Genomic DNA, 56,478 nt, shown 5'->3' with positions numbered 1-56,478 from the left:
GGCGTAGCTGCGCACGGTGGACAAGGGCCGACGCTCTCCGCTCGCGGCGCTGCGCCCGGATCCGGCATCCATACCGGCGTAAGCCTCCGAGGTCCTTGCGCCCGCCCCCGTCCCACGCCGTCCAGAAGGGCGGCCCGGGGCGCGGGCGTTCTTCTTGCGTGCCGCTCACGCGTGCCTGGCAGCCGGATCCCACAAGGGTTGGGCGAGCCCGGTCCCGTCGCAGTGGAAGCACCGGCCGCCTCCCGGCGTGCTGAGGGCCTGTGGTGCGACTTGTGTCAGCTGCGCCTGGCCACCACGGAGGAGGTGGGCCTGGCGGGGCTTGCCACGACTGCCCGGTACACGGCCGAGGACCTGATCCAGGTCGGCGGTCAGGGCAGTGCACCGGCGACGGACGTCTTCTCGTACGCCATGCGGTCCAGCCCGACGACAGTTGGTGACCGCGATCTGTCCGGTGGTGGACCGCGCCGCCTTGTGGGGCGGAGGCGCGCCGGCTAAGAGCGCCGCGGCCGGCATCCGGACGGCACGGGGCCGCGACCAAACCTCTGTCCCGATCGCGGCCCGTCCGTCGGAGCGCTGAAGTCAGTCACGAGGCGCAGGCGGTGCGGAGGGACAGTCCGGGAGCGGCACCGGGCAACAGGGCGTGGGCCGCGGGGCGGAGGCGGCGCAGCAAGGCACAGCCGTTCACTCGTGGCTGCCCTGGGCAGCGACGCGGCGCCGGCGGCAGCGAGGTCGGCGCCGGTGCGCCACACGACGCTCAGAAGCAGGTCGAATACCTCCCGCTCGGCGAACACCAGCACGGTGAAGGACTGCTGGCCGACCGCCGGGGCTGGCCGGGCGCGGCGCAGCGCCAGGGCCCCGGCGGCGGCCGGGACCAGGCCGGCCGGGAAGACGACGCGGCCGCGCGCGGCTGTAACGGCCGGGGAGACTCGACCCAGTGCCGTGCCCCCCGTGGGGACTGCTAGAGAGGGTGGGAGTCAGTAAGACTGACTCCCACCCTTTTCTGTCGGCATCCGCCCTAGTCAGCCCATGCTGTCTGTTCATCCACGGCAAGTGCCCCCGGCGACCGGCGTGGGGCATCCCTGACGGACTGCTCAGTCCGCGGCGCAGTGGTCGAGCCGATGGTCCTCCACGCCCTTGCGGAGGTGCCCGAAAGCGACAGGTCAGTGGTCGTTCGTGAAGCCGGCCGAGCCGTCGAACGTGCCGCCGTTGCCGTCGAACCAGAGATCGACTTCACGACCTTCGGTCAGGTTGTACGTGGCGCCGTCGCTGGCCCGGTGCGTCTTACAGCTGCCGTTACCGGCGGTGACCCTCATCTCATAGTTGTAGGGCCACACGTCGGTGGCGCGGACCTGGACCACGGCCGAGTGCCCGTTCGCCTTTGTGTCGCACACGGAGATGATGTCGCCGTGCTCCTCGACGTAGACCCGCACACCCTCGGCGGAGAACACGTGGTCCCAGCTGATGCCGGGCGTTTCTTCGGCGGAGGCGTTGCCTGCGCTCACCACCAGAGTGACCGCGGCGCATGCCATCGCGCCTGCAATGACACGACCGACTCGTAGCTTCACACCATGCTCCTTTTCATACGGAGAAGGGACAACAGGCCCCCACGGCGTGTGCGCCGACCGAGGGCCGTTGACCTTCGTCCTGCGCGTACGGTCGTGCACCCTCTCACAGGAACACGCGCGTTCGGCTTGCGAATAACCGTTCTGTGACGAGGCGTCACCGTATCACCCTGATCAACGATTCAAGATCGTCATGCCGCAGAAATCCCCAGAGGCACCCCTCTCCCGCACGATCGAGAAGCACCTCTTCGTATAGCCAGCATCACGGTGACGCACCGTCCGTCCGGTGAAGGCGGCTCCCATTCTTCCTCGCCTGCCGAGGACGACAAGACTGTGGCGTCCCGGTCGACTCATCATCGGTGGACGTCACTGCGGCTCCAGGGCCGGAAGCGGCGCCGGGGATGTCTACCCGGCCAGGCCGCACCCGCGCGACCGGCAGCAGGCACCACGTCTACGGCCCCCAACCGTCCGGGCGGTCACCTCACACAGTGCACTAACCACCACGGCACCCGAGCCGACGGGACCGCCACCCGCGGCGCTGGAGCAGGCAACGGCAACCTGGGGCTCCCCGTCGGCAGCCCCCTCAACCAGTGCGGCGGCGCCGACGTGGAGCCCCTCTTCGGTGGAGCGCCCCACCTCATTCAGATTCGCGTCTGACCTGTTCCACTGCGCAGCCCTATCCGCGCTGCCGTCTCATGCGGCTGGTACGGCGGTTCTTCACGCCGGTGCTCCCCCGGCCAGCGGTTACGGTGCCGGCTCGTAGGTCACCGTGGCCCCTGAACAGTGCGCGGCCGCGGTGGCCAGGGCTTGGCGTTCGGCGTCATCGAGGGTGAGCTGCCAGCGCAGCTTGGTGGCGGTCCAGTCGGCGATGTACGCGCAGTGCTGAGCGGCGGCCGGTGGCATCCACTCGGCCGGGTCCTGGTCGGCCTTCGACCGGTTGGTCTTCGCCGTCACCGCGATCAGGGAGCGTTCGACATCCAGGTCGTTGGCGTACGCCTGGCGCCTCGCCGCCGTCCAGGTGCTCGCCCCGGAGTCCCAGGCCTCGGCCAGCGGGACCATGTGGTCGACGTCCAGCCCGGACGCCGCGGTGACCTGCGTCTCGTCGTACATCGACCACCACACCCCTCCGGTCAGCGCGCAGCGGGCGCCGATGGTGGGCGGTTCGATGGCTTCGGCGATGAGGACTTCGGCGCGGGTGTTGCACCCGTCGCGGTCGGCGTCGACCCAGTGCTTGAACGCGGTGCGGGTGTAGCCCTCGCGGGACTCTGCGGCGTGGGGCAGGGAGGCGATGGCCTGGCCCAGCGGCACGGTCACGGCCGCGTGGCTTGCGGGGGCGGGCGCCGCGGCGGCGGCCGGGACGGTCGCTAGGGGCAGGACGGTGAGGGCGGCCACCGTGGCGGCGCGGAGAAGAGGAGTGATCATGCAGCTTGGTGTAGCGGCTCCGGCCGTACGCCGGGTCGTTTGCCGAGGGTGCTTCACTCGTGCGGGCTGTGAGGTTCACCAGGTGAACGTTCCGCCTGTCACCGCATACTTGACTGCGGGACTGCGGGACTGCGGGACTGCGGGACTGCGTGTGTTGCCGTCAGGCTGGCAAGTGCGCATCGAGCGGGCTGACCTACTGGCTTGTCTCCTCGGTAACGAGAAGGCCAGCGTCGTCGGGTGCTTCCGTGACCGTGTATCCCATCTGCAGTAGCAAGCCCGCAACAGCCGCCTGCACGACCGCCTTCATGCTGTCGCCCGAGGCCCTGGGCTGACCAGCCGCCAGCGAAGCGAACCCGTGTGAAGCGGTCCACGTGATCAAGACCCCGGCCGGGGCTTCCGTCACCCGCAGCCCCGGCCCGTTGTCGTCCGCCACACCACCGACCAGGTGGAAGCCCGCCTGGCTCAAGGCATGCCGCACCCGCGAGGCGAGATCGGACTGGACACACGGCATTGGCGTCGCCTGCCCCAATATCCGATGATCAAACATGCCTTTAACAGGGATATTCAAGCGTCACAAATGAGGGTGCGGCGTACGTCGGCGTACACCCGGGCCCTGACCCCGGCCTCGCCGGGCACCCCGCCACACCGCGGTCACCCCGGAGGTCGGCCACAGCTGCTGGAGACCCTCCATCACCGCCCGGACCGTCTCCTCGTCAGCGGCAGTGATGTCCAGGACCGCGAGGCCCGGCTCGGCGACGTGCTGCTCGTCAATGTCCATGCTCTCACCGACGGCCAAGTGCCTGCCGCCGGTTCACCGCCGGCCGCCCGCGCCACCCGGACGAGCGACACCCTGCCGCCAGAAGGGCGTCCGCAGTCGCACCACTGCGAGCGGGAAAGTACGCAGGAGGCGCGGCCCGTGGCCCAACACGACAGGACGGGGGCCACGGGCCGCACCCTGCTTCGGTCCGGCCCCCCAACCGCGTCCGATGTCGCCGATCAGTCAGCTGGTTGGTTTCTCGCGAGCTGCAATCCGCTCGCCCTGGTCGAAGTGGCGCAGCAGGAGAGCGTCCAAGCTCGCCAGCTAGGACTTGTCCGGCCGATCATGTGGGTCCTGGCTCATGTCGTTGATGTGGACATGGGGCAGGCGAAGACCTGGCACGCCCGTCCCCGCTCAACACCTGAGGCGCTTTCGCACCGCGGTTCGGTCGGTGACCACCGTAGTGGCCACCGGACATGATCGCCCGGACAGGTTCTAGGTGTGCTGTCAGTGCCTGTTGATAACGTGCTTCGTCCAGTCGTGGAGTTCATGAAGGGACGGGGCACGTGCGGGATGTGACATGCCACCAGGTCGGCGAGCAGCGGTTGGCCGAGGCACTCGACGACATCGAGGGGCGGGCCTACACGCGGTGGCACTCGCTGCGGTACGGCAGCATCTCGCCGACGCTGATCCGGGCCATGGCGGACGAACTGCTCGACCATGTCGCTGCGCGAACGGTGACGGAGCCGGGGCTCGACGCCGCGGCCGGCACGGTCGCCGTCACCGCCGCGGAGTGTGTGCACGGAGTGCTGAGCATCATGTGCTTCCCGGACGGGGACCAGGAACTCCGTTTTCCCCTCGTCGGGGAGCGGATCAGCACGGACCCGGCCGACGACGAGTTCGGGGACGGGCCCATCACCTTCCGGGACGTCGTCAGGGAGGCGCCCACCGCGCGGACCTGGCTCGACATGTTCGAGATGTGTGTCGTGAGCGGGCATGTGTGGGACTGGGAGCGGGTCACCGGGCTGCTGCTGCGCGACGACTATGCGCCCGCCATCCGTGACGGCGTGCCCTACAACCGGTACACCTCCGTCTCCGACCCCGCCGACCTCGCCGCCATGGACGCCCTGTGCCCCTATCTCACCGAGGCGGCCGGGCATCTGCCCCGCGACTGGCCGACGGTTCCGCTGCGCAAGCCCGACGCCGGGGAGCGCGCGGAGGCCGCCCGGCGGCTCGACGAGGTCGGCGACGCGCTGAGCGCGGACCAGCAGCTGCTCCGCGTACTCCTCGACGACGACCAGCACGCCTTCGAGGACGCCCTCGTCGCCCGGCTGGTCGCGTACCGGGAGAGCGTCGAGGCCGATGCCGGTGATCCCGCGCCCCGGTCCCTCCTCCCCCTCGGCACCCTCGCCCTGGCCTGCCTCGCCGTCCAGGCCCATGGGTGGGAACTCGGTGTCCGGTCCGGGTATCTGCCGTACGGTCTGCTGGGATCGCCGGACGCGACGCGCCGGGCGGCGGAGGGGAACCGGAACAACTTGGGCTACTGGGCCGCCAAGTAGGCCACCCGGGGGCATGGGTGTGACGGGCGCGACGGGTGTGATCTTGCGGGAGTACCGCGCCGACAGACGCGCGCGGCTGAAGGTGCTCGCGCTCATCGCGCTGATGCGGGACTGACCCGAAGGCACAGCAGGTGGACCGAGCGGTTGCGTGCCACTCTCACCGCAGTCGGCCTGGCCCTTGCCGACCGGGCTAGTGCCCGTGTGACACGGGTCTTCGGAGTGTCCATCAGCCGCAGCGCCGTGTTGCGGCTGCTCGATGCGTTGCCCGAACCGGAAGTCCCGGCCTGCGAGTGGTTGGTGTTGATGAGTACGCCACACGCAAAGGACGGGTCTACGGCACGGTGCTCGTCGACGTCGAGACCCGCCGGCCGGTGGCTCACGCTGAGCTGGAGGACCTTGTCACGGGTCTCCTCCAGGCTCGCGGGACACGCCGCGATGTCACGCTGTCATCACCTACAGCTCCTTGGCAGGACGCCAGCGGCTTCGCGACCTCAACCTCTGATGCCGACGAGGAGCACTTCGACTCCGAAGGGCCGGATGACGCAGAGGCCGCGGGGGAGACGCCTGGCCACCGGGGCTGTTCGCCGTGTGGGGGGGGGCGGCCCCGGCCATACTGCGTCCCGTCACGGGGACCGGGGCCTGTCCCGCGCGCTCCATTCCGGCGCGGGCCGCGGTTGAGCCTAGTCGGCTGCGCCACCGTCTGACCTGCGGCGGTTATAGAAATTCGACCGTGAATGAGGCGGCGCAGCAGAAATCTAGGCCTCTCCTCCTGTCTCATCCCGATGTCCGGCACGTAAGGGAAGGTCACCTCGGAATGTGCCCATGTCAGCCTGCGGCGCGATGGAACGTGGTTCCCTCTACACCGCCGTAGCGATCGATCTCGTACGGAGCGGCGCCGGCAGAACTCTGACGATCCTGTCCCGTCTTGCCGTCCAGGACGATCGGCTCGTCCCTCACCTCCCCGTACACGGCGCCGTGCCAGAAGCCGGTGACCTTGGGCACCACCCGTCCGGAATCGTCGGGCAACGCCCACTGCTTCTGAACCGAAGCGGCGTCGAACACCCTGATCCCGCGGTCTGCCGCCCCGTACCCGTACTTAGAACACAGGACCAGGGACTGTGCGTCGTGGCGGCACCGCCAGCCCTCGCCATCGAGCGTCACCCGCCGCTCGCCGCTAACCGCATCCACGACGAGTGTCTTGTCATCGAGGTTTGCGCTCAGCAACCGTGGTGCCGCTGTGGCCGGCTGCCGCGCATCCGCCAGCGTCCACTGCTGTCCGCCCGTGGCCGCGGCCAGTCCCACCAGCCTGCCTTCGGCATACCCCGTCCTCTCGCCACCAGCGACGACACCATCGGCGAAGGTCAGCGCACGAAAGTCAGCCTTCTTCCAGCGAACAGTGCCCGCGGAAGGGTCGACGGCATACGTGGTATCGGCCGAGGTGACGAGCGCTGTGCCGGCATCCACTCCGACGACCTGCGGCGCGAGAACCTCATCGGCCCCGATCGGGACGGCGGCGAGCCCGGTGGAACTGGGAGCGGAAGCGATCTCTGCCGACCAGACCGTCGTACCAGTGGCCGTCTCGACAGCCAGCACCTCAATCACGGATCGGTCCGGCATGGTCCCTTCGCCCTCCACCTCCCTGTTCCAGGCGGCGTACACGGTCTTGCCGTCGGCCGCGACCAGGGGAGCGACACGATTGCTTCCGAAACCACCCGGGTCAGCAGCGTGCTTCGTATCCACTTCCCACCGTGGTTCACCGGTACCGGTGTCGATCGCCTTCAGTCCGCCCTCGGCGGTGATGTACGCAACCCCGTCGGCAAGCGTGACTGCAGGCCGTGACTCCTCCCCGCTCGTCGTACTCGGCTGGCCGGCATCCGGCAATTCGACCCCAGGCCCGTCAAAGCGCACGGGCGGGTCGAACGCAGGACGGCTCGGCTCCTTGGAAGTCGCACGGGATGGTTCCGCGGACTTGCCGGACGACTTCGCATCCGATGACCCGCCGTCTCCACAGGCGACCAACACCGCTGCCGCCAGCGTGACTCCTGCCGCAGCAACGGCCCATCGTCGCGGCCTGCCTCTCCTGCTCATCTCTCCCCCTTCTCCTGATCTTCGCGATCACGACGATAACGCTTGGGCTGCCTGGCCACCGGAGGTTCTTTGGCCACCCGACAGCAAACCTGCACAGAGATAACCAGGCCGTTTCGAACTGGTCGGGGGTGATCCGAACGAAACGGACTAGGCGGCGCGTCCATCTGCGGCTGCACAGCGCGGCCGCCGACGGGACGGCGGGGTACGGCGGGGGCAGGGAACCCGGCACGGCAGCGGACAGCGTCGGACGAGGAACGATCAGGCGCCGGCGGCATCGAAGTCGCTGGTCTCTGGCGGATCCCGTTGTTAGAACCGGTCGCATGGGAATCTGGACCGACGCGTTCATCGCGCCCGCCGAGCCTAGTCTGCTGCCCCTGGAGAGCTTCGGCCGTCTGGTCGTCGACCTGGCGCGCGAACGTATAGTTCGTACACCCTGGGCGCTGATCGCGGGCGAGCTCTGTGTCAACGCGAGCCTGAACTGGGGCAGCGTCAGCGGTCAGGCACGATGGGACCGCCCCGACGTGGGCACACTGCTGTGCTCAGAAGATGTCCCTGAGAAGTACAGGAACCCCGACCCGCCGCCCTGGGGAGACTCACACGAGTGCGCCAGGCTTCTCGCCTGCGGTGACGCGATCCTCGACGTGCTGCCAGCCCTGCAGCAGGCGCCGTACGGGCTCGAGGACGTCGCCGTCGTCTTCGACTGCCTCGACTTCGGCAACCGGGCCATCGTCGACCACTTCCTGGTTGAGGACCATCGCACCATGCTCGTCTGCTTCGCCCTCGCCCGCCCACAGAACCGGCCCCTGTCCACCAACGACTGCTGGGCGCCCGGCGGACCAGTCCATCCGGTACGTACCTGCATCGTCCATACGTTCAAGCACGCGATGGAAGAGGGTCCCGTACCAGCCATCATCTCCGTAGCCGCCCGCCACCTCGGCTCCACCCTGATCAGCGGCGAAACCTGGGGTTAAAGCCAGCCGGCAGCCGGTTCACGCGTGCGGTGCGTGGCCGGCCAGGTCCACGGCGCGTTGGACCAGGCGCGGAATCCGCTGGGGGACCGGATGGAGTTCCTCGTGCACCAGAGACATGACGTCCACGTGGCGCGGTTGCCCGTCAGCGCCGAGGACCTCAATGACGGGAGCCCACCCCCTTGGTGCGGCAGGGTTGGGGACGGCCTTCCAGACGCCGCCGTGGACGCGGACCAGTACCTCCGCGACGAAGGCCGTCAGCTGGGCGTGGAACCAGACCCAGTCGTCCTCTTCGAACTCCCGCCATGGTGAGCGGGAGACGAAGTCATCCAGGACGGCACAGCCGTCAACGGGTCACGGTCGAAGGCCTCCAGGTCACCGCCCAGGGCCTCGACCATGCCACGGATCGCCGGACCAGCTCCCGTCGCGAACCCCTCGATATCGAAATCCATCCTGGGAACCTAACCCCGTCGCCACGCAGACCGGTCGGCAGCCCTGACCGGTCACAGGTTGGGCCGGGGGGCGGGGTGTAACTGGTCGGAGTGGCGGAGTGTGCGCCGTCTGGCCGTGGCGATCGCAGAGGTCTTACGAGGCGAGCGGGCAGGCAGGGGGGACGTGGTCCGCGAGCCGGGCGGACGGTGGGATGTGTGGGTGGTCAGGGCGCGGATGTGGTCGGTGAAGTCGGGATCGGGCAGCGGTAGCTCGACGTCGTCGTCGACGTAGCTGACGGCTGCGGAGACGTAGTCGATGACGGCTTCGACGGTGTGCGTCTCGTCCTTGGCGTAGTCGGTGTGGATCTTGAGGGCTTTCAGTACGCGGAGTGTGGTGGGGAGGCTTGCGTCGGCGGCGATGTTGCGTTCGGGGTAGACGAACTGCGCTGGGGGAGCCTCGTCAGGAGTCGGCGGCGGAGCGGGGGTGGCTTGCTGCTGCCCCCAGATCGCCTGGTCCTGCTCGCCGAGGGCGAGGTGGTGCAGGTAGAGGCAGTAGGAGGCGGCGGTGTCCCCGGCGCCGGCGGCGTACTGCCACCAGAAACGGGCGGAGTCCTCGGCGTCGGTGAGCTGGAGGATGCAGCCGAGGACGCGGGCTCCGAAGGGCTCGGTGAGGAAGTCGCCCAGGGCAGTGACGGCTGTGTCGTCGCTGACGACCGTTTCGCACAGTGCGGTCAGGTCGTCGGCAGCCGCACGGCGGTCGGCCTCGCCCGGCCCCGTGCCTGAAGCGGCGGGGGGTGCCTGGGGTGGGGTGGAGGGCCGGCTGGTGTGGGTGATGTCCAGCGGCACGTAGGGCCGGTCGACGAGGCGGGCACGGGCGAGGAGTTCGTCGATGGGCGAGGTCACCGGGGTGTCCCTCCTTGGTGGAGCTGGGGATGGAGCAATGCGTCCAGGCTGCGTTTGGCGTGGCGGGCTGTGGAGCGTACCGCCGCGAGCGAGAGGCCCATCTCGTCGGCGACCTGGGTGTCAGTGAGGCCGCGCAGGTGCTTGAGGACGGTGATGTCCATCTGTCGGGGTGGGAGTTTGCTGATTGCCCGGAAAAGGGTCATGGATTCGGTGATCTGGTGCATCGGGTCGGGGCTGGTCTTCAGGGCGAGGGTGTCGAAGGCCGCCTCGATGAGCGTGGGCCGGCCGTTGTCCTTGGGGGCCCGTTCCAGGACTGTCTCGCGCAGCAGCTGCCAGGCATACTGCTCGAGCCGTTCGCTGCCCAGGGCGTCGGGCCACAGCAGGAGCAGCAGCGTGAAGACGTCCCTCACGGTCTTCTCTGCGGTGACGGGGCTGCGGAGGAAGGCCTGGGCGTAGGCGGTGTAGTGGTCTTGGTGCATCTCGCGGAAGGCGTAGTAGTCCAGAGGTACGGCGTCGGCGTCGGCCAGGGTGGAGTCTCCGCTCTGGGCGAGGCATGCGGTGATCCAGGCTGTGCGCTTGTTCGCCTCGCGGGCCGCCTGGACCCACTGCAGGCGCGCGACCTCGTACGTCATGCCGGACCAGTCCAGGCCCGTCATGACGTCCCGGGTGAAGGACCAGCGCGGATAGCGGCCCGCGGCCCGGAGGAGTTCGGAGAGCTTCGACTTGGGCCAGCCGGTGCGCTGATGCAGCTCCCCCAGCGTCATGCCGCTGGCGTAAAAGGCCTCGCGCAGCGGCCGGAGCCAGGCCCGGTGCGCGGGCCCGGTACGGGAATGATCGGGCCGAGCCGGCGTCCTGGCTTGCCGCGCGGGGGAAGGCCCTGGGGTGCGGGAGGAGTCGTCATCCGGGCCACTCCCGCTCTCGCTCGTCGCCCCGGAGCGGAGGGGACGCGGGGGTGGACGTGGTGGCGTGCACGATGTGCTGCACACCGAGGGCCACCGAAGGGATGAGCGCGGTGATCGCCGCTACGGGCTGCCCCACCACGATCATCACCACGCTTAACGCGAAGATCACCACGAGCGCCACCACCGTGATGATCACCTTGCCGTGCTTCATACGTGTCCTCAGCCTTATGCGCTGCTGTCTGTCCGGAAGGCCCGCAGCGTTTGCTGACGCCATGTGAGCGAGCCGGGACAAGCATGGAGTCACCAGGCCGGGGCGCGGCGCGTGAAAACCAGAACCGGGAACATTCCCCTCCGCCGGTGCGCGCCGAACCTCAGCAGGGGGCGCTCGTCGGGCCTCGTGCGCCGTGGCGCACAACCCCTGGCGGAAAGCCCCGGTCAGCGGAACGTTCCCCATTTTGCTTGCGCCATCGGGCGCCACCCCCTCCAATGGCACGGGCTTGGATGTCTGCCCGTCCTTCATCTCGCGGATGTGCAGGGTGAAGGTGTCGCTGGTGAACGTGCCGAGTGCGTCCAGGAGGAAGGCGGGATTGAGGGCGAGCAGGTTGCCCTTCAAGGTGGCGGTGTTCCCGTGGGTGATCGTTGACGGGATGGTCATGCCTTTGGTGCGGACCTGGTCTTCGGCGGTGCCGACGCGCGGGGCGAGGGTGAGGGTGCCGTCGGCGTCCCACGCGAAGCTGACGGGCACGTTGGTCTCGCCCTTGGCCTTGATGAGGGCCTGGCACTTCTTCGCGGCCCGTACGGCGGTGGCACGGTCGACGCGCACGGACGTGTCCCGCTCAGTGGGGAACAGGCTGTTGTGCTTGGGCAGGCTGCCCTCCAGCGGGCGCATCGTGATGGTGGTGTCGCCCATGGACAGGGTGGCGCGGGCGACGACGTCCTTGCCGTCCTCGATGATGCCGATGCCCACGGGGCCCTCGTACGACTTCAGACGCTTGGCCAGGGGGGTGAGGACGCTGGCGGGGATGAGGCTGCTCAGCGACTTCACCAGCGGCTGCACCGTGGCGGTGACGGGAACTTCGGCGACCGCGAAGCGGTAGCGGTCGGTGGCCGCCAGGGTGAGCGTCTGGCCCTCCAGGGTCATCTGCACGCCGGTGAGCACCGGCAGGGTCTCGTCACGGCCCGCGGCTGGCAGCACGCGGTTCAGCTGCGTGAGGAACCTCTGCGCGTCCATAGTGGCCATGGCCGGCACCGCCTCGGGCGGGCGTGTGAACTCGTGAATGTCCAGCGTGGTGATCGGCACGGTGATGTGCTCGGTGGCCAGCAGGTCCCCCGCGAGCGAGACAGGCGTGCGGGCCGCGACCGTCTTGGTCTCCCCCGCCACCATCGCGGCGAGCACCTTCTTCAGCTCCACGAAGTCGAGCAGCGAACAGCCCTTCCCGACGGGCGCGCCCACGGGCACCGTGACCGACACGGCGGTCCAGAAGTCGAAGGTGCTGAGGGTGAGCAGGTTGCGGCTCGTCTGGATAAGCACGCCGCGCTGCGCGAACGGCTGAGCCTGGGTCGGTACACCGAATTCGGCGATGTTCAGCGCCTCCGTGATCTGCGCGTGCATTCCGGCGAAGTGTGCGGTGGGCTTTACGGGCTTCTTTTCGCTCTTCGCGGCATTCTCGGCGGTGACCTGAGTCTCGGGGTGGGACATAGCTCTCCCTCGGGTTGCGGTGTGCCTTCGGTTCGTTGGCCGACTGCCACCGCCGACCAACAAGACAACTATACCATCTATGCATCACCAAAGGGGGGGTGGTTCACCGCGGTTCTGGGGTCAATCCCCGCCGCGCAGTGCCCCTCCAGCGACTCCACCACTTCGGCCGGCAGCAACACGCTGATGGGCCTCATGTCCGCCATGCCTCGCGTACGGTCGCCAGCGCTTGCCTGTACGACACGGGCAGCGGCCCGCCTCAGGCCGCCGTGCAGGCCGCGCCCGTGGCTGGTCAACGAAGGTACTGCGCACATGCGTCACTCGCGGCGGTGATGGGACGGGCGAGGATTGACCGAGGGGCAGGTAGGCTCCGGGCATCCGCGAAGCGGCCACCCCAGCGGCTGGAGAATTGTCTCGGCGCCCGCGGCCCGGACTTCATGCTGGGCGCATGAACGACTGTGACGGTCCCGATCTCCCGGACTGGCAGCTGTACGTCGTTAGCCGGCTGGGCCCCGGCGAAGGGCCAACCACTGGTGAGAGCTATGCGGTCTACGCACGGCCGTGCTGGCAGTGCGGAGCGCCGGTCGGCGAGCAGTGCCTGCCGCTTGCCCGGGCACGGCGGTTCCGAGGCGCCCACGCGGCGCGGTACGCGAACCTCACCTCGTATGACATGGAGCGCAACCGGGAGGCTCTCGGCCGGCCGTGCCCACAATGCGCTGCGGCCACGGGGGCGATGTGCCGGACGGCGCCGAGGGACGGGAGCCAGCCGCGGGAACTGCGGCAGACCGTGCACACGGCCCGCGAGGACGGCACCATGGGCTGATGGAGCGGCCTGCGCCGCCGTCTGACCTGCGTCGGTTATAGAAATTCGACCATGAATGAGGCAGCGCAGCGGAGGTCTAGGGCTGGGGCTCGGCAGCTTCCTTCGCGACGTGGCCGATCACGCGGTACACCTTGTCCAGGCCCTGCTCGACGGCCTGGACGGCTTCGCTGGCTTCGGCGAGTCCGGCGTCTGGCATCGGGCGAGGGGTCCGGGCCGGAACGGCGTAGCGATCGGGGGCGTAACTTATCTGGGGGTATTCGTTGATCTGCGCAGGTCAGGCGGCTTTTGGTGTGTGCAGGCACGTTAGGCACGTACGGGAAGTGGTTCGGTCGAACCACTTCGTGGACGCTCGTTGAAGCACGGCGGTGCGCCACGCGGAAAGCAACGAGGCTGAGTAGGTCTGCGGGGCACCGCCCACCACACGTCTTCACCACGTGGTGCCAGGCAGCGGTCAAGGGGGAGTGGCACGCGGATCATTGCCATGGCCGCGTGGGCGTGCCATCTGGGTCTAGTCCGTCGGGCCACCGCGTTGCTAAGACACGTGTGACCCAAGTGTCGTCCTTGTCCACACCAAAGTCGGCGGCTTGCCGGTAGAGGTGCTCGGCGCTTTCCCGGTCCCCGACCCATTCCCGCATTAGGGCCAGGTGGACCAGGGCGTCGGTGCTGCCGTGGTCGGCGGCCTGCCGGTAGAGGCGCTCGGCGCTCTCCCGGTCCCCGACCAGCTTTCGGCTCGTGGCCAGGTGGACCAGGGCGTCGGTGCTGCCGTGGTCGGCGGCCTGCCGGTAGAGGCGCTCGGCGCTCTCCCGGTCCAAGGCCTCCTCCCGCACCTTGGCTAGGCGGACCAGGGCGTCGGTGTCGCCGTGGTCGGCGGCCTGCCGGGCAAGGCGCTCGCCGCTCTTCCAGTCCCTGAGCCCTCCCCGCCTCAGGGCCAGGTAGACCAGGACCTTGGTGTTGCCGTGGTCGGCGGCCTGCCGGGCAAGGCGCTCGCCGCTCTCCCGGTCCCCGACATCCTCCCGCAACTCGGCCAGACGGACCAGGGCGTGGGTGTTGCCGTGGTCGGCGGCTTGCCGGGCGAGGCGCTCGGCGCTCTCCCGGTCCCCGACCTTCTCCCGTACCTTGGCTAGGTGGACCAGGGCGTCGGTGTTGCCGTGGTCGGCTGCCTGCCGGGCGAGGCGCTCGGCGCTCTCCCGGTCCCCGGCCTCCTCCCGCATGTCGGCTAGGCGGTACAGGGCGTCGGTGTTGCCGTGGTCGGCGGCCTGCCGGTAGAGGTGCTCGGCGCTCTCCCGGTCCCCGACCTTCTCCCGTACCTTGGCTAGGTGGACCAGGGCGTGGGTGTCGCCGTGGTCGGCTGCCTGCCGGTAGAGGTGCTCGGCGCCCCGTATTGCGGCCAGGTGGTACAGGGCGTCGGTGTTGCCGTGGTCGGCGGCCTGCCGGGCGAGGCGCTCGGCGCTCTCCCGGTCCCCGGCCCTTTCCAGCATCCCGGCCAGACGGACCAGGGCGTGGGTGTCGCCGTGGTCGGCGGCCTGCCGGTAGAGGTGCTCGGCGCTCTTCCGGTCCCCGGCCCTTTCCCGCGTCCCGGCCAGACGGAACAGGGCCTTGGTGCTGCCGTGGTCGGCGGCCTGCCGGTAGAGGTGCTCGGCGCTCTTCCGGTCCCCGGCCCTTTCCCGCGTCCCGGCCAGGCGGAACAGGGCGTCGGTGCTGCCGTGGTCGGCGGCGCGGTGCAGGAGGTGGTGGGCCCATTGCAGGCGGTGCCGCCTTTGGGCTGCCGTGGCGAGGTTGTTCAGGTCGTCGGGGTGGGTGAGGTGGGTGAGGGCGGCGTGCCAGAAGGAAGCGGGCGGACACAGTGGTCTGCGGGCGGTGCGGCCGTGTTGTTCGAGGTAGTCGGCGAGCCGGAACATCGGCCCCGCAGTCGCCGGGGGTGGGATGTCGGCAGGCGGGGCCGGCGTGGGCGGTCGTCGTCGGGGCCGGGGGGTGGTGTTGCGCAGGGGGGCTTGTTTGCCGTGGACCAGTTCGGCGAGTTCAGCGAAGGCCTGTTCGGCCCAGTCCTCGGTGAGCTGGTCGTAGTCGGTGTCGGTGAGATAGTCGGCGGCAGCGTCGATGAGAAATGCCTGCGGCAGGTTGAGGCCGACACCGAGGCGGCGCGCGTCCATCGCCGCCTCCAGCACAGCTCTGGCCGCAGGGGTCGCCCGTTCGTAGCGGTTGAGCAGCTCGGGGGCCCCGGCCAGGTCCTGAGTCACTCGCCCGTCGGCGTCGGCGCGGGTCAGGGCATCGGCCAGCAGCCGGTCACCGTCCCGGGCGAGGGCTGCCGCGGTGGCCAGCGCCTGGGCATCGAACGCATCCGGGACGCTCAGCGTGCGGCCGGACAGGAGTTCCCGCACCCGGCTGTACGGGTCTTCCCCTCCTGGGGAGGGCAGGGCGGTGTAGCGGGCGGCGTACTCGGGCCAGAGGGTGCCGAGCACCAGCACCGGACCACGCTCCGGGGTGGTGAGCAGGCCATGGAGTGCGGCGGCGATGCGCTCACCGGCCTTCCGGTCGCCGAGGTAGTGCTGGGCTTCGTTCAGCCACACCACGGTTCGACGAGCGACATGGTGCAGGTCATCGAGAGCGGCCTCGGCGCGGGTGGGATCGAAGGGATGCCACAGCCTCCACCCCATGTCCGCGAGCGGCTGCACAGCCTCCCAGCACGCCCGTGTCTTGCCCGTCGACGAACCGCCCACCAGGACCACCATCCGGCTGCGGCCGGCCGCAGCGTCCCGGACCGCTTCCGCCAGCACCAGGTCATGCCCGCGCTTGATGTACCCCGGCAGCACCCGCGCTCCCGGCGCATCACTGCTGGGAGCGATGCTGCTGGGCCCGGCCGGATGGACTTCCAGAGCGTGCGGCTCCCACTGCCCGATGGGGCGGCCCGGCACCGGCCGCTTTCCTTCCCCGCCTCCGTCCGCGTCCCGCTGCAAGGCCAGCAACTCCCCGACAGGCAGCTTCAACGCGCGGGCCAGTGCCGCCACCGTGTGCGCCGAGGGCACCGGCCCGCCGGTCTGGAAGGCCTCCGACACGGTCGTACGCCCCAGCCCCGACCGGCGGGCGAGTTCCGTCTTGTTGATCCGGTTGCGGGCCAGCCCGTCGCTCAGCTTCCCGCGCAGCTCCGTGAGTGCCGGATTGTCGCCGTTGCCGTTTCGCTCATACTGCACCCGCTCGCCCCCGCAAAGCCGTGTTCGCCGGTGTTCATCTTCCTCCGGTGAACCCCGGCGAACAGGGTTTCGGTGACTTTCAACCACGACACCCCAGCTCGTGAACCGGGAGCCTGCCGTGACCGTCGCCGTCGCCCTTCTCACCACCGCACTCGTGATCGTCATCGCGCTGCTGGCCGCCGCCGGCGCGGCCAAACTCGCGCGCTTGGACGGCGCCACCTACCCGGCCGCTCTCACCCGAGCCGCCACCGCCTTCGCCGCGGTCATCACCCTCGCCGCTGCGGTGGCGGGAGTACTCGCCGCCCTCTTCGCCTGATCTATGCCTCAGCCAGCTCACCGGCCGCAGGCCGACGGCCCCAAGCCCGCACCCAGTACCGAACCACTCCTCCCGTGTTCACGGTGTCCCGGCTGGCGGCAGGGCAGCGTGGGGAGCGGAGTCCGCCCGGGAGTCCTTCGCACGTCGACCGGGCGGACCGCTCTTTCGTGGTCCTCAGAGAGTGCGCAGGACGGCGACCACCTTGCCGAGGATGGCCGCGTCGTCGCCGCGGATCGGCTCGTACGCCGCGTTGTGGGGCATCAGCCACACCCGGCCGTTCTCGCGGCGCAGGCGCTTGACGGTGGCTTCGCCGTCCAGGAGCGCGGCGACGACGTCTCCGTGATCTGCGGAGTCCTGGCGGCGGACGGTGACGATGTCGCCGTCGCAGATGGCGGCCTCGATCATGCTGTCGCCGACGACTTGAATCCGACGGGTTCGCCGAATCCTGGAGGGTTCAGGAAGGGAACCGATGGCAGACTGCGCCCGATCGCGTGCGGTCTGACGTAAGTTCGCGCGCCCGGGTATGTGCACTGATACAGCCGTAGGGACTCAGATCTTTCGCGAGAACACCGTGTCAGCGGTCGCTTAATTCATTTCATGACCGCCCGCCCGCCCGCCGCTGCGGCGGGCGAGGTGGTGGTCGGCCACTCATCAGCTCTCCGGGGTATCTGGCTCCATCCAGGTCGAGGGCACGAGTCCTGAGTCGTTGCCGTACCGCCAGCGCTCGACAACGTGCTGGCTGAAGGCTGGGTCGTCGAGGTCGGCGTGTTCCATGACGATGACCTGCATCTTGCCGGCGAGTTGCTGCAACGTGCGGTGAATGGCCTCGTAAGTGTTCAGCAGATGCGTGCGGTCGTTGGTCTGCAGGACTTCCTCGCCGGTCGGTTCTGCTGGGAAGTACACCTGCGACGGTTGGTCGAGGACCAAGATGCGGGGAACCGGACTCTGGTGCCTGGTGAACCACTCATGGAGGCTGAGCAGAGTGGAAACGTGGTAGCCCAGATGATTCTCGGCACTCCCCATGTCCTTGAGCTGGACGGGTCCGTCGGTGGTGTCGGCGATAACCGTGAGCCGGTTGAGGTCGAGCCGTATGGGCGAGGCCGCGAAGTCCAGGTCCAGTCTCCTGGCCTTCTCCCTGATGTCTTGGTTAATCAGGGAGAGGAAGCTGGCGAGACGCTCGTCCTGGGTGCTCCCGCTGAGCTGTTCCTCCAGCCTCGCGATTTGGTCGCGCAGTTCCTCACGGCGGTCCAGGACACGAGGCGCCGCGGCCTGCTGGGCGATCGTGTCGACGTAGAGGCTGATGCGTCCCTGGACGATGGCGGCCCGGCGCAGGTCGTCGGGCTCCTGCTGGGTCGTGCGCAGGCCCGTGGTGAGTTCTTGAACCTGCTCCTGGTTGCGGGAAAGTTCTGAACGGAGCTCTTGCAGGCGGTCTTCCTGGTCGGCGATGAGCCGGCGGATAGCGGGGGTGTCGTTTCGAATGGCCCCGAGGTCGCCGTCGAGGAGGGCGAGGTCCCGTGTGAGGCTGGCAATAGTGTCGTTCGCCGAGGGGATGGTGCTGTCGCAGACGGGGCAGTGGTCGAGATCCCCGGCTTCTGCGTCCTGCCGGAGGAGGCCGAGGGAGGTAAGGCGGGCACGCTGTTCGATGGCCTGGTCGCTAAATTCGTCGTTCTCAGCGAGGGCACCCTTGAGGTCAGCGATCCGGGCCCGAGCCAGCGCGAAATCTCGGCGCAGGTCCGCTCGGCGGGCGTGGAGGGTCGCAAGGGGGTCGCCGCCGGTCTCGTGAGGCCGCAGCGCGCCGCCGTGAGCCAGTTCGTTGCGGAGACGACGGAGGAGCTGGAGAACATCGTCTGCGGTCTGCGCGCCGGTCTGCGGGGGCAGCAGACCGACTTCGACGGCTTCGGTCAGGAGAGCCTGAGCCTGGCCGCTGGCGGGAGTTCGGTCTGCGGATACAGCGAGTTTGGCTTCGTTGTCGGCCAGGTCCCGGCGAAGGTTGCGGAGCTTGTTGTGAAGCAGTGCCTGCTCGGGATCGACCGCGCCGAGGAAGTACGGGACAACTCCGCGAATGGTGTTCGGTCTCCACTCCTCGCCCTGCGAGTGGAAGAGAACATCAGGATTAGCGACTTCGTTCTGAGCTTGGAAGCAGAAGAAGAGGGCGTGGCGGATGGACGGGGCTATGAGCGTGTTCTTGCCGACGGCCGGCACGCGGACGGTGTTGTCGATGCCGCAGAAGTCGCTCAAGTAGGCCTTGGCGGTGTCCTCGGGCGTCGTGAACCGAAGATCCTCCAAGGCTGGCGGCGGGCTGCCGGGAGCCTGGGTGAGCACACACATCGTGGTGCTGGTCTTGGCGTTGTCCTTGGGCGCCTGACGAGCTACGAAAAGCTGCTCGCCGGGCTTGACGAGGGTGATGGCGTAGGTGCTGACGTAGGTACGGACCTTGCCCGCTTTGACGGGGTAGTCAGAGCTGGCGAGGCAGTAGTCGATGATCGTCAGCAGCGCGCTCTTTCCACGTCGGGAGTCACCCGTGACGATGTTGAGGGCGCCGAGCTGGAAGGGGACGGTACGCATCTGGCCGGGCTTCTTGCCGTAGATGGTGACCGCTTTAATTTGGAACGTCACGGTTTGACTCCGAGAAGGGTCAGGACTGTGCTGAGGCTGCCCGTGCTGGGCAGCCAGCGCCCGAGGAACTGGGCGGCCTGCTGGATCGCGATGGTCTGATCGGTTGCTCCCTTGATCCCCTTGGTGGTGGGGCCCAGGGCCAGGGTGAGTCCCTCTTCTGTGGCCCTCAGAGTCCTGGTCTGGAGGGCAAACAGGACGCCGGGGCGCACCACGGCGGCGAGGGAGGCCGCGTTGCGGGTCATGGCCACGCGCACGGCGTCATTCGTGTCGAGCCACTTCATCAGGCCGCTGTTCAGGGTGCTGGGGAGTACCGCCCTGATCGCGGGCTGAAGGGCCATGATCCCTGCCACGACGGCCACGGGCAGCGGGCAGGGGGTGTTGTACTGCTGCTCGTGGCCTTGGACGGCACGGGTGCACAGAAGCGCGGTGAAGGCGGGGTTGTACAGGGCGCGCTCTTCGCGGCTCAGGTTCATCCAAGGACCTCGACGGGCTCAAGGAGCCGCATCAGGCGGGCGGCGAAATCGGGGTGCCAACCGACTCGGCGCTCGTCGGCAAGCATGTGGTAGGAGCCCTTGGTCACGAAGACCTCGTCGCATCCGGTGCGAATCTGGAAGCGGGCCTCTTGGTCGACCCATCGGTAGATCAGCTTGGCTTCGGCCTTCTTCTGCTCCTCGGTGGCCTCGGGGCCGAGTTCTTCCTCCATCACGGCGAAGCGGGCTTCCCACTCCTCCACCAGCCGGCGCTCGTACTCGCCGATCTCGCCAGGGCGTAGCAGGTTCTCGTTGGTCCATCGCGAGCGCTGCGCGAAGGCGCGCACGTAGTCCCGGACAGCAAAGCCGATGCGTGTGGAGCCCACTCCGATGAGCCCCAGTTGTCGGACGAAGATCTTCTCTGCCTGTTCCGTGGGGTCGCCGGTCATACGAGTGATGTCGCCGTCGATCGGCAGGTTGTCGTGCTGAAACTGCCGCTGGAGGCTGCTGAACACCTCGTCGAACTCGACACCGGTGACCGGGCTGCCGCCCGGCGTACGCATCTGCTCGATCACCCGGTCGTAGAACCAGCCCTCCAGCCGGTTCAAGAAGGCTTTCGCCGCGTCGTGGCCGGCGGCCACTGCGGCGAGGCGGAGCATTGCGGTACGGACGTCGGCGATGTCCTCGGTACCCCCGACGACCTGGATTCGCGCGAGCAAGGCGCTCTGCAGCGGCTTGGCCATGCCGGTCAGCGCAGCGAATGACTTCAGGAGGTCTTGGCTCTTGGTCTTTGAGGCTTCGGCCGCAGCACACAGCTGCTTCAGGGCTCGCTCCTCATCGCGGTGCCCCGTGGTGCGATGCTGAAGGAGGTAGCCAACGCTGTCCGCAGGCAGCTCAGCGGTGGTGAGCAGGTAGAGGTTCGTCTCCTCCAGGTCGATGCGTCCTGCCGTAGCTGCCTCTGCCCAGATCCGGAGGGTCTTCCAGAGATCCTTAGACGTATCAGTCAACCGAACGCCCTCGGCACGCTGTTTGAGCTGAAGAAGGTCAGTCACGGAGCCGATGTGCTGTTCGATATCGTCGGCGGCCTCAACTGCAATGCTCCAGTCGGGCCCAGCGCTCATCCACTGCTCAATGCACATGTGCAGAGCTTTGGCGAACTGGAACAGGTAGCCCAAAGCGGACGCCGACGCTTCGTACTGCTCTCCCCCGTCTGCCATCACGCCCCCCAATCCAGACCGGTCCCGCGATCATTCCATGAGGCGGACGATCCGCATAAGGGTGGGTGTTCTGCCTCTCTGTATGAGGCACCACGGGAGAAGGTCGCAGGCATCCCTTGGACTGCGCGGCTGCTCCTGTCAGTGGCCTCTGTCAGGCTGCCTCGGTCAAGACCAAGATTGATCTGGAGAGACCATGGGCACTTGGGATGTCGGCCCCTTCGACAACGACACCGCAGCGGACTTCTGTGACGACCTCGACGAGGCAGCCGCAGGCGAACGTGAAGGCATCGTCCGCGGCATCCTCACCCGTGTGATCGACACCGCGGGCGATCTGGAAGCACCCGAATCTGAGCAAGCCGTTGCTGCGGCCGCCCTCGTCGCCGCGCAATGCTCTGGCGGCGAGCCTGCCGATCCCGTGTATGGGCCGAAAGAGCCGCTTCCTGATCTCACCGGCTTGCGCGATCTCGCCCTTCAGGCCCTTGACCGCGTCATGACCGACCCGTCCGAGCTGATGGACCTATGGGCGGAATCGGATGGCGGCCCCTGGCGCGCGAATATCCGCCGCCTGCGGGGCGTGCTCCTGCCGCAGCCGCCCGGAGAGCAGCTCAGCCTTATCTGACCGCACCGCAACCACTACCTGACTCCATCCGGAAGGCCGCCATGAGCTGGGATGTGCTTCTCCTCCGCCTACCCGACAACGTGACCTCGGTCCAAGAGATCCCAGGCGATCACACCTCGCCCCCGCTCGGCCGCCTCCACGACGTGCTCGCGGCCGTCGCCCAGGCCGCTCCAGACGCCGATCTCTCGGACCCGACCTGGGGAGAGCTACTCGGACCCACCTGGTCCATGGAACTCAACATCGGCGATGAGGACCCAGTGGACTCGATCATGCTCCACATCCGGGGATCCGGCGATGACGTGCTCACACCCGTCTTCCGGCTTGCCGAAACTCTGGGCTGCAAGGTCATCGACTGTGCCGAAGGCGACTTGATCACTGCCGGGCAGACGTCGGGCTGGCATGCGTTCCAGCAGTTCCGCGACCGCGTGTCCGGCCCCGCGGAACCACAGCACTAGCATCCACCCGTGCACCCTGAACCCCGACTGACCCTTGAGAGCCCGCTCCCGCCCGGCCGGATGATCACATCCGATGAAGGCGATGGAGACGTGCAGCCCCTATGGCTCAGTGACCGGCCGGCCACGGCCGGACTATGGACTCAGCTACATGCCGAGCACACTCGCTCTGGCCTGTGGCCGTTGCTGCTTGACGCGCTGGATCCGGATGATGATGAGTTCCGGCCGTGGGGATCGGGCGAGCTCATGCCCGAGCGGATGTCTTCTCCGGCGATCCACGACCCGGCTGGTCTTCTCGAGGAGTGGTGGGCGACGTACACCGCCCTCGATGAAGGCGACGACATGCTCGACGCCAAACGGCGCCTCGCCGTCACGGCCCCCTTCGGGCAAGCCTGGCCCGGCATCGCTCCCACTCGGTCGGCCGCGACCGACCCCGACGAACTGGCAGCCGAGTACGCCCAGGCGTTTCTCGCCGACCGTCCGCAGTCCCGGCTGGGACTGGTCGCGGCCGCATCCGGCTCCGAGACCCTCACTGTTGCAGGTTGGTGCGGCCCCCTCAACTACGACAACGACACCGCCAAGTTCTCTGCGGTCATCAGCGACTGGGAGCACCGATTCGGCGCCCGTGTCATCGCGGTCGGCTTCTCCACACTGCACCTCAGCGTCGCCACCCCACCGATGAACGAGGAAGATGCCCTCCTGGTCGCGGCCGAGCACTTCGCCTTCTGCCCGGACAACGTCTGGCAGGGCAGAAGGCCGTACACGCTGACCGCGTACGCCGAGCGGATCATCGGGGCCCGCAGCTGGGACTTCTGGTGGGACTGATCCATCCCCCGGCCGGGAAATGATCACCGGCTCAGCCGGGAGGTGATCTTCAAGCGCTTCGTGAGCCCCTGGTCAGCGCTACCCGTGACCAGCTGTGGGCTGACATCACGGGGTGATGGGGTCGTGCTTCTTGTCTGGGTGTGCCGACAAGACGTAGCGGGTTGCGGAGAGGTTGGACAGACCGAAGAGCTCCATCAGCCGGACCGGGTCGGCGCTGTGACGCGCCTCGTCGACGATTCGGTCCACGCGGAGGCGACCAGCGGGCAGGCCGACGCGCTGGAAGAGGTGCTGGATCACGCCCGCGCTGATGGACGGGCCGGAGTCGTCGACGGCGGTGTTGCGGGTGACGAAGAAGTGGGGGTTGGAGCTGTCGGGCCACCGCCGGTGGCGCTGGAGTTCCCACGCGGTGACAAGCCGCAGGGTGAAGGCGTCGAGGTAGATGACGTGATCCAGTCGTCCCGCCCGGCGCAGGCGCAGTCGGCCCCTGCTGCGGTCGAGATCGCTTCGCCGGAGGTGGACGAGTTGTCCGGGGAGGAGGGCGTAGATGGCAACGAGGGCAACCATGAGACGGTCGCGGGGGTCGTCGAGGTGGTCGAGGAGGCCGGCGATGCGGTCCGAGGGCAGCGCGGTCGGCACGGATCGAGTGCTGGTGAGGGAGATGGCTCGGGCGGGATCGCGGAAGACGAGTCGTTCGCGCTTGAGGGCTCTGAAGAAGGAGCGCAGCGCGGTGTGCAGGCGGCGGGCCTTGTCGCCGCGGAGCGGGTCCAGGGCGTCCTCAATGTGGTTCTTGGTGACCTCGCGGGGGTCGGTGAGGCCGTCGGCGATCCAGGCTTCGAGCGTGTCCAGGATGGCGACCACGTAGTTCTCGACCGTCTTGGGGCTGCGGGCTCGGCTGGAGGTGCTGCCCTGGCCGAGGAGCACGTCGATGAACGTGTGCACGGCGGTGGAGAAGGCCGGGTGTGTGACGGCGGTAGCGTGGTGGCGGGCGCGCGCGGTGCACGGATCGCTGGGCGGGCGGGCGTCGAGCAGGCCGCGCAGGCGGAGATAGTTGATGACTCGGGCGCCGTGGAGGTTCGGGTATGTGGAGACCAGGGCTCGGATATCGCGCTCCTGGATGGGAACGTCGGCGCCGAGGTGGCCGGTCACGATGCGCAGGGTTCGGGTGCTGCCGTTGAAGGAGTGGGTGCTCCATCCCCGGCCGCGCATGTACGAGGTGAAGTCCGCGACGAGAGCGGCTGCCGCTGAGGTGGGGGCGGGCGGCCTGGTGGTGTCCAGACGGGACCAGTCCCGTGGTGGAGCCGGAAAGAGTTCCAGCTGAGCAGGGTCAAGGAGATGCTCGGACGGTCGCGGTGCGGACGCGGCCCGGGCCCGGGTGCGGCGGCGTTTGAGGGCGAAGCGGCCTTGGAGCGCCGCTGTGCCGGGCAGCAGGCGTCCGACGGCCAGTCCGGCGGCGTGGGGGTGGGCGAACCACAGCTGGTCGCCGTTCTTCATCGCGATCTGGGCGGTGTCTACTTCTGTTTCGGCGATGACGATCCGGCACATGCGGCAGATCCCGTCGCGGAGCATCAGGGTGCGGTGGCAGCGGTCGCACTCGGCGTCGGTGCCGCCGCGTTTGCGGATCTCGTGGCACCAGCTGGTGCACGCCACGCACATGACCCGGCGGTCATTCGCCCAGGCCAGGCAGTGCGTGCACTGTCCTCGCAGCTCAGGGTCTCGCTGCCCGCCCTGGCGGGTGGGCCCGGTTCCGCGCGGCGGGATCACCCGGCGTGGTGGGGGCGGTGCGAGGAGACCGGCACGGTCCAGGGCCTGTCCGAGGATCGGGCCGTTGTAGAGGAGGTCTTTCAGGGCTTCGGTGGCGACCTGGTGCTGATCGGGGTCGCGGGCGGCCAGTGCCAGGCGGGCGAAGCCTTCGAGCCGCCAGATCCACATGGTCCGGGCGCGTACCCGACGCTCGTCCGCCAGCTGCTGCAGTTGCTCGACGACGGCCTCGAAACCGGGGATGCTCCGGTCTGCGATGCGGCGTGGGTGCGGGCGAACTGGCGGGCCGGAGTCGGGAAGAGTCCCAACTGCCCGGGAACCTGGACAGGGCAGATCCGGGGATCGTCCCGCACCGGGTCGGGAATCCTGGCCCGTAGCCACGGCGGGATTGCCGCTCGCCGCCCGGACTTGGCCTGGGGCATCCGCACGGGCCTGGTCTCGGGCAGGGCGATCCCCTCGATGTCCAGGACGAGCTGACGCGGCCGGCCTGGCGCGAGGGCTTCGTCGTGGAGCTCGCCCCAGGCCCAGTCGTCGTCTTCCCCGAGGCGGACGGCCAGCAGGCAGGGCGCGCACACCCCGGCCCGCGGCACCGGCACGGTCCGCGCGCAGCGCCGGCACGGAGCCTCGCTCCAGCCGTCCCTGCCCGAGGACACGCGGGTCCACGCCCACGCGCACCGCGGGCACATGGCCTTCCCGTTCACTCCTCCCCAGCTCGCACACTTCTCGCACGAGCCGAGCAGCCCAAGCCCCCTGGTCACTGGATACCCGGTTCAGTTCGGCGGCAGCGAGCGCCGGGCTCCGCCGCTGCCCGGCCTGGGAATCGGGCGCGCGGGTCCGCTCTCGCCGACGGCACGCAGCTCGGATTCCGGGCGTCCCTCAGCTGCCGCCACCGGCTCGGCTTCCATCAGGTCCGCCACCGTGCACTGGAGGGCGGCGCAGATCTTGTCCAGGTCCTCCAGGCGGACCGTGACCGGCGTGCCCGACCACAGCGCGGCCACCTTGCTCAGGGACGGGGTGAACCCCACCTCCCGGAAGGCTGCCTGCAGCTGGGTCGGGCGCCAGATGTCGCGCTTGGCCGCGGCCCAGCGCAGGTTCCACTTCAAGGGATCACGCCTCCGTGCTCAGCCGGCGAACCGCTCGCCGGGAAGACTCCAGGCTCGCCCGCTCCGGGTCGCCCTTCGCGGTCGCGAGATAGCCGACCGTGGTGGATGCCCAGACATGGCCGAGCAAGACCTGCACGTCCCACAACGGCATCCCCGCCTCATAGTTGTGGGTCGCGCAGGCGTGCCGCAGGAGATGCGGAAAGAGCTCGCTGACCGGGCCCCTCAGATACTCGTGCGACGCCATCTTCAGCGCGCGCCGGAACGTGTCGGGCACCACCGGCGGTGCGAGCAGCCCGTCCATGCCGGCCAGCGACTTCGGCAGCCGTTCGGAGGGGAACAGCGGCGCCCGTGGGTCGGAGGGGTCATCGGGAAACTCGCCCCGCACGTCCTCGATGTACCACCACAGGAGCGCGCGGCCCTCTTCGAAGAGGAAGGCTTCACGGTCACGGGGGCCTGAGCCGCCGGCGCCCTTGCCGTGAACCAGGAACCGTCCCCACTGTCCGTTCTCCCAGTGCACGTCTCCGAGCTGCACTTGGCAGAGCTCCGCCGCTCGGACCCCGGAGATGTAGGTGAGCTTGGACATCACGTAGTTGCGGACCGCCACCGGGTACTTCCGGGCCCGCGGCAGCGCCTCACGCCAGGCGGCGAAGAACTCCTTCGTCGCCCGGGCCGACGGCGGGATCCGAAGCCCGAAGTCACCACGGTGGACTGGCCGGTTGAACGCGTCAACGGGTGACTCGACTACCGCGCCGAACCGGCGGTGGATCTCGCCGGCGTAGCGCTGTTCCAGGAAGGCGTAGTAGAGGTCGATCCGGTTGATCTTCGACCTGACCGTCGTGTGCCGCGGTCGCTTACCCGGGCCCGCGAAGTATCTGTCCAGTTGCCGCGAGGTCAGGTGCCACGGCATGACGTCGTAGTACGAGCAGATCTCCAGCACTGGCTGGACCAATGACTCCAGCGTGCGCGGTGACAGGCCCGCGACGTCCCGGGCCCATACGTACTCGGCGAGGGAGTCCTGGAAGAGCGCCCGCTCGGCTTCCACAGATGCGGTCGCTGCGGCTTGTCGCTGGAGCGTCAGGACGTCAGCCAGGCCCGGCTCCGGCCGCGCTTGTTCGCCAGGCCGGTCCTTCACAGCTACGTCGCCGCCCGTGATGAGGGAGAGGCGACGAGTCCCGGAATCCGTCACAAGGAAGTAAATTACAGAGGGAACTCCTGGAATCTGCGAGTAATCGTCAGATCCCCACACGATCGAGTGAAGCGTCTGCCCGCGGCTCCGACCTGCATGAACAGCCACAACTCCCGCACGGAGCAGCGGAGCGAACCCGTCGGCGCTCCAGTTTGAGCGCGAACAGCTGGCCCTTGCCGACGAGGTGGCGCGGCAGAGGAAGGACGTCCTCGACGGCTTCCTCGGCGAGGATCGGGGCGCCGGCGGCGATCCGGCCGAGCAGGGGGACGTGGGCCAGGTCCGGCGTGCTGGCTGTCGGCGCCTGGGGGAAGTCGTCGCTCCAGCGGTGTCGGACGCGGTAGGCGCGCGGCCGGTGCGGGTCGCGGTAGAGGACGCCTTTGCGTTCGAGGGCCATCAGCTGGTGCGCAACGGACGAGGTGCTCTTGAGTTTGACCGCCTGGCCGATCTCGCGCATCGATGGCGGGTAGCCCTGGCGGGCGACTTCCCGCTCGATGAAGGTGACGATGGCGGCCTGACGGTCGGTGAGCCCTTCGGGGTTGACGCGAATGCCGGGCGGCCGCCCGGGCCTACCTGCGGTTTCAAAGGCATGCATGTGGTGCTCCCCCCTGACGGGATCTTGCGTGGGGTGGACAGTAACCCGCCAACCACGACAAAGGGAACACTCTTTCGACAACCGACTGTGAGAGGCGGAGTCCTGTGGGTGAGCGCTGGTCCGGATCTTCAGGTAACCGTGACGCGCAGGACGTACCACTCGCCGGTGCTGATCGCTTCAGCCTGCTCGACCAGGTCGGCATGGGTGAACTCCAGCAGGGCCTGGTCGGCGACCCGGCGCAGCAAGGGCAGGATCTCAGCGAGAGGCCGGCCTTGGTGTGTCTTGGCGAGTTCTGCGAAGGCCCGCTGGTACGGGGCTCCATAGGTGCTGGCACTGTCGGCCAGCAGCCGATTGAGGTGTTGCCTGTCCACGCTGATCTCACCCATGATCTGCTCCCGTGCCTTCTGGGCCCTGGCCGCTCCAGGCCCTCCTTTCCGACGCTACGAGCCCGGTCTGACAGTCCGGGTCGGGGCTCAGTCCCGTCGCCGCTTTTGTCGAGGCGGATCCCTGGTGAGTGAGCTACTTGAGCAGGTCGTCCGCTGGCGGCGCCGTTGCCTTCAATTTGAGGAGGTGCAGTGCAGGCGTGCGAGAAACCGTGCGTGCGTACGGATGCCGTAGCGGGCATTGTCAGACCCCGCTGCCACCATCCGGTCATGCTTATGAAGCCGGAGGCCGCCCGCACCACCTTCTCGGAGCTCACCCAGGGCTCTGCCGTCCCGCTGCAGCCGGATGTCCTTCTTCGAACCAAGTACGACGTGCGCCGCCACGGCCATGTCCTCATCGGTGACATCGCTCTGCGCTGCTACAAGCACAAGGGGCGCTGGATGTACGACGAGCGGGATATCCGAAGCGCCGGTCATGCCTTCGCCGGTGTCACGGACCTTGGTGAGCTTGTAGAGGTACAGCTGCCGCCGTACCGTCGCCCGCAGGAGGGAGATCCCGATGAATGGGACCATGCCGACTGGCGGCTTCACCTTCTGTGGCTGATGCTCGACGCCGCCCACAACAAGCTGGTCGAGGAGAAGCGCCCGTTCAACGAGTGGGGTGCCTGGAGGACGATCGGCGACAACGGTTTGCCCATCGGGCTGACGATGGACGAATTCGTCGCGCGGCACAGCGATGTCAAAATCGCGGGCACGTTGCCGCTACGGCTGCTGACCTGGTCAGGAACGCAGTGGCTGCTGCCTCGGGCTTACGTGGGCCTGCTCGACCGGTGGCAGCTCCTGGACAACGAGCTGAGCGACCGTGCCCGGCTGTGCTCCCGCTGCGGCAGCCAAGGGCCGCGGTGGTCAGGCTGGCGGACACCGACCACGACCGGATACGTCACCTTGTGCCCGCCCTGCTCAGGGGAGACCTACCAGAAGTACCAGGGCCACCTTCGGGGTGTGTTGTACGAGGCACTGCGACGACTCGCCACGCGTGCCGACGCCTACCTGTGCCGGCTGTGCGGTGAAAGCCGCGCATCGGTGTGGGACCACTGCCACGAGCACGGGTTCGTTCGCGGGCCTTTGTGCGCCAGCTGCAACACATTCGAGGGCAAGGGAGTGCCGTACCACTTCCTCCAGCAGCAGGGAGCCGCCCTCCACCTCCTGGAGTGCAGCGGATGCCTGCAACAGCGGACTCTCCCTCGCCGGTTCGGCATCGGCGTAGTGCGCGCACACCTGGAGGACACCGAACGACACGGACGCTGCCGCAGCCGGCCATACGCCCGGGAACTGGAGCACGCCCACGGTGTGCATCGGTTCGAGCTCTACTGCAGCGGCTCCCACCTGACCAGCAGAGAGTGGACGAGGGACGTCACGGTGGCCGAGGCCGCGCAACTCGTACGGGCCTTCGTCACCAAGACGCTCGATACGCACGGCAGCAAGCCGTCGGTGGCCAAGAGCGAAGTGTGACGAAAGGGTTGACTCCGCACGTCAGGGCGTCTTGGGTGAGGGCCCCAAATCGCAAACAAGGAGGTGCCCAGATGCACCGTGTCGACCTCTCCGACAACTTGCCTCCGTGCTCACGCTGCCGTGGTGACCTGGTCAGCAGTGTCGTAATGCCCAAGGAAGATGCCTTCGGACGGCCGATCCACCTGCAGCTGTGTCCCACCTGCGACGCCGAGAAGCCGGCAGCCGGTGCGCTGCTGCGATTCTTCGCCGAGGGCGGGGGCCGGGACACGGCACGGGCGGAGGAGGGCGCCCAGCTGCTGATGGAGTGGACGAAGGAGGGCATGGCCGAGCACGGCTGGTACTGGCAGCAGACGCCGGGGCAATCCGGCTGAACGACGGCAGCGTCGCGAACGCACTTCGACACCCCAGGGCCCACCAGGCGCGACCAGCTTCCGGCCGATCTTCCTCACTGGCCAGGCCGGCACACGATTGGTGGGCGGCAGTTGCCACCCTGGACTTCTGTCGTCAGCGGGCGCGGGTCATGGGGCGGGGCAGCAGGTTCCGTAGGAGTTCAGCGGTCTCGGCTTCCATGTCGACGCCGCCGAGGAGCTGTTCGTTGATGCGGGCGAGTCGGGCGGCGGCCTCGCGAAGGGCGTCGATGTCGCCGGCAGCGTGGTGGGCGAGGAAGATCTGGCGGTGCAGCATCTCGCTTTCCTCGGCGGCGAGCAGGCCGCGCTTGGCCGCCCACAGCGCTCCGGGGATGTCGTCGGCTTCCCGTCGGCGGGTGGAAAGCTCGTAGGCGACGTCAACGATCGCGGAGACCATCTCCTGGATGATCGGCTCGGCCCAGGCGTAGCGCTGGGGGTCGATGCCGGTGAAGGGTCGGCCGCGGACCAGGGCGAGCGCGCGGCGCAGAGCGAGGTCGCCGTCCTCGTCGTGGCGGGCAAGTCCGGTGCGGGCGAAGCGCTGGAATTGGGTCCAGTCGCAGGTGACTGCGGGGCCGAGGCGGTACCGGCTGTCGCCGGTGTCCTGGACGCGCGGCAGATGGGCGTTACCGTCAGCGTCCTTGCCCAGCCAGGAGCGGGTGCGGGAGATGACGGCGTTGCGCATCTGCTTGTTGACCAGACGCCCGGGCCAGAGGGCGTCGTCGATGCTGTGGTGATCCACGCCTGGGTTGAGGGCGAGGAAAGTGACCAGCTCGATGCCGGCGCTGCGGCGGCTGGAGTCGATCCTGCCGCTGGCGCCTTCGATGCTGATGGGGCCGAGCAGCAGGACAGCCGGCCCTCCGGCTGATTCAGCCAGCGACGGAGACTGTCGGGCATCGGCTGAGTCTGATGCCACGGGTGTCAGCGGGTCACCGTCGGCGGCGGGTGCCGGGGCGGGGATGGTGACGTGGACGGCCGGTGTTGCGGATGTAGCACAGGGGCTGGTCACCGCCAGAGCGCCGTCCGTCGGCCCGGCGGCCGGTACGGGGTCGTCGCCCTCGTCGTCGGCGGCCAGGACCTCTGCGAGCGAGGGGCCAGCGGGTTCGCCCTGCCGCCCGTCCTCGTCCTCGTCCTGGCGCTTGGCCAGGTGGGCCGACGGTGCCGGGACGGCGCCTTCTTCGGAGCCGTCGGTCTCGGCCAGCGGCTCATCATCCTCGGCGGCGGCATCCCGCTCGAGCTCGGCGTACTCGGAAGGCAGCCCTTCTTCGTCGGCTGCGTCCTCGCCGACTGCCTCTTCATAGGGCCCTGTTCCTGCGGCATCCGCGCTGCTTGCGGTGTCATCGATGCGCCCGCGCCCACCGTGCTCGTGCTCGTCGTCCTGGTCGTCCGCGGCCTGGGCCCAGTCCGGGGCCGGGACGTCGGCGTCGCTGGCCGCGAGGGTGAGCAGCTCGATGGCGTCGGCGAAGTGTTCGTCGCTCAGGCCTTGCAGCTTGACGGGGAGGTTGGAGCCGGGCAGGGCGATGGTGTGGTCCGGGCCTTGGCACTCGAGGGTCCACGCGGTCGCCGGAAGCTCGGCTGGGGCGCTGGCGGTGATAACGGCGCCCGCCGCGCGGGGCTCTTCGGTGAGGGTGTCGAAGAGTGCGGTGCGGTGGGTGCCGTCCGGGATCGCGGCCGCGAGAAGGATGTGTGGTGTCCAGGCGCCAGCGGCGTCGTCCATGAGGCGGGCGGAGCGCAAGCTGCTGGCGCCGACGGCGGCCAGGGCGCGGCGTTGGTCGTCGGTGTGGCCGGCCAGTTCTGCGGTGGCGTCGGCGAGGTCGTCAATACGGACGACGCGCTCGGGAGCGGCGGCATCCAGGCCCGGCGCGGTGTCAGCCAGGGCGGTGACTTCGAGGTGGCCGGGCAGCGGCGTGCTGGCCAGCTCGACTGCGATGGCCTGCAGAACGTGCCGGGCGAAGTCATCGTCTCCTGCCAGGTTGAGGATGCCGACGTGTTCCAGGTCGACCAGGACCAGGTGGCCGGCGCCGTCCCAGCCGATCGAGACCAGCGCCGGGTACGGGGCGTCGGCGTCCTGCAGCTGCTCGTCGTCGGCCAGGTCCGGACTTGACGCCGCGCAGACCCACAGATCCTTACGGCCCGCCGTCGCAATGAACGGCTTCATGGGCGCGGTGTCCTCGGCCAGGTGGAGCTCCACCTTCGCTTCGTGGAGGACGACTGCCTCGATGACGGGCAGTTCGCGGCCCGCGGCGGCGAGGTTGAGGGCGAGGGAGCGCAGGGCGGTATCGAGAAGGTCGAATCCGGTGGGGTGCTGGGCGGCGCGCAGGCTCTGCTCAGTGGCGGCCGCGCGGCCGGTCGGCATGGGGATGCGCCGGCCGGGCCGCCGGCGGCGTTGCTGCAGGATCCGGCGGGTCGCGAGCGTGCCGACGAGCGCGGCCGCCAGGGCTCCGGCACCGGCCCACACGGCGGCCGGTGCCAGGGCGGTGTCGCTGTCACTGCTGGACGGTACGGCAGGCGCCTGGGAGCGGTTGCCGTCCTCGCTGGGCGCCGGGGTAGCGGTGCTCGGGGCGGTGGTGCTCGGGGCGGGCTGTGCGGTATGCGAGGACGTGGGGGTCGCAGCCGGTGCGGTCGGCTTGCCAGCCTCCGCTTCCTTGTCGGCGGCCGGCTCGGGCGTCGGCGTCTTCTCGCCCTGTTTGTCCTCGTCGGTCTCCGGCGCCTTCGGGTGGTCAGCACCTTGGTCTGCGGGCGGCTCATCGACCGCGTCGGCCTGAGGCAGGTCGAGCTCCTGGCCGGGGAAGATCAGGTTGGGATTGGTGAAGCGGCCTCTCCCGGGGAGGTGCTCGCCCTTGTTGGCCTCGTAGATGGCCGGCCAGTCCTCCGGGTCACCGTGTTCGTCGGCGATCGACCAGAGGCTGTCGCCCTCTCGGACCGTGACGCTGTCCGGTCGCACTCCTTCGTCCTCACCGGCGGTGGAGTCGCTGTCGCGATTGTTCTGGGCCTGGTCCTCGACGTGCTGCCCGCGGGTTTGCTGCTCAGGCGCCTGGGTCTGCGGACTGCTGGTCGTAGCCGGGGAGGGGCTGGTGGCCGGGGCGACGGGCCGGGCGTCGGCCGGCAGCTTGATGACGGCGCCCTTGGGCAGGTACTGGTCGCCGGCCACGAGCTGCGGGATCTCGGGGTTCAGCGCGGCGATGTCCTTCCAGCGCTTGCCGTCCCCGAGGTACTCCTCCGCCAGGTCCCACGGCAGCTCGGTGGCAGTGGCAACGGTGTGCTGGGGCCAGTCGGCTTCATCGGCGAGTACGGACGCCTTGGCGCTCGGTGTTGCGCTGGTACCGCTCTCCCCCACGGTGTGCACGGTGGCGGCGATCGCCGGCCCCGTGGTGGCGGCGGACGCCGCGGTGGGGGCGAGCAGCACGATGCCGCCGATGAGGAAGCCAGCGAGCGACTGCAGGCTGCGCAGCCCCTTGATGCGGGGTGCGGAGCGCCGGCGCAGCAGGGCGATGACCTCCACGAGCACGGAGAACGTGAAGGCCGCCCATCCGATCCAGCCGATGCAGGTGAGCACGACCAGGAACAGGCTGCCGTCGTCCTGCTCCAGAAGGTTGATGCCACCGGCCAGTTGGGTCGGCTGATGGCCCACGGCGAGGAGCAGCACGGGCACGCCGGCGACCAGGGCGGTCAGGATGGCGAGGCCAAGCAGGGCCCGCAGCAGGGCACCGATGGCGCGCAGCGGGGCGGGGGTGCGATGGGCCATGGGTGGACTCAGCCTCCAGCGGCTTGGGTCTGCAGGTGTGCTTTCGCGGTGCCGGTCACGCTGATCGTCCCGGCGCCGACGAACTGCGCGAAGTACGTGTCGTAGGTGTCGTTCACGGTGACGGTGAGGCTCTGCCCACCGTCGGTGATCTCCACGCTCCCCTGGACGTTAGCGGCGGCGAGGTAGTCCTGGGCAGCCCCCACGGCGGCGTCCGGGTCGATCGTGATGGCGGTGCCCTCGATCGCCTGCGCGGGGTCGAGCTGCTGGCCTGCGGTGCGTGCCGCCTCCTGCGCGATGGAGGTGGCCCGGTTGGCCGCGTTCAGCGCGCCGCCGCCGTCGACGAGCAGACCCATCACCATCAGGATCGCCAGTGTGGACAGCGCGAAGAACAGGGACATCGAGCCGCGGTCTCGGCGGCGTCTGGTCAGTGCCTCACGCCGGCGCGCCAGGAATCGGCGGGTTGGTGTGTTCACTGGCGCCCCCGGTAGGTGTCGATCGGGCTGGTCCACGACGCAGTGAGGGTCTTGGATCCGGGCAGGCCTGGCAGCCCGATGTCGGACAGGTTCGCCGTGCAGGCGATCGTCGCGGTTACGTTCGCCTCCACCCCGATGTCGAGGGCGTAGCCGGAGGTGTCGACCACGACGCTGGAGGTCTGACACGTGATGCCCTCGCCCTCAAGGCTGCGGTTGGCCGCGACCTGCGCCTCGGCCTGCGCGCTCCCGGCGTCCCTTTCGAGCGAGGCCGCGCGGGCCGCCGCACGGGCCGCGGCGTCCACGGCGCCGTCGGCGTCCGTCACCCGCCCGAACGCGATCATCAGCAACAGCAACCCGATCATCACCGGAGCGAGGATCGCTGTCTCCAGCGCGTACGAGCCGCGGTCGCGGCGCAGCGCCCGTACCAGCCGCTGCAGGTAGGTTCGGGCCCTCATGGGGTGGTCCAGCGTTCGATCGGTGCGTCGGCGTACTGGACGACGTCCAGCGTCAGGCCGGGGACCAAAGTGGCGACGTGGCCGCGCACGGTGATGCGGATCTCCTGGTCGGTGCTGCCGGCCGACGACACGCTCGCCCCCTGGACGCTGCCGCCGAACCGGGTGAGGAAGGTCTGCGCCTGCGCGATGCCGTCGGCCTCGCTGGCGCCGAACTGCCGCCCGGCCTCGACGCCCTGGCGGGCGGCGGACTGGGCGACCTTGCGGGCGTGGTAGTACAGGCCGACCTGGATGGCGGTGAAGATCAGGGCGAGCACGACGACGGCCAAGACCGCGAACTCCACACTGCCGAAGCCACGGTCTCCCCGCAGCTGGCGACGGCGGATGAAGCCTCGCGAGCCCCTCAGCATCCGTGCTCTCACGCCTGTGTCCTCCCCTCGTCCGGTGTTCCGGTGCGGCTCAGCCCCCGTTGATGATGCCGATCTTCTCCATGAGCTTGGTGCGGATGGCGAGCACCAGCAGGCCGGCACCGACCAGCAGCGCGCCAGCGATCAGGGCCAGCTCGGTGGAGGTCTGTCCGGCGTCCTTGCCGGCCTTGAGTGCTTCGAAGCGGCCGCGGATCCACACGGTCAGGGTTTGGATGTCCATGGGTGATTCCCCCTTTGGTTCAGCTTCCGAGGATGGTGATCGTGATGGGGATCATCACGAAGACGAGCATGAGGATGACGCCGGCGGTGACCGGCAGGATCATCGCGGCGCTCGCCGCGTTGGCCTGGGCCTTGGCGTCGGACAGCAGCGCGATGCGCAACTGGCGGGCCTGGGCCTGGAGGGTGGTGTAGACGGCCGCGCCGTCGCCGGCGAGGGCGAGGGTGTCGGCTGGGCGGGTCAGCTCGGGGATGTCGAGTTCGTCGCCGAGCTGCTTCAGCGCGTCCCAGACGGTGACGCCGGCGAGGTCGGCCTGGTGGAAGACCTGCCGCATGCGCACGAAGATGAATGAGTTGCCGACTTCTGCGGTCTGGGTCAGGGCCTGGGCGGCACCGGAGTTGGCGATGCGGGCGAGTGCGACGCGTTCCAGGTAGGAGGCGGCGGCGTGCCGCACGACCAGGCGGGCGGCGGCCGCGTCGCGGGCGACTTCCTTTCCGGGCCAGAACCAGAACAGGCCGGCCATGCCCAGGGAGACGAGCGCCGGGAGCGCGAAGGGCAGTGGGCTGCCGGCCAGGGCGAGCAGGGCCTGGAGCAGCTGCGGGAGCAGCAGTCCGTACAGGGCGAACAGGAACCTCTTGCCGAGGTGTTCGGCCGGGCTGATGCCGAGGAGGTTCAAGTCCTTGGTGCGCAGCGTGATGCGGCCGCCGAGCTCGCCGAGCAGTCGCACCCCGACGCGCTCAGGGAGGGTGCCGGTGGTCTTGGGTGCGGCCGATGGCAGGAGGGGGCCGCTGGTCTTGGCGACGTCCAGGCGGTCGAGTACGGAGGTGAGGTCGCGGCGGGCGGGCATCAGCGCGCGGACGGCCAGGCCGATCAGGGCGCCGGCGGCGGCCGCGGGCAGTACGGCCTCCATCGGGATCATCGGGTGCCTCCCGTCATGGTGAGCTGGGCGTTCGCGGGCAGCGGTTCGATGAGGCGGGGGTCGGGCTGGGTGCGGGCAATCTTGCGGAGCCATCGGAGCGTGTACGCGAAGGCGCCGCCGAGGACGGCGAGGACGATCTGCCCGAGCGGGGACTGGTACCAGCCGGACCAGGCGTCATTGAGCATGCAGCCGACGACGACCACGCAGATGACCATGGACACCATGCGGGAGCTCTTGCGGACTTTGGCGCGGTCGGCCTCGATGTCGCGGGCGTCGGCGGCCTGCTGGTGGATGGTGACCGCCAGGGCCTCGAGCGCGTCGGCGAGGCCGGGGCCCTTGTAGACGGCGTGGGACTGGAACAGCAGCACGACGTGGTCGCTCACGCCGTCGGCGAGTTCGTCGGCGAACAGCGCGAAGGCGTCCTCGGCTTCCATGCCGGAGCGCAGCCGGTCGGCGAGCGCGCGCACGTTGGGCGCGATCGGCGTGGGGGCTGCCTTGGCGGAGGCCTGGATGGTCTGGGGCAGGCTGATGCCGGCCTGGTGGACGCCGGCGAGGTGGTTGAGCCACTGCCCGAGTGCCTCGAGGCGTTCGATGCGGGCCTGGGCGGCGGTGCCCGGGTTGAGGACGTAAGGCAGGCCGAGGACCGCGGCTCCGGCAAGGATGCCGTGGACGGGCCAGCCGGTCCAGGCCCACACCACGAGCGTCACGATGCCTGCGGTGGTGACCAGGTGGCGCCAGCGGCGCTGCCACTTCTCCGGCAGCTCCGCCTTCGCCAGCTGGATCCGGCCGGTCATCCGGGACTTCGGCTTCGTTGGGTCGGGTACGCGGCCGCGGATCTCCCGAACGGCGGCCACGAGCGCGATGACGGCGAGGACGGCGCAGCAGGCGGCGACGAGGGCGAGCTGGGAGGTGTTCATCGCGCGGGCCTCACCGTCTGCAGCGGCCCCATCCAGGCGCCGAATGGACTGTCGGTGAGCCACTCGCGGCGCAGCTGGCCGGTGCGCTCCAGGTCCTCGATGAAGGTCGGCATGTTCTTGTAGACGGCGCGGATCTCGGTGCCCTGGGGTGCGAACAGCTCGGTGGTGACGGGGCGGCCGCCTTCGCCGACGACGTCGTGGACCTCGTAGATGTGGGAGACGAACCGGTGCTTGCGGCCGCCGATCGCGGTCTCGTCCAGGTAGGTGAGGTAGACGACGACGTCGATGGCGGATGCGATCAGGTGGTGGGCGGCCTCGGTCTGCATTCCGGCCTCGGTGCACAGCTGGACCAGGCGGCTGATGATGGCGTGCGGCCGGCGCACGTGCAGGGTGCACATGGAGCCGGAACCGCCGGCGGACATGGCCTGCAGCATCGGCACGATCTCGGTGGAGCGGACCTCGCCGACGATGACGCGGGTGGCGTTGTAGCGCAGCGCCGTGGCGAACATGTCGGAGATGGTGACCTCACCGGCCCGCTCGCCACCGCGGACTTCGCCGTTGGACTGCCGTGCCTCGAACGCATATGTGAGCGGCCCGGGCTTGGGGCCCGGCTCGTCCAGGTAGAGCTCGCGGTCCGACTCCAGGGTGACCAGCCGCTCCGAGGGCGGGACCTCGCGGCCGAGCGCGCGCAGCAGGCTGGTCTTGCCGGCGCCCATGTCGCCGACGACCAGGATGTTCATCTTGGCGTGCACGCATGCGGTCAGGAACCGCTCCAGCATCGGGTTGATGGAGCCCCACTGCACGAGTTCGGCGATGCCGTGCTGCCGGATCCGGTGCCGCCGGATGACGACGGACGGGCGGGTGGTGAGCAGGCTGGCGGTGACGCGGGAGCCGTCGGGCATGCGAAAGCCCACCATGGGGGTGGCCTGGGTCAGGGCGCGCTCGCCGTGACCGGACAGGCGGGCCATCCGGTTGACCCAGGTGATCAGTTCTTCGTGGCTGTCGGCGACCTTCTCGATCGTCTGCCTCGGCCGGTCGTGGTATTCGACGTAGGCGCGCAGCCCGTCGACCATCACGTCCTCGACGCCGTCCTGGTCGAGCAGCGCCTGCAGCCGCCCGCCCCGGTACATGGAGTCGAAGACCGCGGTGCCGATCGCCGCTTCCTGCTCTGCGGTGAGCGGGGTGTTGCCCTGGGCATACTTGGTGGCCCAGTCCGCGACCGCGTTCCTGACCAGGCGCTTGGCGAGTGCCCGGCGGTCGGCCTCTTCCAGGAGCTTGTCGGGGTCCTCGGCGCTGAGCTGCTTGGACACCAGCGCCTGCAGGTCCTCGATGACGTCCCAGGGCACCGGGATCTCTCCCGGCAGGCCGGCCAGCCGCGGGATGTCCGCGGCACCGCTCGCGCCGGCCGGGACGGCGGCGGGAGCGGCCGGCGTCGCGGGGGCGGCCAGCACTGGTGCCGCAGCGGGGCGGCGCTGGCCGATGCGCCCGGCGAGCAGGCCGGCGATGTCGTCGCGGCCCATCGGCGCCGGCTGGCCGTTGACGCCAGGGCGCTGCTGGGTGTCAGCCACGGGATCCTCCCCTCTCGCTCAGGCGCTGCAGCACGCCGGCCAGCTGGGGGTTGGACGGGCGGGGAGGGTACTGCTGCTGAATGTGGCGGCGAGACGCGGCCGCTTCAATGTGCTCGGTGGCGGTACGGGCATGGCGCAGCAGGGGGCTGCGGCCGTAGCCGCGCGGCGGGCGCCCGCCAGAGGTGAAGTAGGTCGCGGTGCCGGGATCGAAGGGCAGGGCGGCCAGGACAGGGATCTTGAGGGCCTCGGCGACCTGGTGTGCGCGGTAGGGGCCGTCCTCGATGAGGAGCAGCCCGAGTGCGTCGGATCCGCTGCCGCGTTCGGCCAGCTCGGTACGCAGCGGGTCGATGACGTGCCGGGCCAGGGCCAGGGACTGCTCGGTCCCGCGGACGGCGAGGAGGACCAGGTCGGCCTGATGCAGCAGCGGCGCGGGCGTGAGCGTGGTGTGCAGACGCCCGGATTCCAGCGCGAGTCGGCCGGCGTCGATGAAGACGTCGTAGTGGGCCTCATCGGCCAGGACGTGCATGACCTCCGACAGCGCCGGCCACGTCCGGCCCAAAGCGGCGGCCTGGGCTGGATCGGTCAGCCCGGGCAGCAGCTTGCGGTGGCCGGCCTCGTCCATCGGCCACAGGTGGGAGGCGAAGGCCTGGGCGAGGGCGTCCGGTCCGGTGCGCTCGGCGGCCGCCAGGTGGTAGAGGCCGAAGCCGGCTCCGACTTCGCCTTGGAGGAAGCCGGCCCTTATGGTGCCGCCGGCCGGGTCACACTCGGCGAGCAGGCTGGGCCGTTTCGAGGCCAGGGTGAGCGCGAGGGCGGTGGTGGTAACGCCGCAGGACTTCGCGGAGACGAGTGCGGTGACGGGCATGTCAGCTGCTCCGCGGTTCGCGCACGATGGCGATGCGGCCCTGGGCTGCGCGGGTGGCGAGCAGGGGTCCGTCGGTGGGGGCCACGGCGAGGTTGACCACGACGTTGCCGGAAGCGTCCGGGCGGGAGACGGTGACCACAACAGCGCTGATGGTCGACGGCGGCGCCTCAGCATCCTTTCCGGTGGTCTGCTCGCCCTGGGCAGGCGTGGTGACGGCGAGGACCTTGTCGCCGGGGGCGAGGGTGCCGGCCGGGGCTTGGCCGCGCTTGACCTGGACTCCGACCTGCTGCTTGTCGTCGCCCAGGCCGGTGCCCTCGGCGAGCTGGGACGTGGTCAGCAAGCCGCCCTTGCGAAGGTCCACTGCGGGCCGCTTGCCGACCATGGAGGCCTTCTGCGAGGCAGGCACAGGAGTGAGGGCAGAGTCGGCGCTCACCTCGGCGACGGTCAGATCCGCCGCGGTCAGGGCCTGGCCGGCCGGGACGTCGCGGGCGATGGCCAGGACCTTGGTGCGGTCGCTGGCCGAGGTGACGGCCGCGGCAGCTCCAAGGCCGGCCAGGACGGCCAGGACGATGCACAGCGCGGCGACCGACCAGCGGCGCTCCCGCTTGACCGGGGCCGTGGTGGTGATGGGGACCTCGGGGCGTGCCGGAGCGGCCGGGCGCGGCACCGGCGGCGCGGGGGTTTCCATGCGGGGTGTGCCTCTCGAAGTGCTGAGCGAAGTTAGTTGAGGACCTGGACCTCGGCGACGGTGATGTCCACGGCGCTGTCGCGGACTTCGGTGAGCTGGCCGGTCGGTCCGCTGGTCGCTACCCAGTCGATCGTCCAGGTGGACGTCGCGGTCACGTGGAACGTGCCGGTGCCAGTGGTCGACGAAGGAACGTTGTACCGGTGGCCGCAGTCCGGCGACGGCTTCTTGCCGTACTCGGCCTTGTAGGGGGTGCCAGCGGTGGTGCAGGTGACCGTCTTGCCATCACCCATGTTCCACACGATCTTCGTCACCTTGGCGGTGGCGGTGACGGTGACGCCGCCAGCGGATGCGCTCGCCACGTTGGGGCCGTAGGTTTCGGGGCCCTTCTCAGTCCACATGTAAACAGGCATCCCGACCACGCCCTTGCCGCCCGGCTTCGGCGTGATGCCAATCTCCGGGCCGCGTAGCAGCATCTTGTCCACCGCTTGCTGAGCAAGCACTGCCAGGTCCACCACTTGCTCTGGCGGATCCTGCGCCCAGAACACGAGACCTACGGTGTCGTCCGTGGCGACTCCTGCGCCGGAGTCGGCGCAGGTGTTGACGTAGACAGCACCGTCCCCCGGCTCGTGTCCCTCCCACAGCTCGCTGCCAGCCGGGGGTTGTGGCTCGAGTTTCCTGACCGCGCAGGCGCGGTCAGGCATAGCTCCTCCGTTCGGCTTACTTGACTTGCCATCGTCCGCTCCGGGGGCGCTGCCGCTGCCGGGCCGGTTTCCGCCCGTGGTTCCTGGGGCTGTCACTTCGACACAAATGAAGTCGTTCTCGCAGCCCTTCGCGCCTCCGCCGCCATCAGCGACGGCGGGGCCTGAGGCCAGCAGGGCGAGGGTGATCGCTCCCGTGACTACGGTGAGGTGCCTCAGCATGGCCGGCCCTTCTGAGGCTCGTCCTTGATGACCTTCCAGCCGTCGGGCCACCGTTCAATCGTCGCGACGCTGATGTACTTGGTGAGGCGGTCGGTCGGCAGCGGGACCGGCCGCTTGGTTTCCTTGTTGATCACGCTCCACTGGGACACGTCCAGACAACTGGACACCGTCGCATTGGGGATCTTCCTGTTCAGGTCCAGCTTGGTCACGGTGGGGTCCTGTACGTCCACGGTCCCTGTGAAGACGTTGCCGGATGTCTTCATCCGCTCGGTGTCGACCTGGGTCCTCACCAGGGCGGGGCCAGCGGCGTATTTCTTGATGCCGTCGGTAACCTCGGCCTTCGCGTAGACGCCCTCCATCTCGTCCCAGTACTGCCTGTAGGTGGCCACGGCTTGAGCCTTGGCCGTTTCTGCGGGATCAGCAGACTTCGCGGGCTGACTTGCCGAAGCTGAGGGGGTTGGCGAATTGACCGTTGGCTTGCTGGCTGGGGTGTCATTGGCGCCACAGGCGGCGATCCCCACCAGGGCACAGCCAGCGCCCAGCAGTCCTGCATAGCGCCGGCCGTTTCGTTCGCGAAGCAGTGCTTGAACTGATCGTGTCGACATTGCCACTACGCCTCCCCGAGCGTCATCTGTGGGTGTCCGTCGACCTGTGGCGTACTGCACACGGTGATGGCCCCGTAGCTGCCCCAGCTGCCTCAAGTAGCTGGTACGTGCCCATACGTTACGCAAAGTTCCGCCAAGGGCCCAGTACGTTACAGCGGTTGGGGATCATAAGGCGGCTGCAAACCGTCACAATTCCGCACAGCCGATGCCCGCAATCGCGTGCTACTGATTCGGCACTTCCGCCTTCGATGGGTGTCGACCATTCGGAAGTAGCAATGCACATCGGCACTGGGAGCCCAAATCAAGGCGTGGTGAGGAATGGCGTACGAGCCGCCAAAAAAGTCCAAACGACCGGTTTCTGTCGAGGGGCGACAAAGAATGGCCGGGCAGCAGATGACTCGAGCGCCTTCGTACCCTAGAACACGGGGGGGCGTCCGGCTCGGGTCAGCCGGGCCACTGTGCTCCAACTCATCGGGGACCGTTGCCCCTGCCCTCCGCGCAAACCCTCGCGGAAACCGTCCAGGGAGGCCCGCAGCGCGGCACGGTCCCGGAACCTGGCCAGCGTCAGCACAGCGAAAGCGGCAAGATTCACCGGCACGAGCACGCGGGGCAGGTTCCGGCGAGCCAGCCAGACGCGGTTACGGGCGTTGAGCTGGTAGAACCGCGTGTGCCGGGCTGGGTTGGTCGCCGGGTGGTGCACCACGATGTCGGGCAGGTAGCGGCCGGTGCCGCCCTGGTTCCACAGCCGCCAGGCCAGGTCGATGCCCTCGTGGAACAGGAAGAAGTGGCCGGGCCAGCCGCCAGCGGCGTCGAAAGCCGAGCGGCGGACCATGACGACCCCTTCAGCCATGACGGTCACGGTGCCGGGTCGGGTTGGGTCGGCGGCCCGCAGCCGGGGCACCCACCGGCGCAGCGTGGCCCCGGTGTCGGGGTCTGCGATGCGCGGCTGGGCGTAGGCGAGGCCCGGCTCGCCTACGAGGGCGGCGGCGAGCCGGGCCAGGGCACTGGTGTCGGGGAGGTGGGCGTCGTTGTCGAAGAAGAACAGGTACTCGCCCTGAACGTTCGCGGCTCCGACGTTGCGGCCCTCGGGGATGCCGACGTTCTCCGGCAGGGTGACCGTGCGCACCCCGGCCGGCACCTGCTCGGGGGTGCAGCCGTTGCCGACGACGATTACGTCCAGGTCGACGCCTTCCTGAGCGAGGAGCGACGCCATGGCCCGAGGGAACTCCTCGGGCCGGTCGTTCATCGTCAGGACCACGGCGCCGACGGACGAGCGGGATGCGCCAGTGCTCACGGGGATGGGTCCTTTGCCTTCACGCCACCTGGGGGGACGACCAACCTTAGCCGGACGGCCTGGTCTGGGCGGCTGCACTGAGGGCGCTCAGGGCGGCCTCCAGGGCAGTCGAGAGGGCCGTGTGGGTCTCAGCCCGGTCCTGGCGTGGTCGGCGCTCTGCGAGGGAGTCAGCGACCGCGAAGACGGCCGCCGCGTCGACGCCACGGCGCTCGGCTACGGCGAACACCCCCGCGGCTTCCATGTCGGCTGTCAGGACACCGAGCCTGCCGTACCGGGTGACCTCAGCGGCTGTTTCCCGGTACGGGGCGTCCGTGGTCCACCCCGAGCCCCGGCGCACAGTGACCCCCCGGCCGCGCAGTGCCTCGGCGAGACGTTCGCTCAGGCCCTTGGACGGCCGGACGCGCGAGCCGGGCGGCAGGTAGTGGTGTGAGACCCCTTCGTCACGCAGAGCGTTGTCGCACACCACCAGCTCGCCGGCCTGAAGCTCGGTCCGCAGGGAGGCGGCCGTGCCCACGGTGATGACGCGGCGCACGCCGAGCGCGATGAGCTGTTCCAGCACCAGGGCGGCCGCCGGTGCCCCGAGGCCGAAGCCGCCGCACACCGCGAGCCAGCGCCCCCGGCGCTCCAACACGAGCAGGTCCCCGCGGACCCAGTTCAGGCGGCTGCTGCGGTGGGCGGTGCCCGCCTGGTCCAGCACACGCCGCTGGTAGGTCAGGACCACGCCGTCGAGACCGGCGAGCGTTGCGGCGGGCTGCCACGTGCGCACGTAGTCGGCGTGCTCGCCCGGGTCGGTGGCTGCTGGGAGGGCGTGCTTGCCGGGGTGCAGTGGGAAGTTCATGGGCGGGTCTCCCGCTCGGTGAGGGCGGTCGCGAACTGCTGCTCGGCCTCGCCGTTGATGTGGTTGACCACGTGCCAGGGCAGGACGATGTCATCCATGTGCCGCAGGTGGCGGTCGTAGGCAAGGCCGCGCTTGCGCATCGCGGTCACCAGCTCATCCTTGGTGATCGTGCGCAGGTCAGTCCCGGCGTCGTAGAGGTCTTCCAGGACGTGCCCGATGCGCCGGTCGCCGCGCGAGCAGACGACCTCCAGGTGCATCCGGCTCGCGCCGAACTGCTCGACCCGGTAATGCTGCGCGTACTCCTCGTCCCCGACGAGCTCGCGCAGCCGTGCGGCGACCTCGTCTCCGTAGCCCTGCACATCGTCCGGATCGGCCATGCGGAGGCGCTGGCTGAGCGTGCCGGGCTTAGGCATGAACTGGTGGAGCTTGACGATCACCGCCCCGTCCGGGTGACCGAGCCGCTGGCGGACGTCGAGCGCATAGTCGGCGATGGCCAAGCGGTCTTCGGGCCGCTCGCCGGGTGCGCCGATGATGAAGTACAGCATCACCGTGTTGACGTGCTCGCTCTGCCGGCACAGGTCGATGGCCTTGTTGACGCGCTCGCGCGGCTGCGTCTTGCCGTAGAGGGCGACCAGGTCCGGGGCGGCCCACTCGGGGGCGATGGTGATAATGCCGCGCGCTTGGGTGAGGTTGAGTTCGGTATACAGGTGGCCGAAGTCGCCGAGTTCGGTGACGGCTTGCAGGTAGTCGGCGCTGATCTCGTCGGCGCGGATGGAGCCGATGATCGTGGTGACCTTCTCTCCCTGGTCAGCCGCGCGGTCGGCGTAGGCGCGGATGTGGTCCAGCAGCTCGGCCCGGTACTTGTACTGGGTGAACGTCGGCGCGCTGATGATGATCTTGCGGACGTTGTGGGCTTCGAGCCGGTCGACGTAGTCCTTGAGCAGGTCGAGCGGTGCTTGCCGGAACGGAGGGATGCCGAGGTTGCAGAACCCGCAGGTGTGGCGGCAGCCGAGGACCGGGTACAGGCCAGCGGCGGTGCCGTCAGTGACGGGGTAACAGAAGTGCGCCGGGTGCAGGCAGCCGACGGTGAGGTACTGGGCGTGGACCCGGGCCGGGACGGTGAGCCGGGCGGGCCGGATGTCGGAGACGCCGCCGCCGGGCAAGAAGTCGCACTCGTACATGGACGGCACGTATAGGCCGGGGACGCGGGCGATCTCCTCGTGCAGCGACGTGCGGCTGGCAGGCTTCTCGCGGTGGGCGTGCACGATCCGCAGCAACTCGGGTAGCGAGCGTTCGGCTTCGCCGATGGCGACGACGTCGAGGTAGTCGGCCAACGGCTCCGGGTCTGCCAGGCCGCTGTTCCCGCCCACCACCAGCGGGTGCACACCCGGCACCCGGTCGGCTGTGCGGCGCGGGATGCCTGCGAGGTCAAGGAGGCGGAGCACGCTGTGCAGGTCTCCGGAGTTGATGACGGAGATGCCGATAACGTCGGCCTGGGCGACCGGTTGCGCCGATTCGATGCTGCGGTACGGCTCCCCGCCCGGGGTGGTGAGCTGGTTGCCGTCGCGCACCAGGCAGTCGTACTGGATGGCCCGCTCGGCGACGGCCGGGATCTCCGGGGAGCGGTTGATCAGGTCTCGCAGGGCCATGGGCCCGTTGCACATCAGGCTGTAGGCGTGCCCGAACGGCATGAGGAACACCACGCGCAGCAGCCCGGCCGGGTCCTTCGGCTCGTAGGGGTCGGCGAGCGGGATCTCTCGGGCGTGGATGCCGTCGATCTCGCGCTGGAGCTGGGACATACGGTCTTGTCCTCTCAATCGGTGGCGTGGCGGGTGGCGGCGACGTCGGCGGTGGCCTGCCGGATGGCGTCGCAGATCGCGGCCTCATCCGCCTGGTCGATGCGCGGGTGAAGGAGCGGGCACAGCAGGCGGGCAGCGAGCTGTTCGGCGCGCGGGCAGCGCTGGCCGGCCGTGTGCTCGCGGATGAGGCCGTGGCCGAAGTAGGTCACCGGGTCGCTGACGATGGACCCGACGCCGTACTGGTCGGCGAGGGTGTTCATCAGCTCCGCCCGGCCGCCGCCGGCCCAGTCCTCGGGGACGAGGAGGTTGTGCCGGTAGTACAGGTGGCGGCCGCCGTCCAGCGTCGGCGGCAGCGTCAGCTCAGCAACGTCCATGAGGGCACAGGTGCGGTCGTGGGCGCGGGCGATGCGGGCACTATTCATCTCGTCCAGGCGGGCGAGCTGGACCAGGCCCACTGCGGCCTGCACCTTGGACATCATCTGGTTGGTGCCCCAGTGGTCCCGGCCGCCGTATGCGCGCAGCCACCGCAGCCGTTCGGCAAGTGCCGGGTCGTGGGTGGTGACCATGCCGCCCTGGCCGAAGGTGGTCATGAGCTTCTTCGACTCGAAGCTGAACACGGTGGCCCAGCCCTCCGCGCCGACCCGCGCGCCGGACGGGTACCGGCCGCCGCAGGCCCGTGCGGCGTCCACGATGACGACCGGTGGCCCGTGCACCGGGTGGGGGTGGGCGGCGGCCAGCTCGAGAAACGGGCGCAGGTCGGCCACAGCCCCGTTCCAGTGGGTGAGGAGGATCGCCCGCGTCCGGGGCGTGAGCACCCGTTCGGTGTCGGCTGCATCCAGGCCGAGGGTGACCGGCTCGGGCTCGGCGAGGATGAGGTGACCGCCCTGCCCGATGACGGCGATGTGCGGGCCGACGAAGTTCAGCGCGCACGAGATCACCTCGTCCCCCGGCGTGAGCTTCAGGTAGCGCAGCACCATCTCCATGGCAGTGCCGCCGGAGTTGAAGGCCACGGCGTGCCGGGCCCCGGTGTGGCCGGCGAACGCGGCCTCGAAGGCGTCGGTGTAGGGCAGAGCCTTCCAGCCGGTGCGCCAGTCGTCGGACTCGTCCAGCACCTTGGCCAGGGCCTCGTGCTCGGCGGTGGTGTACCAACCGCCCTGGGCCGGTTCGACCGGCCAGCGCAGCCGATCGACGCGGGCGGGCACGGTGTCGGGGTTCGTCGGCATCAGCGGCTCCCGCCCATCGCCCGGGCGGGCTGGACGGGCAGGCCTTCGAAGGTCCGGATCGCCTCGACCTTTAGGGCCGCCCGTGAGGCGGGGTCGAAGCGGTGGGTGAGCCACTGCACGGTGAGCTGGCGGACGGCGGCCAGGCCGATGACGCCTGCGCCGAACGTGAGGACCTGGGCGTCGTTCGACTCGACCGATGCCCGCACCGAGAGAGCGTCGTGGGCGGTCACCGCGCGGACGCCGGGCACCTTGTTCGCGGTGATGGCCATACCCAGCCCGGTGTGGCATACCAGCAGCGCGCGGTCCGCCTCGCCGTCGGCGACAAGCAGGGCGGCCGCGAACGCGATGTGCGGGTAGCTGGCCCGGGTATGGTCGTCGACCCCGACGTCCCGGACCTCGGCGACCAGCTCGCTTGCTCGAAGATCGGCGGTCAGCGTGTCCTTGTAGAGGCGGCCCGCGTCGTCGGAGCCGACGACGATGCGCAGCCGGTTGGGTGTCGCGCTCATGCGCGTCCTTCCTTCGGGGTCGGGTCAGCGGGGGACTGCGGCCGGTCACCGCAGCGGCCGTCATCAGGCTCGGTGTCGTGCACGGCCATGTCGGGACGGGAGGCAGGCGCCGACGGCGCGGCGGCCTGGGCGATGCGAGGGGTGAGGATCACGGCGGGCGGCATGAGCCCGAGCAGGCCCAGGACCCGGTCATCGGATCAACGTGATGTTGCGGGGGTCGGTGGACCACTCGATGTCGTTGTCGCCTTTGATGTAGGCGAGTCGTACGAAGCGGTGGCCGTGAGGCGGGGTGGCAACCTTGTCGCGGACAACCGCGGTGAGCATGCCCTCGGCGCCGGAAGCGATGTCCCTGACCAGGCTTCCGACGTCAGGGTGGTCCTCGTGCCCCAGGGACCCGAGCTCCGTGTTCTCTGCCCTGGTGAGGGGGCGGCCACCGCGCGGAGCCGTGCTTGTGGCGACGGGTTCGAGGGTTGCGTCGGTGGTGCGGAACGGTCGCATGGCAGGCCCCAAGCTTGGTGGTTTTGTGTGCACCTCACGGTGGCAATGGGGCGCCTTGTGCGTCACGGGCAGCCCAGCCCAACTTCGTTGGACAACAGCCCGTGCCTTCCACCTGCGGTGACGGTGATGGAAGGCACCGCTTTGTGGACGCGGACGCGCTGCGCGCCTGCGTCGAAGGAGGCTTCGGGGCGGCCGGCGGTGGATACGGTGACCGCGAGGTCTGCCGCGCAGGGAGCTAAGCCGATGGGGTTCAAGCACGAGCTGGAACAGCTGAGATCGCAGATGGCCGCCGTCGGGTGCGGCCAGGCAGACATCGCCATCGAGCTGCGTGTCCGGTACCGGATGCGGCCGCGTGAAGCGTGGCGGCATGCCCACGGGTGGTCGCTGCAGCAGGTCGCCGACCGCATCAACCACCTCGGCGCCAGCCGGCCGGGGGAAGCGGTTGCGGCGGATGCCTCGCTCGTCGGCAAGTGGGAGAAGTGGCCCGCCAGAAGCGGGCGCAGGCCCTCGCTGACCGTCCTCATGCTGATGGCGGAGGTCTACGGCTGCGACACGGCAGCGCTGATCGATGTGGAGGACCGCCAGGCCCTGCGGCCGGGCGAAGTACAGCTGCTCACCGCTGCCCAGCCTGAAACCACGACCTCTCCGGCAGGGCCTCCGGCGCCGCCAGTTGCGCCGGGGCCCGAAGGTTCCGAACTCGTGCGCCAAGTGGCTGAGGAGTCCGCTGCCTGGGCCCAGTGGGCGGAGACGTCCAATGTGGGCGATCTCGCCCTGGAACAGCTCATGGCCGACGTACGGGAAGTGGCGCGCGACTACCTCACTGACGACCCGCACACGGTGTTCAAACGCACCGTGCGGCACCGCGACCGGGTCTTCAAGCTCTTGGAGGGCCGCCAGCACCCGCGGCAGTCCGCCAACCTGTACGCGGCGGCCGGGCACCTGTGCGGGCTGCTGGCGTGGATGTCCTCCGACCTCGGCCGGCTCGCCCACGCTGAGACCCAGGGTCGAACCGCCTGGCTGTGCGCCGAACTGTCCGGCGACACCGATCTGCGCGCCTGGGTGCTGTCCACTCGCTCGAAGATCGCGTTCTGGGACGGACGGCTACGTGACGCCATCACCCATGCTCGGCACGGCACCGACTACCGCCCGGGCGGCACCGTTGGTGTCCTCCTGGCCTGCCAGGAAGCCGACGCCTGGGCACAGCTCGGCGCCCGCCGCGAGGCCGAAGCCGCCCTGGTACGCGCCGCCGAGGCCCGCGCTGCGGTCTCCAGCGCCGACGATGTCGCCGGGCTGTTCTCCTGTCCGGAGCTCCGTCAGGCCAACTACGCGGCGGCCGTGCATCTGCGCCTGGGCGATCCGTCGGCCTCGCTGCGCGAGGTCGAGATGGCGCTTTCCGCGCAGCCCGCGTACTCCTACGGCACCGCAGCGCAGATGCACATCGCGCAGGCCGCCGCCCATCTCGCTCTGCGCAGCGTGGACGGAGTCGCCGAAGCGCTACGGCCGGTCCTCGCGCTGCCGCCGGAACAGCGTCTCGCACCGGTCACGAACCGGCTGCGTGAACTGGCCGCGGCCATCGCCCGCTCCCCCGCCGCTGGCACCCGAGCAGCAGCTGGGCTCCAGGACGGCATCGAGCAGTGGTGCCTTCAGTCGCTGCCGCGCACCCTCGCCCTCTCGCCCGGGGACTGCGCTCAGTGATTGGATCGTCACCATGACAATTTCGATGGCGAACCACTGGTGGTGGCGGCCCGGTTGGCGAGAAGGCCGCACCTTCTACACCTGGCATCTGACCTTCCGTGACGCCCCCGACGTCCACCGCCTCGCCGCCACCTACCGCCACGCCCTCGCCGATGTCCCCGGCCTCGACCTCGTACCGGACCAGTGGCTCCACCTCACGATGCAGGGCCTCGGATTCACCGACGAGGTCCCCGACGAGGACGTCAACGCGATCGTCGATGCTGCCACCTCACGCCTCGCCCACAGCGGCGCCTTCGACCTGACGCTGCACCGGCCCGCGATCACCCCCGAGGCGATCCGGTGGGAAGCCCAGCCAGCTGAGCCTGCGGCCGCCGTACGAACGGCCATACGCCACGCCATCGGCGACGTCTGGAGGAACGTGCCCGAGGAACCGGACGGGTTCGCCCCGCACGTGTCCATCGCCTACAGCAACAGCAAAGGCCCCGCCGAACCCGTCCAGCAGGCCCTCGACTCCGTCGACACGGTCCCCGCGACCGCACGCGTCCGCGCAGTCGAGCTCATCGTCCTGGGCCGCGACCGGCAGATGTACGAATGGGACACCCACACCCGGATCTCCCTTAGCTGAACAACCGCAGCATGACCACAGCGGCGAAGACGCCGACCCAGCAGACGCCACGAGCCCGGGCGGCTGGCCTCTGTCCGCGAGTCCCGCGGACGGGGCCGGCCGTTCGTCCGCTGGCGACCCCGCCAGCTCGCCGGCCCGCTGCACGAGCGCCCCGCCCAGCTCCTGGATGGGGCGGCGATCTCGGCAAGATCACGGCGCGAGGCGCCGGACGGTCAACGGGGCGGGAGACGGATGCCCTGGTACCTGGGGCCGAGTCCGACCTCGCGACGACGTCGGGTCGGCTGGCCGCCGGCGGCCTGCCGGAGCTGCCTGGCCTGCTCGCGCATGGTTTCGATGCCCAGGTCCAGCAAGAGAGCGGTGGTGGCATCGGTGGCGGGAGCCAGGAGGCGGGGGGCCTTGGGGCTGGTACGGGCCAGGGCGTCGAGGAGGATGTCGATGGCGTCCACGGCATCGGCGACGGCTTCGGCAGACCAGAGGCCATTTTCGGCTGCCTCCGCCAGTCGGCACGCGTCGTCCGCGAGCGCGTCGGCGAGCTGCCGTACGCGCTCGGCGGCCGCGGAGGGGGCATCTGGGGCAATCACTCCCTCATGATCCTCCCTTCGAACGGATGGCCGCCGCCCGGACCGCCGGAACCTCCCTACGCCCGGATCGTCGCCCTCGACCTGGTGGCTGGCGCCGAGATGCACCTCAAGCGCGGCGCCATCGAGCAGGCATGCGTCATTTGGCACCAGGCGCTCGACCATATGGACGGGGTACGGTCGGTCCGCACCCGCAAAGCCGTCAGCCGCATGCGCGCTGATCTCGCACGCTTCCGCGCACGCGGCCTCCGATGCGCGGCCGAACTCGATCAGCGCGCCCGCGAGGTCCTCACCGGAACCTGACGGCGGTCCGCAGCAGCTTGTGACCGCAGGCAACGCCATCGGCCTACGGCCAATGCCCCTGGGCGTCACTCAGGTGGCACCCCGGGGCCCGTCGTGTAACGGCGTACAACCGGCTCCAGGTAGTCCGCGTGTGGCCCATCCAAGTCCGCAAGGTCGGATGGAGAACTCACCAGGGCGATTCGGTCCAGCTCGGGGTCGCGCCCGTGAGCCCTCTCGGCTGCCGTCACCGCCTCGAAGTTGTCACGCAGTACCGCTGCTGGCAGACGCGGGGCGAGATAGACCAGCCCGATGCTCCGGTTCTCGCCGCGGGTGACCACCCACAGGGCCAGTTCCTCGGGTGGAAGGTCGACGCCGGTCTCCTCGACCAGCTCCCGTGCGGCATTACGCCTCAACGCGGTCTCGTCGAGCGTCTCGTATTCCGTCGGCGGCTCCACGGATCCGCCAGGCATCTGCCACCGGCCCGGAGCGGCCGTGGATGACGACATCCTCACCGCCATCACACGCCCGTCATCCGTCGGCTGTACGACGTTCACGAACAGCGACGGCAGCCACGAGGTGCTTCCTGGGACCCGACGCAGAGCGTAGTGCCGGTACGTCACCCGCGCCCAGTGCAGGACGAGACTGTGCGGCCCCTCCCACTCCACCCGCGCGCAGGCCACCACCGGCCCGTCGAAAAGTGTGGGATTCGCCTTCACCGCCGACTCCACACTCGGTCCCTGGCTTCCAAGTCCTCAGGTGAGAGCTCGGGCGCCTCGGCCTCCGCCAGGCGAAGACGGTGAACGTCGAAGAGATCAACGTTCGGCAAAGGCAGTGTCTTGGTCACCGGTTCATCGTAGAGCTGCCCGGTCGCCGCGCGACGACGTGCACGTCGTCGAAGCCGTTGCGGATCTCGCGACGGCCGTCCTCCTGCATCACTGCAAGGCCGTCTCGATCAACAGCCCGAGCAATCGGCTGAAGAATCGGCTCGCCGCCATCGAACGCGACGCCAGCGCTGCGTGATCAACCACACCAAGCGGGGGTCAGGCCACCGCCCACGGCTCAGCACGCCAGCCGGGCAGCTCTTTGTCCAGCCATTCCTCGACGGTCTGCCGCCAAGGGTCAGTGGAATCACCGTCGGCTACATCGGCCCAGGTGTCAGCCGCCATGTCCGGGTCGACGACGAGCATGTCGAGGTAGTCGTCGAAGCCGTCAGCAACCTTTGTGAAGACCCCAGTCGACAGGTATCCGGGGTGAGGGACGCCGCAGACGAAGGCGTGGACCTGGTCGTGGGTGGCGGGGTTCAGGTCAAGGAACAGGGTGTCGCTGCCGCCGTTGCGGGCGATCGGGAGAAGGCCAGCCAGCGAGACATCACCGGCGAGCCGCCCATCACGGCTGCGGCGGTATTCGCCGAGCAAGGTGCCCCAGCCATATTCGCCGTCGTCGTCCCGGCCGAGCTGAGAGAGATCGTCAAAGCTCTGGAACGGCTCCGGCTCACAAGCCGGCAGACGGACTGAGTACGGAAAGCTCACCCCACCCGCTGCCTCGAGGAACGAGCGATACGAGGAGGGCAGAGGCAGCTCGACCTCCCGTTCGAGACGTGAAAGCTCACTGGTCTCGAACGGCCTGAACGGCCCCACGACCAGGCGGCCCCGATACCAGCGCGACAACTCCTCAAACACAGTCAGATTGTCGCACCCCGTAGTAACCCGAGATCTTCCAAGCCCCCATGTTGCTGGACATCGGGCTAAGCACGTGCATCCGTACCTGATCGAGCACTCCAATGCGTACGCGAACAGGAGCCCTGCCATGGATAAATTCGTGGGACGGAGTGAAATCCATCTGATGAGCCTCATCGTGATGCTCTGAGGGCTGAACGGCTGGGCCACGCGGGTGAAACACGTAAGTACCCGCACGGAAGCGCACGTTGTATCGGTGCTTTAAGGCCTTAAAAGACCCATGTGAGTTTTGGTGGTACCCACTGGGTAGGTGTTTTTGATCCCTGGCCGTGAGGTGGGAACGGCTGGATGATCTGTGGTGTGGGGGTTGGTGGGACGGCTCGGCGGTATTGCCGGGAGTGTGGCGATCCGCTGCCGCAGTCGATGGTGACGGAGGCGGTGTTCTGCTCGGGTCGGTGCAGGTCACGGCGGTGGCGGAGGCTTCAGCGGACCCGGCAGCGGGTGGCTGCGATGCAGCGGGGAGAGCAGGCGGAGTGCCCGATGTGCGGGCGTTCGTGGACGGTCGGGGTGGAGCGGTCGAAGGCGGCGGTGTACTGCTCGGACCGTTGCCGGGTGCGGGCCTGCCGCCGGCGGCAGGCGTCACGGAACGGCGTTACGGAAACGCCATAGCCGAACGCCTCGCGAACACCTCGAACACCCCTTGTTTGCAGGTTGGTTGGGAGCGATTCGCGAGCGCTTCGAGCGCCCCCGGCTCACGCCCTGCCCCGGCGTGTCGCGCGCGCGTCACGGTGGACAGTGACCGGGGCCGGCACCCCTTTGACCGGTCACGTCGTGGCGGCCGGGCCGGACCCGGGCAAGGGCGGTGGTCTTCATGACTGATGTGTCCGACCGGGAACGTCACCCGGCAGCGTTACGAACAGCTCGTCGCCCAGGCCAAGGAACTGATCGCGCAGATCGCCCGCGCGCAATTTGCCCTGGGTGACATGGCGTTGGAGATCGAGCCGATGAGGGCGGTGGGCGGGTCGATGCCGAACGGCACGGACGACCTGTTCACCGTCACGGAGTCGTTGCAGATGTTCGCGGACGACATCGGCGTCGAACGCCGGACGGTGGAGGACTGGCGATACACCGCCAACCGCTGGCCGGAAAAGCGCCGCAAAGAGGGCGTGTCGTTCACCGTTCACCGCATCCTCGCGTCGGTCGTGGACGAGGACGAGCGGTGGGCGGCGATCGGGGACGCGCCGTTCAACCCGCGCACGGGGGCGAGGCAGTGGACGCCGGACGGCGCGAAGCGGGTCGTCGGCCAGCGCGTCGACCGGCCGGTCACGGTCGATGAGAAGGTCCAGGCCGTGGCCGACCTGACCCGGGACGACGAGGTCGCCGCCCAGGTCGCCACCGACCTGCTGAAGCGGCCTGCGGTCACCGAGCACGTCACCCCAGCCGAACGGGTGCGGGTCGTCACGGAGCTGACCAGGGACGACACCATCGCCCAGCAGGTGACCACCGACCTGCTGCGCCGCCCGGACGTCGCCCGGAAGACGATGCGCGACGACACCACACGGATGCTCGTCAACCGCGCCCAGTTCGACAACTCCAACGAGACACGCGACCGGATCAGGGAGCGCACCCCGGCCGTCCGGAAGATCGAGCACACCATCGAATACCTCGACCTGGTCGGCTCCTGCCACAGCTTCGTGGCCACCCTGGGCCGCCTGGTCCCGCAGCTTCGCGGGCAGGAGTTCACCGATGACGAGCGCGAGACCGTCCGCCGGCAGATCGGCCGGGTCCGCGCGGCGGCGGACTGGCTCGAAGGAGCCCTCGACAACGGTGAGTTCACCCTGGACGAGCACCTGGTCCAGCTGCTCAAAGGCGAGGAGTAGCCGTGCCGCGACGCCGGGAGGCCCGGCCGCTGGCCGAGCATTACGGCGACCTGGTCCGCGTCGCCCTGATGGAAGCACGCCCTGCGGGCCTGCACACCTACCAGCTCATGGCCGCCACCCGTCTGACCCGCTCGCAGGTCGGCCGGGGCATCCGGCACGTCCGGGACGTCGTCGCTGCGGAGAACCTGACGCCGATCACCTGGACACGGCGGGATGGGTTCATGTTCTCCGACGACCCTGCGGACTGGATCGAGTACGACAAGCGGCAGTTCCGGCAACTCCTCGGCCGGCTCACCCGGGTGATCACGGGCACGCTCGATCCGCACCTGGCCCGCTACCCCGACGACGAATGGGCCCAGCTCGCCACCGCCCAGCTCACCGGCGTCCGCGCCACCCTCGCCCAGCTCTCCAAATAGCCCCCGCCGCCGATCACCCTGCCGAGCCCGCCATGCCCGCTGCTTCCCGTCGCCGCCGGTACCCGTCCGACACCTCCGTCGCCGAATGGGCACTTCTGGAACCCCTGCTTCCCATCCCGGCCTGCCAGACCAAGACCGGCGGTCATCCGGAGAAGTGGCCGCGGCGGGAGATCGTCGACGGCATCCGCTACATCGTCGACAACGGCGCGAAGTGGCGGGCTCTGCCTGCGGACTTTCCCCCGTGGGAGACGGTTTACGGGTTCTTCTGGAGGTGGAACCGGGCCGGGGTCGTCACCTACATCCGTGATCAGCTCCGCCGCCGGATCCGTACCGACAAGGGCCGCTGCCCTAACCCGGTGACACTGATCGTGGACTCCCAGTCGGTAAAGGGTGCTTCGACCGTCGGCCGGAACAGCCGCGGCTACGACGCCGCGAAAAAGATCAATGGCCGCAAGCGACATATCACCGTTGACACGCTCGGCCTGCCCGTAATGATCACGGTGACGTCCGCCGACATCCAGGACCGCGACGCCGCCCGCGACGTCTTCTGGCGCCTACGCCTCACTCAGCCGCAGATCACCCAGGTCTGGGCCGACCGCGGCTACGCCGGCGAACTCGTGAACTGGGCCCGACAACGCCTCTGGCTCACCCTGCGCATCATCTCCCGGCCCAAGGGCACCAAGGGGTTCGTCGTCCTGCCCCGCCGCTGGAAAGTCGAACGCACGATCGGCTGGTGCATGAACGCCCGCCGCAACGCGCGCGACTACGAGCGCCTGCCCCAGCATTCCGAAGCCCACTTGAACTGGGCACTCATCACCATGATGACCAGGCGCCTGACCCGCAAAAGCCCCCGCACAGATAATTGGACGAAGAAGACCGCACCGACTGGCTGAACTGGACGGGCAAAGCTCTGTCGAATGACTGGTGGGCGTGTGACGGTGGGAGGTTTTTCAGCGATGGGCCACCGCGGTGAGACGTCGCAGAAGCCCTGAGCTGCGGGGCGGAACCGCTAGGACCGGTCCCGCCCCGCCTGGATCACCCGCTTGTCCGCAGCAGCTCACGCGCGGCGGGCGCTGTTCTGGCTCACTTGCAGGTCAGATCCTCCGGAGCGCTGTAGTCGACGTACCGGTACTGGCCGTCGCGCAAGGTCCAGTACACCGTGCGCAGCTTGTCGCCCCCGCGCTCGGCGGTGGAGTAAGTGTCGCCGTCCTTGGACCACTTCCAGACCCCGGAGTTTTCGTCGCTCGCCACGTGGTTGACGAGCCCGTCCCTCCAGTTGGAAGCGTTCGGCTTCTGGTTGTACAGCCCGTACCAGTCATAGTGCGTGCGGTAGGAGCCGTCGTAGCCGATGCGGACCTGACCGCCCTCGCACTCGGGCGGAGCGACGGTGATGTCGGCCGCGTTCGCCGCGGTAGAACCCATCAGGGAGGCCCCGGCGAGCGCGAGAGTCGCACAGGCCAGGGAAAGGGTCTTGCGCATTCTTCCTCCGGTCATCGTGGGGAAATGGCAATTCAAAAATAATCCCCCACACCTAATTAGTCATTTACTCGAACGGGCGAATATCTCCTGTCTTTTGATTGTGTTCCAGCAGCGCCCCTCGCAGGGGTGGGGCACCGAGAAGC

54 protein-coding genes and 2 pseudogenes (1 of these 56 only partly in view) are annotated in these 56,478 nt (G+C 69.2%); 16 read left to right on the top strand and 40 right to left on the bottom strand.

Features of this window, described 5'->3' with window-relative positions; genetic code table 11:
• Positions 1-7 carry the 3' end of a hypothetical protein gene (locus tag ABT360_RS17535; protein WP_351816524.1) on the top strand. 161 nt of this gene lie to the left of the window's left edge, so only the last 7 of its 168 coding nucleotides appear in the window; its start codon lies beyond the left edge, outside the window; it ends in the stop codon at positions 5-7.
• Positions 8-1,160: 1,153 nt separating this feature from the next.
• On the opposite strand, the gene ABT360_RS17530 is transcribed toward ABT360_RS17535, so the two are convergent.
• The 4 genes from ABT360_RS17530 to ABT360_RS17515 form a co-directional block, all read right to left on the bottom strand.
• Positions 1,161-1,565 (bottom strand): hypothetical protein, encoded by a 405-nt coding sequence (locus ABT360_RS17530; protein ID WP_351816521.1) that lies wholly within the window; start codon positions 1,563-1,565, stop codon positions 1,161-1,163.
• A gap of 741 nt (positions 1,566-2,306) precedes the next feature.
• On the bottom strand, positions 2,307-2,984 hold the full coding sequence (locus ABT360_RS17525) for an HNH endonuclease family protein (RefSeq protein ID WP_351816518.1): 678 nt from the start codon (positions 2,982-2,984) through the stop codon (positions 2,307-2,309).
• Positions 2,985-3,177: 193 nt separating this feature from the next.
• Positions 3,178-3,552, bottom strand: coding sequence for a hypothetical protein (locus ABT360_RS17520; RefSeq protein WP_351816515.1), 375 nt, complete (start codon positions 3,550-3,552; stop codon positions 3,178-3,180).
• A gap of 3 nt (positions 3,553-3,555) precedes the next feature.
• Positions 3,556-3,762: a DUF6207 family protein gene (locus ABT360_RS17515; RefSeq protein WP_351816512.1), complete on the bottom strand. Its 207-nt coding sequence runs from the start codon at positions 3,760-3,762 to the stop codon at positions 3,556-3,558.
• 545 nt (positions 3,763-4,307) lie between these two features.
• Here ABT360_RS17515 and ABT360_RS17510 point away from each other — a divergent pair.
• Entirely contained in the window at positions 4,308-5,300 is a 993-nt protein-coding gene (locus tag ABT360_RS17510; RefSeq protein WP_351816509.1) for an immunity 49 family protein, read from the top strand.
• A gap of 825 nt (positions 5,301-6,125) precedes the next feature.
• On the opposite strand, the gene ABT360_RS17505 is transcribed toward ABT360_RS17510, so the two are convergent.
• Complete coding sequence (locus ABT360_RS17505) at positions 6,126-7,208, bottom strand: outer membrane protein assembly factor BamB family protein (protein WP_351816506.1); 1,083 nt, start codon at positions 7,206-7,208, stop codon at positions 6,126-6,128.
• Between the two features lie 500 nt (positions 7,209-7,708).
• Here ABT360_RS17505 and ABT360_RS17500 point away from each other — a divergent pair, with 500 nt between their 5' ends.
• The gene (locus ABT360_RS17500) at positions 7,709-8,359 is read left to right on the top strand and encodes a hypothetical protein (protein ID WP_351816504.1); all 651 of its coding nucleotides are present in this window, start codon (positions 7,709-7,711) and stop codon (positions 8,357-8,359) included.
• Between the two features lie 500 nt (positions 8,360-8,859).
• Here ABT360_RS17500 and ABT360_RS17495 read toward each other — a convergent pair whose 3' ends face one another.
• From ABT360_RS17495 to ABT360_RS17480, 4 genes are all read right to left on the bottom strand, one after another.
• Positions 8,860-9,690, bottom strand: a complete 831-nt coding sequence (locus tag ABT360_RS17495) for a hypothetical protein (protein ID WP_351816502.1) — start codon at positions 9,688-9,690, stop codon at positions 8,860-8,862.
• Complete coding sequence (locus ABT360_RS17490; protein ID WP_351816499.1) at positions 9,687-10,454, bottom strand: sigma factor-like helix-turn-helix DNA-binding protein; 768 nt, start codon at positions 10,452-10,454, stop codon at positions 9,687-9,689. Before ABT360_RS17490 ends, ABT360_RS17495 begins: the two co-directional genes overlap by 4 nt.
• Before the next feature lie 133 nt (positions 10,455-10,587).
• Complete coding sequence (locus ABT360_RS17485) at positions 10,588-12,291, bottom strand: DNA polymerase III subunit beta (protein ID WP_351816496.1); 1,704 nt, start codon at positions 12,289-12,291, stop codon at positions 10,588-10,590.
• Between the two features lie 1,293 nt (positions 12,292-13,584).
• Positions 13,585-16,299: a tetratricopeptide repeat protein gene (locus ABT360_RS17480; protein ID WP_351816493.1), complete on the bottom strand. Its 2,715-nt coding sequence runs from the start codon at positions 16,297-16,299 to the stop codon at positions 13,585-13,587.
• Positions 16,300-16,417: 118 nt separating this feature from the next.
• Here ABT360_RS17480 and ABT360_RS17475 point away from each other — a divergent pair, with 118 nt between their 5' ends.
• On the top strand, positions 16,418-16,615 hold the full coding sequence (locus ABT360_RS17475; RefSeq protein WP_351816490.1) for a hypothetical protein: 198 nt from the start codon (positions 16,418-16,420) through the stop codon (positions 16,613-16,615).
• Positions 16,616-16,789: 174 nt separating this feature from the next.
• Here ABT360_RS17475 and ABT360_RS17470 read toward each other — a convergent pair.
• From ABT360_RS17470 to ABT360_RS17455, 4 genes and pseudogenes are all read right to left on the bottom strand, one after another.
• Positions 16,790-17,041 (bottom strand): annotated as a pseudogene (locus ABT360_RS17470) (LexA family protein); the annotation flags it as partial.
• Between the two features lie 225 nt (positions 17,042-17,266).
• On the bottom strand, positions 17,267-19,231 hold the full coding sequence (locus ABT360_RS17465; protein WP_351816487.1) for a DUF3732 domain-containing protein: 1,965 nt from the start codon (positions 19,229-19,231) through the stop codon (positions 17,267-17,269).
• The gene (locus ABT360_RS17460) at positions 19,228-19,704 is read right to left on the bottom strand and encodes a three component ABC system middle component (protein ID WP_351816484.1); all 477 of its coding nucleotides are present in this window, start codon (positions 19,702-19,704) and stop codon (positions 19,228-19,230) included. The genes ABT360_RS17465 and ABT360_RS17460 overlap by 4 nt, the downstream gene beginning before the upstream one ends.
• Entirely contained in the window at positions 19,701-20,918 is a 1,218-nt protein-coding gene (locus ABT360_RS17455; RefSeq protein WP_351816481.1) for an ABC-three component system protein, read from the bottom strand. Before ABT360_RS17455 ends, ABT360_RS17460 begins: the two co-directional genes overlap by 4 nt.
• Before the next feature lie 193 nt (positions 20,919-21,111).
• Between ABT360_RS17455 and ABT360_RS17450 the strand changes: the two genes are divergently transcribed.
• The 3 genes from ABT360_RS17450 to ABT360_RS17440 all read left to right on the top strand — a co-directional run bounded on the left by ABT360_RS17450 (position 21,112) and on the right by ABT360_RS17440 (position 22,814).
• On the top strand, positions 21,112-21,537 hold the full coding sequence (locus ABT360_RS17450) for a DUF4259 domain-containing protein (protein ID WP_351816478.1): 426 nt from the start codon (positions 21,112-21,114) through the stop codon (positions 21,535-21,537).
• A gap of 41 nt (positions 21,538-21,578) precedes the next feature.
• On the top strand, positions 21,579-21,992 hold the full coding sequence (locus tag ABT360_RS17445; protein ID WP_351816476.1) for a hypothetical protein: 414 nt from the start codon (positions 21,579-21,581) through the stop codon (positions 21,990-21,992).
• A 243-nt stretch (positions 21,993-22,235) separates the two neighbouring features.
• A complete protein-coding gene (locus ABT360_RS17440) occupies positions 22,236-22,814 on the top strand; it encodes a DUF4253 domain-containing protein (RefSeq protein ID WP_351816474.1) in 579 nt (192 codons plus the stop codon).
• Between the two features lie 105 nt (positions 22,815-22,919).
• Here ABT360_RS17440 and ABT360_RS17435 read toward each other — a convergent pair whose 3' ends face one another.
• The 5 genes from ABT360_RS17435 to ABT360_RS17415 all read right to left on the bottom strand — a co-directional run bounded on the left by ABT360_RS17435 (position 22,920) and on the right by ABT360_RS17415 (position 27,839).
• On the bottom strand, positions 22,920-24,743 hold the full coding sequence (locus tag ABT360_RS17435) for a site-specific integrase (protein WP_351816472.1): 1,824 nt from the start codon (positions 24,741-24,743) through the stop codon (positions 22,920-22,922).
• A gap of 599 nt (positions 24,744-25,342) precedes the next feature.
• A complete protein-coding gene (locus ABT360_RS17430) occupies positions 25,343-25,675 on the bottom strand; it encodes a helix-turn-helix domain-containing protein (RefSeq protein ID WP_351816470.1) in 333 nt (110 codons plus the stop codon).
• A gap of 4 nt (positions 25,676-25,679) precedes the next feature.
• Complete coding sequence (locus tag ABT360_RS17425) at positions 25,680-26,921, bottom strand: tyrosine-type recombinase/integrase (protein ID WP_444852262.1); 1,242 nt, start codon at positions 26,919-26,921, stop codon at positions 25,680-25,682.
• The gene (gene lexA, locus ABT360_RS17420) at positions 26,908-27,453 is read right to left on the bottom strand and encodes a transcriptional repressor LexA (protein WP_444852261.1); all 546 of its coding nucleotides are present in this window, start codon (positions 27,451-27,453) and stop codon (positions 26,908-26,910) included. Before lexA ends, ABT360_RS17425 begins: the two co-directional genes overlap by 14 nt.
• A gap of 128 nt (positions 27,454-27,581) precedes the next feature.
• Positions 27,582-27,839 carry a hypothetical protein gene (locus ABT360_RS17415; RefSeq protein ID WP_351816468.1) on the bottom strand — a complete coding sequence of 86 codons (258 nt, stop codon included), beginning with the start codon at positions 27,837-27,839 and terminating at the stop codon, positions 27,582-27,584.
• Positions 27,840-28,106: 267 nt separating this feature from the next.
• Here ABT360_RS17415 and ABT360_RS17410 point away from each other — a divergent pair, with 267 nt between their 5' ends.
• Together ABT360_RS17410 and ABT360_RS17405 are read left to right on the top strand one after the other, a co-directional pair.
• Positions 28,107-29,348, top strand: coding sequence for an endonuclease domain-containing protein (locus tag ABT360_RS17410; RefSeq protein ID WP_351816466.1), 1,242 nt, complete (start codon positions 28,107-28,109; stop codon positions 29,346-29,348).
• Between the two features lie 71 nt (positions 29,349-29,419).
• On the top strand, positions 29,420-29,719 hold the full coding sequence (locus ABT360_RS17405; protein ID WP_351816463.1) for a DUF6300 family protein: 300 nt from the start codon (positions 29,420-29,422) through the stop codon (positions 29,717-29,719).
• A gap of 133 nt (positions 29,720-29,852) precedes the next feature.
• On the opposite strand, the gene ABT360_RS17400 is transcribed toward ABT360_RS17405, so the two are convergent.
• The 18 genes from ABT360_RS17400 to ABT360_RS17315 form a co-directional block, all read right to left on the bottom strand.
• Complete coding sequence (locus ABT360_RS17400) at positions 29,853-33,497, bottom strand: LysM peptidoglycan-binding domain-containing protein (protein ID WP_351816460.1); 3,645 nt, start codon at positions 33,495-33,497, stop codon at positions 29,853-29,855.
• Between the two features lie 8 nt (positions 33,498-33,505).
• A complete protein-coding gene (locus ABT360_RS17395; protein WP_351816457.1) occupies positions 33,506-33,895 on the bottom strand; it encodes a pilus assembly protein TadG-related protein in 390 nt (129 codons plus the stop codon).
• 71 nt (positions 33,896-33,966) lie between these two features.
• Positions 33,967-34,425: a TadE/TadG family type IV pilus assembly protein gene (locus tag ABT360_RS17390; RefSeq protein ID WP_351816454.1), complete on the bottom strand. Its 459-nt coding sequence runs from the start codon at positions 34,423-34,425 to the stop codon at positions 33,967-33,969.
• Positions 34,422-34,844, bottom strand: a complete 423-nt coding sequence (locus ABT360_RS17385) for a TadE/TadG family type IV pilus assembly protein (protein WP_351816451.1) — start codon at positions 34,842-34,844, stop codon at positions 34,422-34,424. The genes ABT360_RS17390 and ABT360_RS17385 overlap by 4 nt, the downstream gene beginning before the upstream one ends.
• Positions 34,845-34,881: 37 nt before the next feature.
• Positions 34,882-35,070, bottom strand: coding sequence for a hypothetical protein (locus ABT360_RS17380; RefSeq protein WP_351816449.1), 189 nt, complete (start codon positions 35,068-35,070; stop codon positions 34,882-34,884).
• A 19-nt stretch (positions 35,071-35,089) separates the two neighbouring features.
• The gene (locus ABT360_RS17375; RefSeq protein WP_351816446.1) at positions 35,090-35,986 is read right to left on the bottom strand and encodes a type II secretion system F family protein; all 897 of its coding nucleotides are present in this window, start codon (positions 35,984-35,986) and stop codon (positions 35,090-35,092) included.
• Positions 35,983-36,903: a type II secretion system F family protein gene (locus tag ABT360_RS17370; RefSeq protein ID WP_351816443.1), complete on the bottom strand. Its 921-nt coding sequence runs from the start codon at positions 36,901-36,903 to the stop codon at positions 35,983-35,985. Before ABT360_RS17370 ends, ABT360_RS17375 begins: the two co-directional genes overlap by 4 nt.
• On the bottom strand, positions 36,900-38,471 hold the full coding sequence (locus ABT360_RS17365) for a CpaF family protein (protein WP_351816440.1): 1,572 nt from the start codon (positions 38,469-38,471) through the stop codon (positions 36,900-36,902). Before ABT360_RS17365 ends, ABT360_RS17370 begins: the two co-directional genes overlap by 4 nt.
• Entirely contained in the window at positions 38,464-39,333 is an 870-nt protein-coding gene (locus ABT360_RS17360) for a hypothetical protein (RefSeq protein WP_351816438.1), read from the bottom strand. Before ABT360_RS17360 ends, ABT360_RS17365 begins: the two co-directional genes overlap by 8 nt.
• 1 nt (position 39,334) lies before the next feature.
• Positions 39,335-40,021, bottom strand: a complete 687-nt coding sequence (locus ABT360_RS17355) for an SAF domain-containing protein (protein ID WP_351816435.1) — start codon at positions 40,019-40,021, stop codon at positions 39,335-39,337.
• A 32-nt stretch (positions 40,022-40,053) separates the two neighbouring features.
• Positions 40,054-40,722: an ATP/GTP-binding protein gene (locus ABT360_RS17350; protein WP_351816432.1), complete on the bottom strand. Its 669-nt coding sequence runs from the start codon at positions 40,720-40,722 to the stop codon at positions 40,054-40,056.
• A gap of 212 nt (positions 40,723-40,934) precedes the next feature.
• Positions 40,935-41,330: a secreted protein/lipoprotein gene (locus ABT360_RS17345; RefSeq protein WP_351816430.1), complete on the bottom strand. Its 396-nt coding sequence runs from the start codon at positions 41,328-41,330 to the stop codon at positions 40,935-40,937.
• Positions 41,331-41,961: 631 nt separating this feature from the next.
• Positions 41,962-42,840: a glycosyltransferase family 2 protein gene (locus ABT360_RS17340; protein ID WP_351816427.1), complete on the bottom strand. Its 879-nt coding sequence runs from the start codon at positions 42,838-42,840 to the stop codon at positions 41,962-41,964.
• Positions 42,841-42,886: 46 nt separating this feature from the next.
• The gene (locus ABT360_RS17335) at positions 42,887-43,678 is read right to left on the bottom strand and encodes a nucleoside phosphorylase (protein ID WP_351816424.1); all 792 of its coding nucleotides are present in this window, start codon (positions 43,676-43,678) and stop codon (positions 42,887-42,889) included.
• Positions 43,675-45,477, bottom strand: a complete 1,803-nt coding sequence (locus tag ABT360_RS17330) for a B12-binding domain-containing radical SAM protein (RefSeq protein WP_351816422.1) — start codon at positions 45,475-45,477, stop codon at positions 43,675-43,677. Before ABT360_RS17330 ends, ABT360_RS17335 begins: the two co-directional genes overlap by 4 nt.
• A gap of 14 nt (positions 45,478-45,491) precedes the next feature.
• Positions 45,492-46,700 (bottom strand): DegT/DnrJ/EryC1/StrS family aminotransferase, encoded by a 1,209-nt coding sequence (locus ABT360_RS17325; RefSeq protein WP_351816419.1) that lies wholly within the window; start codon positions 46,698-46,700, stop codon positions 45,492-45,494.
• On the bottom strand, positions 46,700-47,206 hold the full coding sequence (locus ABT360_RS17320) for an RpiB/LacA/LacB family sugar-phosphate isomerase (protein WP_351816416.1): 507 nt from the start codon (positions 47,204-47,206) through the stop codon (positions 46,700-46,702). Before ABT360_RS17320 ends, ABT360_RS17325 begins: the two co-directional genes overlap by 1 nt.
• A gap of 189 nt (positions 47,207-47,395) precedes the next feature.
• Positions 47,396-47,704 (bottom strand): hypothetical protein, encoded by a 309-nt coding sequence (locus tag ABT360_RS17315; protein WP_351816413.1) that lies wholly within the window; start codon positions 47,702-47,704, stop codon positions 47,396-47,398.
• 243 nt (positions 47,705-47,947) lie between these two features.
• On the opposite strand from ABT360_RS17315, the gene ABT360_RS17310 reads away from it, so the two are divergent.
• Positions 47,948-49,399, top strand: a complete 1,452-nt coding sequence (locus ABT360_RS17310) for a helix-turn-helix domain-containing protein (protein WP_351816410.1) — start codon at positions 47,948-47,950, stop codon at positions 49,397-49,399.
• 13 nt (positions 49,400-49,412) lie between these two features.
• A complete protein-coding gene (locus tag ABT360_RS17305) occupies positions 49,413-50,024 on the top strand; it encodes a 2'-5' RNA ligase family protein (protein ID WP_351816407.1) in 612 nt (203 codons plus the stop codon).
• A gap of 212 nt (positions 50,025-50,236) precedes the next feature.
• Here the strand turns inward: ABT360_RS17305 and ABT360_RS17300 are convergent, their stop codons facing one another.
• A complete protein-coding gene (locus ABT360_RS17300; protein ID WP_351816404.1) occupies positions 50,237-50,605 on the bottom strand; it encodes a hypothetical protein in 369 nt (122 codons plus the stop codon).
• Between the two features lie 6 nt (positions 50,606-50,611).
• Here ABT360_RS17300 and ABT360_RS17295 point away from each other — a divergent pair, with 6 nt between their 5' ends.
• Complete coding sequence (locus tag ABT360_RS17295; protein ID WP_351816401.1) at positions 50,612-50,905, top strand: hypothetical protein; 294 nt, start codon at positions 50,612-50,614, stop codon at positions 50,903-50,905.
• A 65-nt stretch (positions 50,906-50,970) separates the two neighbouring features.
• Here ABT360_RS17295 and ABT360_RS17290 read toward each other — a convergent pair whose 3' ends face one another.
• Positions 50,971-51,612, bottom strand: coding sequence for an NUDIX hydrolase (locus tag ABT360_RS17290; RefSeq protein WP_351816398.1), 642 nt, complete (start codon positions 51,610-51,612; stop codon positions 50,971-50,973).
• 181 nt (positions 51,613-51,793) lie between these two features.
• Here ABT360_RS17290 and ABT360_RS17285 point away from each other — a divergent pair.
• Positions 51,794-51,904 (top strand): annotated as a pseudogene (locus ABT360_RS17285) (AAA family ATPase); the annotation flags it as partial.
• A gap of 20 nt (positions 51,905-51,924) precedes the next feature.
• Here the strand turns inward: ABT360_RS17285 and ABT360_RS17280 are convergent.
• Positions 51,925-52,563 carry an SMI1/KNR4 family protein gene (locus ABT360_RS17280; protein ID WP_351816394.1) on the bottom strand — a complete coding sequence of 213 codons (639 nt, stop codon included), beginning with the start codon at positions 52,561-52,563 and terminating at the stop codon, positions 51,925-51,927.
• An 875-nt stretch (positions 52,564-53,438) separates the two neighbouring features.
• Here ABT360_RS17280 and ABT360_RS17275 point away from each other — a divergent pair.
• Genes ABT360_RS17275 through ABT360_RS17265 form a run of 3 tightly spaced genes read left to right on the top strand, consistent with a single transcriptional unit; the run spans position 53,439 to position 55,749 of the window.
• Positions 53,439-54,440 carry a DUF6192 family protein gene (locus ABT360_RS17275; RefSeq protein WP_351816391.1) on the top strand — a complete coding sequence of 334 codons (1,002 nt, stop codon included), beginning with the start codon at positions 53,439-53,441 and terminating at the stop codon, positions 54,438-54,440.
• A gap of 2 nt (positions 54,441-54,442) precedes the next feature.
• A complete protein-coding gene (locus ABT360_RS17270) occupies positions 54,443-54,856 on the top strand; it encodes a hypothetical protein (RefSeq protein WP_351816388.1) in 414 nt (137 codons plus the stop codon).
• A 32-nt stretch (positions 54,857-54,888) separates the two neighbouring features.
• Positions 54,889-55,749, top strand: coding sequence for an IS5 family transposase (locus tag ABT360_RS17265; RefSeq protein ID WP_351816386.1), 861 nt, complete (start codon positions 54,889-54,891; stop codon positions 55,747-55,749).
• A gap of 190 nt (positions 55,750-55,939) precedes the next feature.
• Here ABT360_RS17265 and ABT360_RS17260 read toward each other — a convergent pair whose 3' ends face one another.
• Positions 55,940-56,335: a hypothetical protein gene (locus ABT360_RS17260; RefSeq protein ID WP_351816383.1), complete on the bottom strand. Its 396-nt coding sequence runs from the start codon at positions 56,333-56,335 to the stop codon at positions 55,940-55,942.
• Positions 56,336-56,478 lie beyond the last annotated feature (143 nt).

Source organism: Streptomyces sp. NPDC000229 (assembly GCF_040300825.1).
GTDB lineage: Bacteria > Actinomycetota > Actinomycetes > Streptomycetales > Streptomycetaceae > Streptomyces.
The sequence above is the reverse complement of the archived record's forward strand: the minus strand, read 5'-3'. Positions and strand labels throughout refer to the sequence as shown.

Coding starts and splice junctions, on each gene's coding strand:
- ABT360_RS17525 (WP_351816518.1), bottom strand. CDS start 2,984: ATGATCACTCCTCTTCTCCGCGCCGCCACGGTGGCCGCCCTCACCGTC.
- ABT360_RS17515 (WP_351816512.1), bottom strand. CDS start 3,762: ATGGACATTGACGAGCAGCACGTCGCCGAGCCGGGCCTCGCGGTCCTG.
- ABT360_RS17500 (WP_351816504.1), top strand. CDS start 7,709: ATGGGAATCTGGACCGACGCGTTCATCGCGCCCGCCGAGCCTAGTCTG.
- ABT360_RS17490 (WP_351816499.1), bottom strand. CDS start 10,454: ATGACGCTGGGGGAGCTGCATCAGCGCACCGGCTGGCCCAAGTCGAAG.
- ABT360_RS17485 (WP_351816496.1), bottom strand. CDS start 12,291: ATGTCCCACCCCGAGACTCAGGTCACCGCCGAGAATGCCGCGAAGAGC.
- ABT360_RS17460 (WP_351816484.1), bottom strand. CDS start 19,704: ATGAACCTGAGCCGCGAAGAGCGCGCCCTGTACAACCCCGCCTTCACC.
- ABT360_RS17455 (WP_351816481.1), bottom strand. CDS start 20,918: ATGGCAGACGGGGGAGAGCAGTACGAAGCGTCGGCGTCCGCTTTGGGC.
- ABT360_RS17450 (WP_351816478.1), top strand. CDS start 21,112: ATGGGCACTTGGGATGTCGGCCCCTTCGACAACGACACCGCAGCGGAC.
- ABT360_RS17445 (WP_351816476.1), top strand. CDS start 21,579: ATGAGCTGGGATGTGCTTCTCCTCCGCCTACCCGACAACGTGACCTCG.
- ABT360_RS17440 (WP_351816474.1), top strand. CDS start 22,236: ATGCCCGAGCGGATGTCTTCTCCGGCGATCCACGACCCGGCTGGTCTT.
- ABT360_RS17435 (WP_351816472.1), bottom strand. CDS start 24,743: ATGTGGATCTGGCGGCTCGAAGGCTTCGCCCGCCTGGCACTGGCCGCC.
- lexA (WP_444852261.1), bottom strand. CDS start 27,453: ATGCATGCCTTTGAAACCGCAGGTAGGCCCGGGCGGCCGCCCGGCATT.
- ABT360_RS17415 (WP_351816468.1), bottom strand. CDS start 27,839: ATGGGTGAGATCAGCGTGGACAGGCAACACCTCAATCGGCTGCTGGCC.
- ABT360_RS17410 (WP_351816466.1), top strand. CDS start 28,107: ATGCTTATGAAGCCGGAGGCCGCCCGCACCACCTTCTCGGAGCTCACC.
- ABT360_RS17405 (WP_351816463.1), top strand. CDS start 29,420: ATGCACCGTGTCGACCTCTCCGACAACTTGCCTCCGTGCTCACGCTGC.
- ABT360_RS17400 (WP_351816460.1), bottom strand. CDS start 33,497: ATGGCCCATCGCACCCCCGCCCCGCTGCGCGCCATCGGTGCCCTGCTG.
- ABT360_RS17395 (WP_351816457.1), bottom strand. CDS start 33,895: ATGTCCCTGTTCTTCGCGCTGTCCACACTGGCGATCCTGATGGTGATG.
- ABT360_RS17390 (WP_351816454.1), bottom strand. CDS start 34,425: ATGAGGGCCCGAACCTACCTGCAGCGGCTGGTACGGGCGCTGCGCCGC.
- ABT360_RS17380 (WP_351816449.1), bottom strand. CDS start 35,070: ATGGACATCCAAACCCTGACCGTGTGGATCCGCGGCCGCTTCGAAGCA.
- ABT360_RS17375 (WP_351816446.1), bottom strand. CDS start 35,986: ATGATCCCGATGGAGGCCGTACTGCCCGCGGCCGCCGCCGGCGCCCTG.
- ABT360_RS17370 (WP_351816443.1), bottom strand. CDS start 36,903: ATGAACACCTCCCAGCTCGCCCTCGTCGCCGCCTGCTGCGCCGTCCTC.
- ABT360_RS17360 (WP_351816438.1), bottom strand. CDS start 39,333: ATGCCCGTCACCGCACTCGTCTCCGCGAAGTCCTGCGGCGTTACCACC.
- ABT360_RS17355 (WP_351816435.1), bottom strand. CDS start 40,021: ATGGAAACCCCCGCGCCGCCGGTGCCGCGCCCGGCCGCTCCGGCACGC.
- ABT360_RS17350 (WP_351816432.1), bottom strand. CDS start 40,722: ATGCCTGACCGCGCCTGCGCGGTCAGGAAACTCGAGCCACAACCCCCG.
- ABT360_RS17335 (WP_351816424.1), bottom strand. CDS start 43,678: ATGAACTTCCCACTGCACCCCGGCAAGCACGCCCTCCCAGCAGCCACC.
- ABT360_RS17330 (WP_351816422.1), bottom strand. CDS start 45,477: ATGTCCCAGCTCCAGCGCGAGATCGACGGCATCCACGCCCGAGAGATC.
- ABT360_RS17325 (WP_351816419.1), bottom strand. CDS start 46,700: ATGCCGACGAACCCCGACACCGTGCCCGCCCGCGTCGATCGGCTGCGC.
- ABT360_RS17320 (WP_351816416.1), bottom strand. CDS start 47,206: ATGAGCGCGACACCCAACCGGCTGCGCATCGTCGTCGGCTCCGACGAC.
- ABT360_RS17315 (WP_351816413.1), bottom strand. CDS start 47,704: ATGCGACCGTTCCGCACCACCGACGCAACCCTCGAACCCGTCGCCACA.
- ABT360_RS17310 (WP_351816410.1), top strand. CDS start 47,948: ATGGGGTTCAAGCACGAGCTGGAACAGCTGAGATCGCAGATGGCCGCC.
- ABT360_RS17305 (WP_351816407.1), top strand. CDS start 49,413: ATGACAATTTCGATGGCGAACCACTGGTGGTGGCGGCCCGGTTGGCGA.
- ABT360_RS17295 (WP_351816401.1), top strand. CDS start 50,612: ATGATCCTCCCTTCGAACGGATGGCCGCCGCCCGGACCGCCGGAACCT.
- ABT360_RS17275 (WP_351816391.1), top strand. CDS start 53,439: ATGTGTCCGACCGGGAACGTCACCCGGCAGCGTTACGAACAGCTCGTC.
- ABT360_RS17265 (WP_351816386.1), top strand. CDS start 54,889: ATGCCCGCTGCTTCCCGTCGCCGCCGGTACCCGTCCGACACCTCCGTC.
- ABT360_RS17260 (WP_351816383.1), bottom strand. CDS start 56,335: ATGCGCAAGACCCTTTCCCTGGCCTGTGCGACTCTCGCGCTCGCCGGG.